The organism is Klebsiella sp. BIGb0149, from assembly GCF_004362605.1.
Lineage (GTDB): Bacteria > Pseudomonadota > Gammaproteobacteria > Enterobacterales > Enterobacteriaceae > Klebsiella > Klebsiella terrigena.
The window spans coordinates 57672-113428 of the sequence record NZ_SNYG01000007.1 but is presented as its reverse complement, the minus strand read 5'-3'; the positions used below and the strand labels follow the sequence as shown (position 1 = coordinate 113428).

General features: G+C 55.8%; 62 protein-coding genes and 2 tRNA genes (2 of these 64 cut by a window edge). 27 read left to right on the top strand and 37 right to left on the bottom strand.

Going from position 1 to position 55757, the window contains the following annotated elements; translation table 11 throughout:
* The 3 genes in view from agaC to EDF75_RS21815 are tightly spaced (each overlapping or abutting the next) and all read left to right on the top strand, a layout consistent with a single transcriptional unit that may run on beyond the window.
* Nucleotides 1-76 carry the final stretch of a PTS galactosamine transporter subunit IIC gene (gene agaC / locus EDF75_RS21825; protein WP_045856660.1) on the top strand. Its footprint begins 728 nt before the window's first position, so the window shows 76 of its 804 coding nt (coding positions 729-804); the start codon falls outside the window, past its left edge; its stop codon occupies nt 74-76.
* Entirely contained in the window at nt 66-857 is a 792-nt protein-coding gene (gene agaD / locus EDF75_RS21820) for a PTS galactosamine transporter subunit IID (protein ID WP_095099821.1), read from the top strand. Before agaC ends, agaD begins: the two co-directional genes overlap by 11 nt.
* Nucleotides 858-1568, top strand: a complete 711-nt coding sequence (locus EDF75_RS21815) for a galactosamine-6-phosphate isomerase (protein WP_133600851.1) — start codon at nt 858-860, stop codon at nt 1566-1568.
* 50 nt (nt 1569-1618) lie between these two features.
* Here EDF75_RS21815 and rsmI read toward each other — a convergent pair whose 3' ends face one another.
* Entirely contained in the window at nt 1619-2482 is an 864-nt protein-coding gene (gene rsmI / locus EDF75_RS21810) for a 16S rRNA (cytidine(1402)-2'-O)-methyltransferase (RefSeq protein WP_045856650.1), read from the bottom strand.
* A 63-nt stretch (nt 2483-2545) separates the two neighbouring features.
* Between rsmI and EDF75_RS21805 the strand changes: the two genes are divergently transcribed.
* Genes EDF75_RS21805 through dolP form a run of 4 tightly spaced genes read left to right on the top strand, consistent with a single transcriptional unit; the run spans nt 2546 to nt 6224 of the window.
* Nucleotides 2546-4681: a penicillin-binding protein activator gene (locus EDF75_RS21805; protein WP_133600850.1), complete on the top strand. Its 2136-nt coding sequence runs from the start codon at nt 2546-2548 to the stop codon at nt 4679-4681.
* On the top strand, nt 4639-5025 hold the full coding sequence (locus EDF75_RS21800) for a YraN family protein (protein WP_128877092.1): 387 nt from the start codon (nt 4639-4641) through the stop codon (nt 5023-5025). The genes EDF75_RS21805 and EDF75_RS21800 overlap by 43 nt, the downstream gene beginning before the upstream one ends.
* 23 nt (nt 5026-5048) lie before the next feature.
* Nucleotides 5049-5639, top strand: coding sequence for a DnaA initiator-associating protein DiaA (gene diaA / locus EDF75_RS21795; RefSeq protein ID WP_041147373.1), 591 nt, complete (start codon nt 5049-5051; stop codon nt 5637-5639).
* A 9-nt stretch (nt 5640-5648) separates the two neighbouring features.
* Complete coding sequence (dolP, locus tag EDF75_RS21790) at nt 5649-6224, top strand: division/outer membrane stress-associated lipid-binding lipoprotein (RefSeq protein ID WP_041147374.1); 576 nt, start codon at nt 5649-5651, stop codon at nt 6222-6224.
* Nucleotides 6225-6273: 49 nt separating this feature from the next.
* Here the strand turns inward: dolP and EDF75_RS21785 are convergent, their stop codons facing one another.
* The 3 genes from EDF75_RS21785 to EDF75_RS21775 all read right to left on the bottom strand — a co-directional run bounded on the left by EDF75_RS21785 (nt 6274) and on the right by EDF75_RS21775 (nt 8534).
* Entirely contained in the window at nt 6274-7314 is a 1041-nt protein-coding gene (locus tag EDF75_RS21785) for a permease (RefSeq protein ID WP_133600849.1), read from the bottom strand.
* 46 nt (nt 7315-7360) lie between these two features.
* A complete protein-coding gene (locus EDF75_RS21780) occupies nt 7361-8005 on the bottom strand; it encodes an NAD(P)H-binding protein (protein ID WP_133600848.1) in 645 nt (214 codons plus the stop codon).
* A 91-nt stretch (nt 8006-8096) separates the two neighbouring features.
* Entirely contained in the window at nt 8097-8534 is a 438-nt protein-coding gene (locus EDF75_RS21775) for a YhbP family protein (protein ID WP_133600847.1), read from the bottom strand.
* Between the two features lie 55 nt (nt 8535-8589).
* Here EDF75_RS21775 and EDF75_RS21770 point away from each other — a divergent pair, with 55 nt between their 5' ends.
* A complete protein-coding gene (locus EDF75_RS21770; RefSeq protein WP_133600846.1) occupies nt 8590-8874 on the top strand; it encodes a GIY-YIG nuclease family protein in 285 nt (94 codons plus the stop codon).
* Here EDF75_RS21770 and EDF75_RS21765 read toward each other — a convergent pair.
* Both EDF75_RS21765 and ubiT read right to left on the bottom strand, forming a co-directional pair.
* On the bottom strand, nt 8861-9364 hold the full coding sequence (locus EDF75_RS21765) for a GNAT family N-acetyltransferase (RefSeq protein ID WP_045856636.1): 504 nt from the start codon (nt 9362-9364) through the stop codon (nt 8861-8863). The two genes, EDF75_RS21770 and EDF75_RS21765, sit on opposite strands and share 14 nt — an antisense overlap.
* Entirely contained in the window at nt 9358-9882 is a 525-nt protein-coding gene (gene ubiT / locus EDF75_RS21760; protein WP_041147380.1) for a ubiquinone anaerobic biosynthesis accessory factor UbiT, read from the bottom strand. The genes EDF75_RS21765 and ubiT overlap by 7 nt, the downstream gene beginning before the upstream one ends.
* 221 nt (nt 9883-10103) lie before the next feature.
* On the opposite strand from ubiT, the gene ubiU reads away from it, so the two are divergent.
* From ubiU to EDF75_RS21745, 3 genes are all read left to right on the top strand, one after another.
* On the top strand, nt 10104-11099 hold the full coding sequence (gene ubiU / locus EDF75_RS21755) for a ubiquinone anaerobic biosynthesis protein UbiU (RefSeq protein ID WP_041147381.1): 996 nt from the start codon (nt 10104-10106) through the stop codon (nt 11097-11099).
* An 8-nt stretch (nt 11100-11107) separates the two neighbouring features.
* Nucleotides 11108-11986 (top strand): U32 family peptidase, encoded by an 879-nt coding sequence (locus tag EDF75_RS21750; RefSeq protein WP_133600845.1) that lies wholly within the window; start codon nt 11108-11110, stop codon nt 11984-11986.
* Nucleotides 11987-12129: 143 nt separating this feature from the next.
* Nucleotides 12130-13137 carry a luciferase-like monooxygenase gene (locus tag EDF75_RS21745; protein WP_133600844.1) on the top strand — a complete coding sequence of 336 codons (1008 nt, stop codon included), beginning with the start codon at nt 12130-12132 and terminating at the stop codon, nt 13135-13137.
* A 51-nt stretch (nt 13138-13188) separates the two neighbouring features.
* Here EDF75_RS21745 and mtr read toward each other — a convergent pair whose 3' ends face one another.
* The 12 genes from mtr to EDF75_RS21685 all read right to left on the bottom strand — a co-directional run bounded on the left by mtr (nt 13189) and on the right by EDF75_RS21685 (nt 27012).
* Nucleotides 13189-14433 carry a tryptophan permease gene (mtr, locus tag EDF75_RS21740; RefSeq protein ID WP_041147384.1) on the bottom strand — a complete coding sequence of 415 codons (1245 nt, stop codon included), beginning with the start codon at nt 14431-14433 and terminating at the stop codon, nt 13189-13191.
* 141 nt (nt 14434-14574) lie between these two features.
* The gene (locus EDF75_RS21735) at nt 14575-16584 is read right to left on the bottom strand and encodes a DEAD/DEAH family ATP-dependent RNA helicase (RefSeq protein WP_128877087.1); all 2010 of its coding nucleotides are present in this window, start codon (nt 16582-16584) and stop codon (nt 14575-14577) included.
* Nucleotides 16577-16657: a protein YrbN gene (yrbN, locus tag EDF75_RS21730; protein ID WP_115191791.1), complete on the bottom strand. Its 81-nt coding sequence runs from the start codon at nt 16655-16657 to the stop codon at nt 16577-16579. Before yrbN ends, EDF75_RS21735 begins: the two co-directional genes overlap by 8 nt.
* 103 nt (nt 16658-16760) lie before the next feature.
* A complete protein-coding gene (gene nlpI, locus EDF75_RS21725) occupies nt 16761-17645 on the bottom strand; it encodes a lipoprotein NlpI (RefSeq protein WP_045856624.1) in 885 nt (294 codons plus the stop codon).
* A gap of 108 nt (nt 17646-17753) precedes the next feature.
* Nucleotides 17754-19889 carry a polyribonucleotide nucleotidyltransferase gene (pnp, locus tag EDF75_RS21720; RefSeq protein WP_045856622.1) on the bottom strand — a complete coding sequence of 712 codons (2136 nt, stop codon included), beginning with the start codon at nt 19887-19889 and terminating at the stop codon, nt 17754-17756.
* 241 nt (nt 19890-20130) lie between these two features.
* On the bottom strand, nt 20131-20400 hold the full coding sequence (gene rpsO, locus EDF75_RS21715; RefSeq protein ID WP_004868066.1) for a 30S ribosomal protein S15: 270 nt from the start codon (nt 20398-20400) through the stop codon (nt 20131-20133).
* A gap of 147 nt (nt 20401-20547) precedes the next feature.
* Nucleotides 20548-21492 carry a tRNA pseudouridine(55) synthase TruB gene (gene truB / locus EDF75_RS21710; RefSeq protein WP_133600843.1) on the bottom strand — a complete coding sequence of 315 codons (945 nt, stop codon included), beginning with the start codon at nt 21490-21492 and terminating at the stop codon, nt 20548-20550.
* Nucleotides 21492-21893, bottom strand: a complete 402-nt coding sequence (rbfA, locus tag EDF75_RS21705; protein WP_041147389.1) for a 30S ribosome-binding factor RbfA — start codon at nt 21891-21893, stop codon at nt 21492-21494. The genes truB and rbfA overlap by 1 nt, the downstream gene beginning before the upstream one ends.
* A 154-nt stretch (nt 21894-22047) precedes the next feature.
* Entirely contained in the window at nt 22048-24738 is a 2691-nt protein-coding gene (infB, locus tag EDF75_RS21700) for a translation initiation factor IF-2 (protein ID WP_133600842.1), read from the bottom strand.
* A 24-nt stretch (nt 24739-24762) separates the two neighbouring features.
* Entirely contained in the window at nt 24763-26250 is a 1488-nt protein-coding gene (gene nusA / locus EDF75_RS21695; protein ID WP_045856615.1) for a transcription termination factor NusA, read from the bottom strand.
* Between the two features lie 27 nt (nt 26251-26277).
* Complete coding sequence (gene rimP, locus EDF75_RS21690; RefSeq protein WP_072051836.1) at nt 26278-26730, bottom strand: ribosome maturation factor RimP; 453 nt, start codon at nt 26728-26730, stop codon at nt 26278-26280.
* A gap of 205 nt (nt 26731-26935) precedes the next feature.
* A tRNA-Met gene (locus EDF75_RS21685) sits at nt 26936-27012 on the bottom strand.
* Between the two features lie 451 nt (nt 27013-27463).
* Here EDF75_RS21685 and argG point away from each other — a divergent pair.
* The 3 genes from argG to EDF75_RS21670 all read left to right on the top strand — a co-directional run bounded on the left by argG (nt 27464) and on the right by EDF75_RS21670 (nt 30606).
* Complete coding sequence (gene argG / locus EDF75_RS21680) at nt 27464-28807, top strand: argininosuccinate synthase (RefSeq protein WP_076946560.1); 1344 nt, start codon at nt 27464-27466, stop codon at nt 28805-28807.
* Nucleotides 28808-28973: 166 nt separating this feature from the next.
* The gene (locus EDF75_RS21675; RefSeq protein ID WP_133600841.1) at nt 28974-29603 is read left to right on the top strand and encodes a winged helix-turn-helix transcriptional regulator; all 630 of its coding nucleotides are present in this window, start codon (nt 28974-28976) and stop codon (nt 29601-29603) included.
* A 451-nt stretch (nt 29604-30054) separates the two neighbouring features.
* Complete coding sequence (locus EDF75_RS21670; RefSeq protein ID WP_133600840.1) at nt 30055-30606, top strand: YfaZ family outer membrane protein; 552 nt, start codon at nt 30055-30057, stop codon at nt 30604-30606.
* A 38-nt stretch (nt 30607-30644) separates the two neighbouring features.
* On the opposite strand, the gene EDF75_RS27140 is transcribed toward EDF75_RS21670, so the two are convergent.
* The 7 genes from EDF75_RS27140 to rlmE form a co-directional block, all read right to left on the bottom strand.
* The gene (locus EDF75_RS27140) at nt 30645-31046 is read right to left on the bottom strand and encodes a hypothetical protein (protein ID WP_166646226.1); all 402 of its coding nucleotides are present in this window, start codon (nt 31044-31046) and stop codon (nt 30645-30647) included.
* A gap of 142 nt (nt 31047-31188) precedes the next feature.
* Nucleotides 31189-31275: transfer RNA gene (locus EDF75_RS21660), tRNA-Leu, on the bottom strand.
* 14 nt (nt 31276-31289) lie between these two features.
* Nucleotides 31290-31619, bottom strand: coding sequence for a preprotein translocase subunit SecG (gene secG / locus EDF75_RS21655; RefSeq protein WP_041147397.1), 330 nt, complete (start codon nt 31617-31619; stop codon nt 31290-31292).
* Nucleotides 31620-31848: 229 nt separating this feature from the next.
* Nucleotides 31849-33186: a phosphoglucosamine mutase gene (glmM, locus tag EDF75_RS21650; protein ID WP_133600839.1), complete on the bottom strand. Its 1338-nt coding sequence runs from the start codon at nt 33184-33186 to the stop codon at nt 31849-31851.
* Nucleotides 33179-34027 carry a dihydropteroate synthase gene (gene folP, locus EDF75_RS21645; protein ID WP_133600838.1) on the bottom strand — a complete coding sequence of 283 codons (849 nt, stop codon included), beginning with the start codon at nt 34025-34027 and terminating at the stop codon, nt 33179-33181. Before folP ends, glmM begins: the two co-directional genes overlap by 8 nt.
* A 98-nt stretch (nt 34028-34125) precedes the next feature.
* Nucleotides 34126-36057, bottom strand: coding sequence for an ATP-dependent zinc metalloprotease FtsH (gene ftsH / locus EDF75_RS21640; protein ID WP_133600837.1), 1932 nt, complete (start codon nt 36055-36057; stop codon nt 34126-34128).
* Nucleotides 36058-36156: 99 nt separating this feature from the next.
* The gene (gene rlmE, locus EDF75_RS21635; protein WP_041147401.1) at nt 36157-36786 is read right to left on the bottom strand and encodes a 23S rRNA (uridine(2552)-2'-O)-methyltransferase RlmE; all 630 of its coding nucleotides are present in this window, start codon (nt 36784-36786) and stop codon (nt 36157-36159) included.
* Nucleotides 36787-36910: 124 nt separating this feature from the next.
* Here rlmE and yhbY point away from each other — a divergent pair, with 124 nt between their 5' ends.
* Complete coding sequence (gene yhbY, locus EDF75_RS21630) at nt 36911-37204, top strand: ribosome assembly RNA-binding protein YhbY (protein ID WP_041147757.1); 294 nt, start codon at nt 36911-36913, stop codon at nt 37202-37204.
* Nucleotides 37205-37356: 152 nt separating this feature from the next.
* Here yhbY and greA read toward each other — a convergent pair whose 3' ends face one another.
* Nucleotides 37357-37833, bottom strand: a complete 477-nt coding sequence (gene greA, locus EDF75_RS21625) for a transcription elongation factor GreA (protein ID WP_133600836.1) — start codon at nt 37831-37833, stop codon at nt 37357-37359.
* Between the two features lie 235 nt (nt 37834-38068).
* On the opposite strand from greA, the gene dacB reads away from it, so the two are divergent.
* Nucleotides 38069-39502, top strand: a complete 1434-nt coding sequence (gene dacB / locus EDF75_RS21620; protein WP_095099903.1) for a serine-type D-Ala-D-Ala carboxypeptidase — start codon at nt 38069-38071, stop codon at nt 39500-39502.
* Nucleotides 39503-39595: 93 nt separating this feature from the next.
* On the opposite strand, the gene cgtA is transcribed toward dacB, so the two are convergent.
* The 4 genes from cgtA to rplU all read right to left on the bottom strand — a co-directional run bounded on the left by cgtA (nt 39596) and on the right by rplU (nt 42439).
* The gene (cgtA, locus tag EDF75_RS21615) at nt 39596-40774 is read right to left on the bottom strand and encodes an Obg family GTPase CgtA (protein ID WP_045856595.1); all 1179 of its coding nucleotides are present in this window, start codon (nt 40772-40774) and stop codon (nt 39596-39598) included.
* A 15-nt stretch (nt 40775-40789) separates the two neighbouring features.
* A complete protein-coding gene (locus EDF75_RS21610; protein WP_133600835.1) occupies nt 40790-41755 on the bottom strand; it encodes a DMT family transporter in 966 nt (321 codons plus the stop codon).
* 95 nt (nt 41756-41850) lie between these two features.
* On the bottom strand, nt 41851-42108 hold the full coding sequence (gene rpmA / locus EDF75_RS21605) for a 50S ribosomal protein L27 (protein ID WP_041147406.1): 258 nt from the start codon (nt 42106-42108) through the stop codon (nt 41851-41853).
* A 19-nt stretch (nt 42109-42127) separates the two neighbouring features.
* The gene (rplU, locus tag EDF75_RS21600) at nt 42128-42439 is read right to left on the bottom strand and encodes a 50S ribosomal protein L21 (RefSeq protein WP_041147407.1); all 312 of its coding nucleotides are present in this window, start codon (nt 42437-42439) and stop codon (nt 42128-42130) included.
* A 260-nt stretch (nt 42440-42699) separates the two neighbouring features.
* Between rplU and ispB the strand changes: the two genes are divergently transcribed.
* The gene (gene ispB / locus EDF75_RS21595; RefSeq protein ID WP_133600834.1) at nt 42700-43671 is read left to right on the top strand and encodes an octaprenyl diphosphate synthase; all 972 of its coding nucleotides are present in this window, start codon (nt 42700-42702) and stop codon (nt 43669-43671) included.
* A gap of 199 nt (nt 43672-43870) precedes the next feature.
* Nucleotides 43871-44143: a DNA-binding transcriptional regulator SfsB gene (sfsB, locus tag EDF75_RS21590; RefSeq protein WP_133600833.1), complete on the top strand. Its 273-nt coding sequence runs from the start codon at nt 43871-43873 to the stop codon at nt 44141-44143.
* Nucleotides 44144-44201: 58 nt separating this feature from the next.
* On the opposite strand, the gene murA is transcribed toward sfsB, so the two are convergent.
* The 7 genes from murA to mlaF form a co-directional block, all read right to left on the bottom strand.
* Entirely contained in the window at nt 44202-45461 is a 1260-nt protein-coding gene (gene murA, locus EDF75_RS21585) for a UDP-N-acetylglucosamine 1-carboxyvinyltransferase (RefSeq protein WP_133600832.1), read from the bottom strand.
* Between the two features lie 54 nt (nt 45462-45515).
* Nucleotides 45516-45770: a BolA family iron metabolism protein IbaG gene (gene ibaG / locus EDF75_RS21580; protein WP_041147411.1), complete on the bottom strand. Its 255-nt coding sequence runs from the start codon at nt 45768-45770 to the stop codon at nt 45516-45518.
* A gap of 136 nt (nt 45771-45906) precedes the next feature.
* Nucleotides 45907-46197 carry a lipid asymmetry maintenance protein MlaB gene (gene mlaB / locus EDF75_RS21575; RefSeq protein ID WP_133600831.1) on the bottom strand — a complete coding sequence of 97 codons (291 nt, stop codon included), beginning with the start codon at nt 46195-46197 and terminating at the stop codon, nt 45907-45909.
* Complete coding sequence (gene mlaC / locus EDF75_RS21570; RefSeq protein ID WP_045856587.1) at nt 46197-46832, bottom strand: phospholipid-binding protein MlaC; 636 nt, start codon at nt 46830-46832, stop codon at nt 46197-46199. Before mlaC ends, mlaB begins: the two co-directional genes overlap by 1 nt.
* A 17-nt stretch (nt 46833-46849) precedes the next feature.
* Entirely contained in the window at nt 46850-47401 is a 552-nt protein-coding gene (gene mlaD, locus EDF75_RS21565; protein ID WP_132513561.1) for an outer membrane lipid asymmetry maintenance protein MlaD, read from the bottom strand.
* A gap of 4 nt (nt 47402-47405) precedes the next feature.
* Nucleotides 47406-48188, bottom strand: coding sequence for a lipid asymmetry maintenance ABC transporter permease subunit MlaE (gene mlaE, locus EDF75_RS21560; RefSeq protein ID WP_041147414.1), 783 nt, complete (start codon nt 48186-48188; stop codon nt 47406-47408).
* 7 nt (nt 48189-48195) lie between these two features.
* Nucleotides 48196-49008: a phospholipid ABC transporter ATP-binding protein MlaF gene (gene mlaF, locus EDF75_RS21555; RefSeq protein WP_041147415.1), complete on the bottom strand. Its 813-nt coding sequence runs from the start codon at nt 49006-49008 to the stop codon at nt 48196-48198.
* 209 nt (nt 49009-49217) lie between these two features.
* On the opposite strand from mlaF, the gene EDF75_RS21550 reads away from it, so the two are divergent.
* The 9 genes from EDF75_RS21550 to ptsN all read left to right on the top strand — a co-directional run.
* Nucleotides 49218-50195 (top strand): calcium/sodium antiporter, encoded by a 978-nt coding sequence (locus EDF75_RS21550; RefSeq protein ID WP_045856583.1) that lies wholly within the window; start codon nt 49218-49220, stop codon nt 50193-50195.
* On the top strand, nt 50192-51196 hold the full coding sequence (kdsD, locus tag EDF75_RS21545; protein WP_166646225.1) for an arabinose-5-phosphate isomerase KdsD: 1005 nt from the start codon (nt 50192-50194) through the stop codon (nt 51194-51196). The genes EDF75_RS21550 and kdsD overlap by 4 nt, the downstream gene beginning before the upstream one ends.
* 14 nt (nt 51197-51210) lie before the next feature.
* Entirely contained in the window at nt 51211-51777 is a 567-nt protein-coding gene (gene kdsC, locus EDF75_RS21540) for a 3-deoxy-manno-octulosonate-8-phosphatase KdsC (RefSeq protein WP_045856581.1), read from the top strand.
* Nucleotides 51774-52349, top strand: coding sequence for an LPS export ABC transporter periplasmic protein LptC (gene lptC, locus EDF75_RS21535; RefSeq protein ID WP_095099928.1), 576 nt, complete (start codon nt 51774-51776; stop codon nt 52347-52349). Before kdsC ends, lptC begins: the two co-directional genes overlap by 4 nt.
* Nucleotides 52318-52863: a lipopolysaccharide ABC transporter substrate-binding protein LptA gene (gene lptA / locus EDF75_RS21530; RefSeq protein WP_045856577.1), complete on the top strand. Its 546-nt coding sequence runs from the start codon at nt 52318-52320 to the stop codon at nt 52861-52863. Before lptC ends, lptA begins: the two co-directional genes overlap by 32 nt.
* A 6-nt stretch (nt 52864-52869) precedes the next feature.
* The gene (gene lptB / locus EDF75_RS21525; RefSeq protein ID WP_045856575.1) at nt 52870-53595 is read left to right on the top strand and encodes an LPS export ABC transporter ATP-binding protein; all 726 of its coding nucleotides are present in this window, start codon (nt 52870-52872) and stop codon (nt 53593-53595) included.
* 47 nt (nt 53596-53642) lie between these two features.
* On the top strand, nt 53643-55076 hold the full coding sequence (gene rpoN, locus EDF75_RS21520; RefSeq protein WP_133600829.1) for an RNA polymerase factor sigma-54: 1434 nt from the start codon (nt 53643-53645) through the stop codon (nt 55074-55076).
* A gap of 22 nt (nt 55077-55098) precedes the next feature.
* A complete protein-coding gene (gene hpf, locus EDF75_RS21515; protein ID WP_004868168.1) occupies nt 55099-55386 on the top strand; it encodes a ribosome hibernation promoting factor in 288 nt (95 codons plus the stop codon).
* Between the two features lie 73 nt (nt 55387-55459).
* A protein-coding gene (gene ptsN / locus EDF75_RS21510; RefSeq protein WP_041147421.1) for a PTS IIA-like nitrogen regulatory protein PtsN crosses the window boundary here: on the top strand, nt 55460-55757 show its 5' portion. 191 nt of this gene lie beyond the right edge of the window; 298 of the gene's 489 nt are visible here — the first part of the coding sequence; it begins with the start codon at nt 55460-55462; its stop codon lies off the right edge, out of view.

The window sequence follows — 55757 nt, the reverse complement described above, 5'->3', positions numbered from 1 at the left end:
CAAAGCTAAAAATGCCGCGCAGGCGCAGGCAGCAACCCAGAAAAACGATGCAGAGGATTACAGCAATGGGATCTGAAATCAGTAAAAAAGACATTACTCGCCTGGGGTTTCGTTCCTCTCTGCTTCAGGCCAGCTTCAACTATGAGCGTATGCAGGCCGGTGGGTTTACGTGGGCAATGCTGCCGATCCTGAAGAAGATCTACAAAGGCGACAAAGAAGGCCTCAGCGCCGCCATGAAGGATCATCTGGAGTTCATTAACACGCACCCTAACCTGGTCGGCTTCCTGATGGGTCTGCTGATTTCAATGGAAGAGAAAGGTGAAGACCGCAGCACGATAAAAGGGCTGAAAGTCGCGCTTTTTGGTCCTATCGCCGGCATCGGCGACGCCATATTCTGGTTCACCCTGTTGCCGATTATGGCCGGGATCTGCTCCTCCTTCGCCAGCCAGGGCAACCTGCTGGGGCCTATTTTGTTCTTCGCGGTCTATCTTGCCATCTTCTTCCTGCGCGTGGGCTGGACGCATGTCGGCTATTCTGTGGGGATAAAAGCGATAGATAAAGTGCGGGAAAACTCGCAGATGATCGCCCGCTCGGCGACGATACTTGGGATCACGGTCATTGGCGGTCTGATTGCGTCCTACGTGCATATTAACGTCGTCACCACCTTTGCCATCGACGCCACGCATAACGTTGCGCTGCAGCAGGACTTTTTCGACAAGGTGTTCCCAAACATCTTACCGATGGGCTACACCCTGCTGATGTATTACCTGCTGCGCGTGAAAAAGGCGCATCCGGTATTGCTGATTGCCGTCACCTTTGTGCTGGCGATTCTGGGCTCCGCGCTGGGGATTTTGTAAATGAGCAGGATAGCTTTTCAGGAGCTGAGCGATTACCGTGCGCTGAGCGAGGAGGTCAGCGAGCGATTGCTGGCGCTCATTCAGCGTAAGCCCGACGCGGTAATTTGTCTGGCGACGGGCGCTACGCCGCTGCTGGCCTATCAAATGTTTGTTGAAAAGGTGCAGGCACAAAAAACGGATACCAGTCAGGTTACCTTCGTGAAGCTCGATGAATGGGTTGGGCTATCGGCCGATAGCCCGGCAACCTGCGAAGCGTTTTTGCAGCAGCAAATTATTCTGCCGCTCGCCGTCACGCCCGATCGCTATATTTCGTTTGCTTCCGATAAGGCTGACGAACGGGAATGCCAGCGGGTTGTTGAACAGATTGCGCGGTGTGGCGGTTTAGACCTTTGCCTGTTGGGGATAGGTAAGAACGGTCATTTAGGACTTAACGAACCGGACGACTTCCTGGAACCCGCCTGCCATATTACCTATCTCGATGAGCGCACCCGCCTGCACGATATGCTGAAACAGGCATCAGCTCCCGTCGAGCAGGGGGTAACCTTGGGTCTTAGGGATATTCTGGCGGCAAAAGAGGTATTACTGCTGGTAGCCGGTGAGGGAAAACAGCAGGCGTTCGCCGCGTTCAGAGAAGGAAAAGTATCAACCCGCGTTCCGGCATCGTTCCTGTGGCTACACCCGCAGGCAACCTGTTTGTACTGCGCAATGTAAGGCCAGCCGGGCGGCGCCACGCCTGCCCGGCTTATCGAGTACAGAGCAAACTACTCGCCCTGCTGCTCCAGCGCGTGCTTATACAGCGCGTTTTTCTTCACACCGTGAATTTCAGCGGCCAGCGCGGCGGCTTTTTTCAGCGGCAGCTCCGCCTGCAGCAGGGCCAACGTCCGCAGCGCGTCCGCAGGCAGGGCCTCTTCCTGAGCCTTGAACCCTTCGACGATCAGCACCATTTCGCCCTTACGGCGGTTCTCATCTTCCTTCACCCACGCCACCAGCTCGCCGATCGGCGCGCCGTGGATAGATTCCCAGGTTTTCGTCAGCTCGCGCGCCAGCACCACGTAGCGGGACTCTCCCAGCACTGTGCAGATATCTTCCAGGCTTTCCAGCAGGCGGTGAGTGGACTCATAAAAAATAATCGTCCGCGGCTCTTCTTCCAGCGCCCTCAGCGTATCGCGGCGTCCCTTCGATTTTGCCGGCAGAAAGCCTTCATAGCAGAAGCGGTCCGACGGCAGGCCCGCCGCGCTCAGTGCGGCAATCGCCGCGCACGGCCCCGGCAGCGGCACGACGCGGATATTGGCCTCGCGGCAGGTGCGCACCAGATGATAGCCGGGATCGTTGATCAGCGGGGTCCCCGCATCAGAGACCAGGGCGATGTTTTGCCCGTCCTTCAGCTTTGCCAGAAGTGTTTCAGCTTTTTGCTGCTCGTTATGGTCGTGAAGGGCAAATAACCGGGCGTTAATCCCAAAGTGCTGGAGCAGTAAACCGGTATGGCGGGTATCTTCTGCAGCAATTAAATCAACGGCTTGCAACACCTCCAGCGCACGCTGCGTGATATCAGACAGATTACCTATCGGCGTGGGCACGATATAGAGCTGCCCCTGAGAATTATCTGCTGATTCGTGTTGTTTCATTGTCTCGTCCGTATTGCCGAATTAATATTGAGCATTGAGCCAAAAAAATATCACTGGATACATATGGTACCGTCAACATTTCTTCGTTCTAAACCCGCGCGTTGTCTGCCCGTACTGCTGGCTGCTCTGATCTTCGCTGGCTGCGGCACCCATACCCCGGATCAAAGCACGGCGTTTTTACAGGGTACGGCACAGGCAAACTCCAGTTACTACCTGCAGCAAATGCAGCAAAGCGCGAATGATAGCAAGACCAACTGGCAATTACTCGCCATTCGTGCACTGCTGCAGGAGGGCAAAAAGCAGCAGGCCATCGATCTGTTCAACCAGCTGCCGGCTAACCTCAACAAAACGCAGGCCCGCGAGCAGTCGCTGCTGGCGGTAGAAGTGAAGCTGGCCCAGAACAATTTCCCGGGCGCTCAGGCGCTGCTCAGCAAGCTCGATCCGGCAAGCTTTGAGACCAACCAGCAGCCCCGCTACTGGCAGGCGCAAATCGATGCCAGCCAGGGACGCCCGTCAATTACCCTGCTGCGCGCGCTTATCGCCCAGCAGCCGCTGCTAAGCCAGCCGAAACAGCAGCAGAAGAATATCGACGAGACCTGGAAAGCGCTGACCTCGATGACCCAGGATCAGGCCAACGCGCTGGTTATCAATGCCGACGAGAACGTCCTGCAGGGCTGGCTGGATCTGCAGCGTATGTGGTTTGATAATCGTAACGATCCGACCCTGCTCAAAGCCGGAGTGAAAGACTGGCAGACCCGCTATCCGCAGAACCCAGGCGCGAAGATGCTGCCGACGGCGCTGGTGAACATGCAAAATTATAAGCCGGCATCAACCAATAAAATCGCCCTGCTGCTGCCGTTAAACGGCCAGGCGGCGGTATTTGGCCGCACGATACAGCAGGGATTTGAGGCGGCGAAAAACGGCGCTCCGGCGGTTGCCGGAAGCGCGGTGCCTGCGCAGGTCGCGCAGGCGGCAAACGCCGCCGGGGGCGAGGTAGTCAGCCCGTCGCAGGCGGAAATCAGCGATCTCACCGCGGCAAACGCCGCGCAGGCGCCGGTACAGACGCCGGCAGCGGACCAGGCGACGCCGCCGGCAGCAGAGCCGGTCACTGCGCCAACCGCCGCTCCGGCGGCCGCACAGAGCGCGACGCCAGCGGTAACGCCAGCCGCCACCAGCGATGCGCCTGCCGATGCCGCTCAGCCGCCGGTGACGGCGCCGCAGGCCCAGACGGTTGCCTCAACCCCGGCTAACCCTGCTGCCGAACTGAAAATCTATGACACCACCAGCCAGCCGATGAGCCAGCTGCTGGCCCAGGTGCAGCAGGACGGCGCGACCATCGTCGTCGGGCCGTTGCTTAAAAACAACGTCGAAGAGGTCATTAAAAGCAACACCTCCCTGAACGTCCTCGCGCTGAACCAGCCGGAAAAAGTCGAGAACCGCGCCAATATCTGCTATTTCGCCCTCTCCCCGGAGGACGAAGCGCGCGATGCGGCACGCCATATTCACGATCAGGGCAAGCAGACTCCGCTGCTGCTGGTTCCGCGCGGAGCGCTGGGCGATCGCGTGGTCAGCGCCTTTGCCAACGAGTGGCTTAAGATTGGCGGCGGCACGGTTTTACAGCAGCGTATTGGCTCAACCTCCGAGCTGAAGTCCAGCGTCAACGGCGGTATCTCGTTGACCGGTAGCCCGGTGTCCACCCTGCCTTCCGCTCAGGATAGCGCGCTGGGTAGCCCGAGCGACGTGCCGGTCAGCAGCGGCGGCAGCGTCGATGCCGCCTGGATCCTCGCGACGCCGGAACAAATTGGCTACATCAAACCGATGATTGCCCTGCGCAACGGCAGCCAAAGCAACGTGACCCTGTACGCCAGCTCTCGCAGCGCTCAGGGCACCGCCGGCCCGGACTTCCGCCTGGAAATGGACGGCCTGCAGTACAGCGAAATCCCAATGCTCGCCGGCAGCAACCCGGCGCTGATGCAGCAGGCGCTGTCCGCCGTGCGTAACGACTACTCGCTGGCTCGCCTGTACGCGATGGGCGCCGACGCCTGGTCACTGGCCAACCATTTCTCGCAAATACGTCAGGTGCCGGGATTTGAGCTGAACGGTAACACCGGCGATTTGACGGCCACGCAGGACTGCGTGATCAACAGGAAACTGTCATGGCTCAAGTACCAGCGCGGACAGATCGTCTCAGCCAACTAGCCAAACGAACCGGCGACGCCTGGGAAGCCCAGGCCCGCCGTTGGCTGGAAAGCCAGGGACTGCGTTTTATCGCCGCCAACGCCCGCGAGCGGGGCGGCGAGATTGACCTGATAATGCGCGACGGGGCGGTTACCGTCTTTGTCGAAGTGCGCTATCGTCGTAGCGCAGGCTACGGCGATGCCGCCTCCAGCGTCACGCTGAAAAAGCAACAACGACTCCTCCATGCCGCGCGTCTGTGGCTCTCCCGACATAATGGGAGCTTTGATACTGTGGATTGCCGTTTCGATGTGGTAGCCTTCACCGGAAACGACATCCAATGGCTGAAAAACGCCTTTGGCGAATAGCGTAAACGAATTTAAGGGATCCCGTGCTCGATAGAATTAAAGCCTGCTTCACTGAAAGCATTCAAACCCAAATTGCAGCAGCGGAAGCACTCCCGGACGCCATCTCCCGCGCGGCGATGACCCTCGTGCAGTCACTCCTCAACGGCAACAAAATCCTCTGTTGTGGCAATGGCACCTCTGCCGCCAACGCACAGCATTTTGCTGCCAGCATGATCAATCGTTTCGAAACGGAGCGCCCTGGTTTACCTGCCATTGCACTAAATACCGATAATGTGGTCTTAACGGCAATAGCCAACGATCGCCTGCATGACGAGGTTTACGCCAAGCAGGTGCGCGCGCTTGGGCACGCTGGTGATGTACTGCTGGCGATCTCCACCCGCGGCAATAGTCGGGATATCGTGAAAGCCGTCGAAGCGGCCGTCACTCGCGATATGACCATCGTTGCGTTAACCGGCTATGACGGCGGCGAGCTGGCCGGCCTGCTGGGTCAGCAGGACGTCGAGATTCGCATTCCCTCGCATCGCAGCGCGCGTATTCAGGAAATGCATATGCTTACCGTCAACTGTCTGTGCGATTTGATTGATAACACGCTTTTTCCACACCAGGACGAATAAGGAGAACACATGAAGGCTCTCTCGCCCCTCGCCATCCTTCTTTCTGCGCTACTGCTTCAGGGATGCGTTGCCGCAGCAGTCGTCGGAACGGCAGCAGTCGGCACCAAGGCCGCAACGGACCCGCGTACGGTCGGCACACAGGTCGATGACAGTACGCTTGAGCTACGCGTCAACAGCGCGTTGTCGAAAGATGAACAAATTAAGAAGCAGGCCCGCATTAACGTCACCGCCTATCAGGGCAAAGTCCTGCTGACCGGTCAATCTCCGGTGGCCGATCTCTCCGCGCGCGCGAAGCAAATTGCGATGGGCGTCGAAGGAACCACGGAAGTCTTTAACGAAGTGCGTCAGGGTCAGCCGATCGGACTCGGCACCGCCTCTTCGGATACCTGGATTACCACCAAGGTTCGCTCCCAGCTGCTGGGCACTGACCAGGTGAAATCATCGAACGTGAAGGTGACCACCGAGAACGGAGAAGTGTTCCTGATGGGGCTGGTAACCGACCGCGAAGGTCGCGCTGCGGCGGACATCGCCAGCCGGGTCAGCGGCGTTTCTCGCGTCACAACCGCGTTTACCTACCTCAAGTAAACACCGCATCCCGGGCGACACCCCCTCAGCGTTGTCGCCCGGAAAATCATCACAGTAACGCCAGCCCGCCCACAATCGCGCCGCACAGCGCCACCAGCCCGCCGGTCAGCCAAAGGGCCTTCGCCGGAAACGCCTTATGCAGCATAATCAGCGACGGTACGCTGACCGCAGGCAGAGTGATCAGCAGAGCCAGCGCCGGCGCAACGCCCATTCCCGCCAGCATCATGGTCTGAACGATAGGGATCTCCGCCGCCGTCGGGATAACGAACAGGCAGCCGGCTATCGCCATCGCCAGGACCCAGAACAGGGTGTTACCGATCGCGCCGTCGGCGTGCGGGAACAGCCAGACGCGCGCGGCGCCCAGCGCCAGCACCGCCAGAATATAGACCGGGATCGTGTTCCAGAACAGCGTCCACAGCGCCCGCAGCCAGCGGCTAAAGAAACCGCCCTCGGCAATTTGCGGGGAAACGTCGGGCACCGCCGCCGGCTGAGTCGCGGCCTCTTTCACCCATTTTTGTACCAGCGTCGCCACCACCAGCACGGTCGCGAGACCGGCCACCAGGCGAATCAAGGCAAACTGCCAGCCGAGCACAAATCCCATAAACACCAGCGTCGCCGGGTTCAGCAGAGGATTACCCATCCAGAACGCCAGCGCGCCGCCCATCGACACCTGCTGTTTACGCATGCCTGCCGCCACCGGCGCGGCGCAGCAGGTGCACATCATGCCGGGCAGCGAGAAAATCGCCCCCAGCAGCGTACCGCGAAAACGCGATTGCCCCAGCGTGCGCAGCAGCCAGTTGCGCGGGATCAGCACCTGAATCAGCGAGCCCAGCAGCACGCCCAGCACCGCCGCTTTCCAGACCGCCAGGAAGTAGACCAGCGCGTAATCCCACGCGGCTTTTAGCGGGTTGCTATCGGCCTGGACGAGAATAGATTTTCCAATGCTGTGCGTTTCTGCGGCGGTGAAGGCCTTACCGTAATAGGGCTGCCATTTAACGAACCACAGGCCAACGATGACGACGAGAAAAAAGAGCGCGGGCTTCCACCATTGAAAAGATGATGCCGCCTGAGATGAAGACTGACCAGTCATAGCATTCCCCAGCAAGAAATGTGGTTATACAGCGAAGCGCTGAATACTACGCCTCGCTGGCGGCGATTTCACGCAGTTTTGCCGATGGCAGAACGGTGACGCCTTCCTGAGCGGGCGCGAGCGCTTCGCTGAGCATCGCCTGTGCGACGTCGCGGGCGTCGATAGACTTCCAGTTCCCCGGCAGCAGGCGGAACAGCGGCGCCAGCAGCGCTTCATTGGCGCGCCTGTTGTCCCGCTCGCCCAGCAGCATAGAGGGGCGAAGGATGGTCAGATTGCGCCACGCCTGAGCGCGCAGCGCCTGCTCCATTTCCCCTTTGACGCGATTGTAGAAAAACAGCGAATGCGGGTCGGCGCCCATGGCGCTGACGACCAGCATATGCTTTGCCCCCAGCCGCAGCCCGGTCAGCGCCGTATCCACCACCAACGTATAGTCAGCATGGATAAAGGCCGCTTTGCTCCCCGCCTCGCGTCGCGTGGTGCCCAGGCAGCAAAAGACGGTGTCTATCGGATCAACGACCTGCGCCAGCGCATCGCTCAGCTGAGGGTCATGGGGATTGAATACGCCCTGCGTATCCGCCAGCGGGCGGCGAGTGGGCGCGGCTATCGCCGAAACGGTCGGCTCGCGCACCAGCATTCGAAGTAAGTGCCCACCAACTAAACCGGTCGCGCCTGTTATCAGCACCTGGCTCATGATCTCTCCTGAGGTTCCGCCGCGACGGGCGGCGGATAGCTTGAGAAAAAGTATGCAAGAAAAGGGAGGAATTGCACGTCTACCGGGGGAATTACTCTCTCGCAGCCTCGCGCTGCCAGTACAGCTTCTTGCCGAAGCCGAGGGTATTGTCGGTAAACTTGAGCTCGTCGGGGCGGATTTCCCATACCGCTGCCGGCAGCGCGCGGGCAACCGGGAAGCGCCTCACGTAGCGCTGGCGCATCTCTGCCTCCTCTTCTCCATGAAGCCGGCGAATCTCGCCTTTAAACTGAACTCCGCGGATCAGCGCCACGGTTTTCGGCTGACCGTTTACCGTCCCGGCAACCTTAGCGCGCTCGCCGGTCATTTGACCGTGGCGAGTTTTCTCGTCGCTAAGGAGATAAAATGCCACGTTTTCAGGATCATAAATATAGAAAGCGTTGGCACACCAGAGCTCACCCTCGCTGGCGACACACCAGGTGACGACGTGCTGTTTGCCCAGCCAGCGGCCAATCGCGGCAAGCGTATCCATCTTTTTTCTCCAGTATGCTATGGTGCACACACCTTAACATACCGACCTTTGGACCGTGCGCTGGTTTCTCTATCTGATTCGTACCGCCGATAATCGCCTCTATACCGGGATTACCACCGATGTCTCTCGCCGCTTTTGTCAGCATCAGGAGGGCAAAGGGGCGAAAGCTTTACGCGGGAAAGGCGCGCTGCAGCTGGCCTTTAGTCAGGAAGTTGGTGAACACTCACTAGCGCTGAGACTGGAGTATCGCATCAAGCAGCTAACGAAGCGCCAGAAGGAGCGCCTCGTTGCCGGAGATGGTACGTTTGAAGCCCTGCTGGAGAGCCTTAGAAGCGGTTGAAGTGGTCGCTGTACTCGACCAGTCCGTGGACCCCTTGCAGCGCGTCATCGGCCAGAGGACGTACCTGAAATGCCTCAGAGGTGTCCGGCCAGCGGCAGCGCAGATCGAAACGCGCGGCCGGTTCAAAGCCCAGGCGGCCGTACAGCGCCGGCTCGCCGAGGGTAACGACCGCGGCGTAGCTAAATTCATTCAGCGAATCCAGCCCTTCATAGACCAGCTGGCGGCCAATCCCCTGACCGCGGTAGCTTTCATCTACCGCCAGCGGCGCCATGCCAACCCACTGCAGCTCTTCGCCTTCAACGGAGACCGGACTGAAGGCAACATAGCCAACCACCTGACCTTCATCGTCCGTTGCCACCACGCCTAGCGTGATCAGGCCATCTTCCCGTAAATCGTGCACCAGCTGCGCTTCGGCATCGCCGCCGAAGGTTCGGCGCAGCAACGCGTCGATTCCCGGTGCATCAATTCCAATTTCAACTCGAATCAGCATGCCTCACCTACCGATGTCTGTTCAGGTTTCCGCGGGCTGCTTAGGCCAGCTTCAACAAAATCCGCCAGTTGCAGCAGCATTATGCGCAGCGCTTTCGGCATCTGCTCCAGCTCAATGGCATCCATCAGGTTTTTTACGTACAGCCCCAGCTCGGTATCGCCTTCGATAACCAGCCGACGCTGGAAGAACAGCGTATCCGGATCCTGCTTACGCGCCGCGATCATCAGCAGATCGCTGGCATCAGCGCTAAAGCTGACGTCCGCTTCTGCCGTCGGGCTAACCACCAGCCGACCCTCGCTCACTGAGGTATACCACAGCAGGCCAATATCGCGCACATTAATACTTAACCAGCGGCCTTCGAGAAAATCCAGTTCTCCATCCGCCAGCGCCTGACGAAACTGCCAGCTGAGCACCTGCTCCAGCACCTGGCGCTTGAGGGCAAAAGGCGCCAGCTTAACCGGCACGCTCATCAAAGACGGGCCAAAGTGGACCAGCCGGGAACGCAATTTATCCAACACAAGCTTTACTCCATGAAAGCGACAGTTCCGCTATTGTGCCATATCAAATAAACAACATAGCGGCGTAAATCAACAAAATCACCATGACGGGTACCTATTATTGGCGCCACCAATACGCTTTTAACTGCCTCAAATCAAAAATTGTCACCAGAAGGTTAACTAAAATCCCTGCTCGTTAACCATTCAGCGTCGCCGACAGGCCGCGTTTTTCAGGAAAAATTATGGAGCTGCTCTGCCCAGCCGGTAACCTCCCGGCGCTTAAGGCGGCCATCGAAAACGGTGCCGATGCCGTGTATATCGGGCTGAAAGATGACACCAACGCCCGCCACTTTGCCGGTCTTAATTTCACCGAAAAGAAGCTGCAGGAAGCCGTCAGCTTCGTCCATCAGCATCGCCGCAAGCTGCATATTGCGATCAACACCTTCGCCCACCCGGACGGTTACGCCCGCTGGCAGCGCGCGGTGGATATGGCCGCCCAACTGGGGGCCGATGCCCTGATCCTCGCCGATATCGCCATGCTGGAATATGCCGCCGAGCGCTATCCGCATATTGAGCGTCACGTTTCGGTTCAGGCGTCTGCGACCAACGAAGAAGCGGTGCGCTTCTATCACCGCAATTTCGACGTCGCCCGCGTGGTGCTGCCGCGCGTGCTCTCCATCCATCAGGTCAAACAGCTGGCGCGCGCCACCCCTGTTCCGCTGGAGGTCTTCGCCTTCGGCAGCCTGTGCATTATGGCGGAAGGCCGCTGCTATCTCTCCTCATACCTGACCGGCGAGTCGCCGAATACCGTCGGCGCCTGTTCGCCCGCGCGCTTTGTTCGCTGGCAGCAGACTCCGCAGGGCCTGGAGTCGCGCCTTAATGAAGTCCTGATTGACCGCTATCAGGACGGCGAGAACGCCGGCTACCCCACCCTGTGCAAAGGCCGCTACCTGGTCGACGGCGAGCGCTATCACGCGCTGGAAGAACCCACCAGCCTGAATACTCTTGAGCTGCTGCCGGAGCTGATGGCGGCGAATATTGCCTCGGTGAAAATTGAGGGCCGCCAGCGTAGCCCGGCCTACGTCACCCAGGTAGCGAAGGTCTGGCGTCAGGCAATCGATCGCTGCAAGGCCTCCCCGCAGGATTTTGTCCCACAATCCGCATGGATGGAGACTCTCGGCGCAATGTCCGAGGGGACGCAAACCACCCTTGGCGCATATCACCGTAAATGGCAGTGAGAAACGTGATGAAATATTCATTAGGGCCGGTGCTGTATTACTGGCCAAAAGAGACGCTGGAAGATTTTTATCAGCAGGCGGCAGGCTGTAGCGCCGACACGATTTATCTCGGGGAAGCGGTATGCAGCAAGCGCCGCGCGACCAAAGTCGGCGACTGGATCGATATGGCAAGAATGCTGGCGAGCAGCGGCAAGCAGGTGGTCCTCTCGACCCTCGCCCTGGTGCAGGCCTCCTCTGAACTGGGGGAGCTGAAACGCTACGTCGACAACGGTGAGTTTTTGATTGAGGCCAGCGATCTGGGGGTCGTCAATATGTGCGCTGAACGCAAGCTGCCGTTCGTCGCCGGCCATGCGCTCAACTGCTATAACGCCGTGACCCTGCGCCTGCTGCTCAGGCAGGGAATGGTGCGCTGGTGTATGCCGGTCGAGCTTTCCCGCGACTGGCTAATGAACCTGCTGACGCAGTGTGAAGAGCTGGGGATCCGCGAGCGGTTCGAGGTTGAAGTCCTGAGCTATGGCCACCTGCCGCTGGCCTACTCCGCGCGCTGCTTTACCGCCCGCTCGGAAGACAAACCGAAGGATGAGTGCGAAACCTGCTGCATCAAGTACCCCAACGGCCGCGACGTGCTGTCGCAGGAAAACCAGCAGGTCTTTGTGCTCAACGGCATTCAGACCATGAGCGGATACGTCTATAACCTCGGCAACGAGCTGGCGTCGATGCGCGGCCTGGTCGATATGGTTCGCCTGTCGCCGCTGGATAACAACGTCTTTGCCACGCTCGATGCCTTCCGGGCAAACGAAAACGGCGCCTCGCCGCTGCCGCTCACTGCCAACAGCGAGTGCAATGGCTACTGGAAACGGCTGGCCGGGCTGGAGCTACAGAGCTGATAAACCGCTCACTTTGTTAATAGCTATCGTCACTTTTTAATGCACTATTGAAGCCGCAGCTTTTCTGGCCGGCGCGCCCCGGATGCGCCAGGCTGGAAGAAGACCTTCAATCTGATGACTATGCTGTAGCAAAGTGAGCCTTTATGACTGACAAATCTATTCCGTTCTCGGTGCTCGATCTGGCACCGATCCCGCAAGGTTCTTCGGCGAAAGAAGCCTTCTCCCATTCGTTAGACCTGGCGCAGCTGGCTGAAAAACGCGGCTATCACCGCTACTGGCTGGCGGAGCACCACAATATGGTCGGTATTGCCAGCGCCGCGACGTCGGTGCTTATCGGCTATCTGGCGGCCAACACCCGCACTCTGCACCTCGGTTCCGGCGGCGTGATGCTGCCCAACCACTCGTCGCTGGTGATTGCCGAGCAGTTTGGCACGCTGAATACCCTCTATCCTGGCCGCATCGACCTCGGTCTTGGCCGCGCCCCGGGTAGCGATCAGCCCACCATGCGCGCGCTGCGCCGCCACATGAGCGGTGACGTCGATAACTTCCCGCGCGATGTTGCGGAGCTGGTTGACTGGTTCGATGCCCGTGACCCGAATCCGCACGTGCGCCCGGTGCCCGGCTACGGGGAGCAGATCCCGGTATGGCTGCTTGGATCCAGCCTCTACAGCGCCCAGCTGGCGGCGCAGCTCGGCCTGCCGTTTGCCTTCGCTTCGCACTTTGCACCAGACATGCTGTTCCAGGCCCTGCACCTGTACCGCACGCATTTCAAACCCTCGGCGCGGCTGGAGAAACCGTATGCGATGGTGTGCATCAATATTGTTGCCGCCGACAGTAACCGCGATGCGGAGTTCCTGTTTACCTCAATGCAGCAGGCTTTCGCTAAGCTACGCCGGGGGGAAACCGGCCAGCTGCCGCCGCCGGTGGAGAATATGCATCAGCTGTGGTCTGCCTCCGAGCAATACGGCGTACAGCAGGCGTTGAGCATGTCTCTGGTCGGGGATAAGGCGAAGGTCCGTCACGGTCTGGAGTCGATATTGCGCGAAACTCAGGCCGATGAGCTGATGGTTAACGGCCAGATTTTCGATCATCAGGCGCGCCTGCACTCGTTTGAGCTGGCAATGCAGGTGAAAGAGGAGCTGTTGGGTTAACGTCCGCCCCGCTTCCCGACCGCGCGTAATGCCGGCCGGGAAGCGAAGTCGTTATTGATAAACCGGCAGAACGTTAAAGCTCGATAAGAAGTGGACGATAACGTTGCCGACGCCGAATAGCAGAATCAGCGCAATCATCGGCTTTCCGCCCCAAACGCGGAATTGTGGGCTACCGAAGCGCTTACGCGATGCGCGAGCCAGCAGAGCCGGGACGATTGCCGCCCAGATGGTTGCCGCCAGTCCCGCATAGCCGATGGCATACAGGAAGCCGTTCGGCCACAGCAGGCCACCGATAACCGGCGGTACGAAGGTCAGGAGCGCGGTCTTAAAGCGCCCCAGCGCGGAGTCATCGAAACCGAACAGGTCTGCCAGATAATCAAACAGCCCCAGCGTCACGCCGAGGAACGAGCTGGCTACCGCAAAGTTTGAGAACACCACCAGCAGCAGATCCAGGCTGCGGCTGTTCAGCACGCCGCTCAGCGCCTGCACCAGGACATCAATGTTGCCGCCCTTCTGCGCGATGCCGACAAACTCCGCGCGCGGGATATTGCCCATCGTCACCAGCAGCCAGATAACGTACAGCCCCAGCGCCAGCAGCGTGCCGTAAACCAGGCAGCGCGTAATGGTGCGCGGATCTTTACCGTAGTACTTCATCAGGCTGGGGACGTTGCCGTGATAGCCGAAGGATGCCAGGCAAAACGGCAGCGTCATCAGCAGGTACGGCATATAGGATGCGTTTTGCTCGGCAACGTTGAACAACGTCGTCGGCTGTACGTGTCCCAGCAGGCTGCCGAAGGTCAGGAAAAACGTAATGACCTTTGCTCCCAGCACAATCGCCGTCATGCGGCTTACCGCCCTGGTGCTCAGCCACACGACAAACGCCACCAGCAGGGCAAAGCCCAATCCTGCCGCCCGCGCCGGAACGTTGAGCGACATCTCGGAAAAGGTATGGTGCAATATTGAGCCGCTGGCCGAGATGTAGGCGTAGGTGAGGATATAGAGCACGAAGGCAATCGACACGCCGTTAATCAGGTTCCAGCCTCTGCCGAGCAGATCTTTGGTGATGGTATCGAAGCTGGAGCCAATGCGGTAATTCAGGTTGGCTTCCAGAATCATCAGCCCGGAATGCAGCATGCAGAACCAGGTGAAAACCAGAGCCGCCAGCGACCAGAAGAACCACGCGCCGGACATGACCACCGGCAGCGAGAACATGCCCGCGCCAATAATGGTTCCGCCGATAATCACCACGCCGCCAATTAAGGACGGGCGCGATGCCGTAGTGGTTAGTGTCGCCATTTAGCCTAATCTCCAGTCAATAATACTTTGCTCATCGTTAGCGTGCAGCACTGTACCAGTACACGAGTACAATTGAAATAAAAAAAGCCCCAATCGTTAAGATCGGGGCTGTATCATTTTCTTTACGCTAGCGGATGCTAATTACGCATCGCCACCGAAACGACGACGGCTTGAAGAGTCATCCCGACGCGGGGCGGAATCTTCGCGACGCGGCGCTGAATCATCACGGCGCGGAGCATGACCTTCACGACGAGGTGCCTGGCCTTCACGACGTTCGCCGCTGAAACGACGACCATCACCACGACCGCCTTCGCGACGTTCACCGCCGAAACCACGACCGCCTTCACGACGTTCACCGCCGAAAGCACGGCCGCCTTCACGACGTTCACCGCCGCCACGACGCTCGCCACCGCTACGCTCAGGGCGCGGCTGGGCATCGCCCATCAGCTGCATGTTCATCGGCTTGTTCAGGATACGGGTACGAGTAAAGTGCTGCAGCACTTCGCCCGGCATGCCTTTCGGCAGCTCGATCGTTGAGTGGGTACCGAACAGCTTGATGTTACCGATGTAACGGCTGCTGATGTCGCCTTCGTTAGCGATAGCGCCAACAATGTGACGAACTTCAACACCATCGTCGCGGCCCACTTCAATGCGATACAGTTCCATATCACCAACGTCACGACGCTCGCGTTTAGGACGATCTTCACCGCTACGCTCAGGACGGTCGCCACGCGGGCCACGGTCATTGCGATCGTTACGGTCATTACGACGTTCGAAACGATCGTCGCGATCGCGGAATTCGCGTTTAGCACGCATCGGCGCATCCGGCGGCAGGATCAGAGGACGTTCGCCCTGAGCCATTTTCAGCAGTGCTGCGGCCAGAGTTTCGATATCCAGCTCTTCGCCTTCAGCGGACGGCTTGATGTTCGTCAGCAGCGCACGGTACTGATCCAGATCGCTGCTTTCCAGCTGCTGCTGAACTTTAGCGGCGAATTTTTCCAGACGGCGTTTGCCCAGCAGCTCTGCGTTTGGCAGCTCTACTTCCGGAATGGTCAGCTTCATGGTACGTTCGATGTTACGCAGCAGACGGCGTTCGCGGTTCTCAACGAACAGCAGCGCACGGCCTGCACGACCTGCACGACCGGTACGGCCGATACGGTGAACGTAAGATTCGGAGTCCATCGGGATGTCGTAGTTAACAACCAGGCTGATACGCTCAACGTCAAGGCCACGGGCCGCAACGTCGGTCGCAATCAGGATGTCCAGACGACCATCTTTCAGACGCTCCAGAGTCTGCTCACGCAGGGACTGGTTCATGTCACCGTTCAGCGCGGCGCTGTTATAGCCGCTACGCTCCAGCGCTTCGGCCACTTCCAGGGTCGCGTTTTTGGTACGAACGAAGATAATCGCCGCATCAAAATCTTCCGCTTCCAGGAAACGCACCAGCGCTTCGTTTTTACGCATGCCGTAAGCAGTCCAGTAGCTCTGGCTGATGTCCGGGCGAGTGGTTACGCTGGACTGGATGCGCACTTCCTGCGGCTCTTTCATAAAGCGGCGGGTAATACGGCGGATCGCTTCCGGCATAGTGGCAGAGAACAGAGCGGTCTGATGACCTTCCGGGATCTGAGCCATAATCGTTTCTACGTCTTCGATGAAGCCCATGCGCAGCATTTCGTCAGCTTCATCCAGCACCAGACCGCTCAGCTTAGAGAGATCCAGAGTACCGCGCTTCAGGTGGTCAAGCAGACGACCCGGGGTACCGACAACGATTTGTGGTCCCTGGCGCAGAGCACGCAGCTGCACGTCATAACGCTGGCCGCCGTAAAGGGCTACCACGTTTACGCCGCGCATATGTTTAGAGAAGTCCGTCATCGCTTCAGCAACCTGTACCGCCAGTTCGCGGGTCGGCGCCAGCACCAGAATTTGCGGTGCTTTGAGCTCAGGATCAAGATTGTTCAGCAGCGGTAAAGAGAACGCTGCGGTTTTACCGCTACCCGTCTGGGCCATACCCAGAACATCGCGGCCGCCCAGAAGATGCGGAATGCATTCAGCCTGGATCGGAGATGGTTTTTCGTAACCCAGATCGTTAAGGGCTTCAAGGATAGGAGCCTTCAGGCCCAGATCTGCAAAAGTGGTTTCGAATTCAGCCATGTAGTACGTGTGCCTCAAAATTAATGGCGGCCAGTCTACATAACTCAACGTGAAAATTTACAGTAATTTTCATTGAAAAGTGTGAACCGGCTCAAAGTAGGTGTATTAACGAACAACAACGCCCTCACCCGTGAAGATGATGGCAATAAAAATTTGGGCTGATGTTTGTTCGTCAGCTATTGCTGGTCCGATTCTGCCAGGTCATCTTGCTCCTGGCCCAAGAGCGATAATTCCAACAATGCGTATCGGTGCTCAACGTAGTTGTGAACGTTGTTTGCGACCGCCAGTTTGAACAGTGCCGTAGCGCTGTCCTTGTCCCCCAGACTTAGGTAGTACTTACCTAAATAGAAGTTGGTTTCACTGAGATGCTCAGCGAGCGAGGTGTTATCCGTTGCGTCTGCCTTCAAACGATCCATCAGCGTTTTTTCGCTGATATCGTTAAGGTAGAACTCGACAATGTTCCATCCCCATTGCTCTTTGTCCGATTTGTCGAAGCGCTGTTTCAGTGCTTCAAGCGCCTGCTTCTCGTCGAGTTTGCGCTCAGCGAGATAAAGCCACAGGCTACGGAAAGGATCATTGGGATCGTCTTGATAAAACGCCAGCAGATCATCTTGCGCTAACTTAGCACGACCCCCGTAATACAGGGCGATGCCGCGATTTAAGTGCGCGTAGTTATAAGTTGGATCAAGCTCAAGTACAGAATCAAACGCTTCATAGGCAGCATCAAAATTGCCTGCCTGCGTTAAATATATGCCTAAGTAGTTGAATACTTCGGGCATATCAGGTCGGATTGCCAGCGCTTGTGAAAAATCGTTTCGCGCTAGTGCCCTCAGACCGAGACTATCATACAACACTCCGCGCTCATATAAAAGCTGTGCGCGTTCATCATCGGTTAAAGCCCGACTGGCAAGAATTTGTTCCATGCGCGCCAGAATCACTTCTTGCTGCAAAGTCGGTTGCAATGGCACCGCGAGGACTGCGTCCTTACGCCAGGCAGAGCTGCTGCATCCTGCCAGCGTGAGAGCTGTCGCCACGAAACACCAGCGCAAAAAAGGCTTCATTTCCCACTCCCGAAGACAACGATTGGATGAACGTCCAGTTCCCCGGCTGCAAACAAGGCGTCCTGCCCGTAATACGCCCTCCGCAAACGCGGAGGGCAAACGGCAACCTTACTCGCCCTGCTCTGCGACCGGAGCTTCCGGTGCGCTGACAGGCTGAGTCTGCTCAGTTGCTTCTTTGATGCTCAGACGGACGCGGCCCTGACGGTCAACTTCCAGAACCTTAACCGGCACTTCCTGACCCATCTGCAGGTAATCGGTGACTTTCTCTACGCGCTTGTCGGCGATCTGAGAAATATGCACCAGACCTTCTTTACCGCCACCGATGGCAACGAATGCGCCAAAGTCAACGATACGGGTCACTTTACCATTGTAGATACGGCCAACTTCGATCTCAGCGGTAATCTCTTCGATACGACGAATCGCGTGCTGCGCTTTGTCGCCGTCGGTCGCTGCGATTTTCACGGTACCGTCATCTTCGATTTCGATGGTGGTGCCGGTCTCTTCAGTCAGCGCACGGATTACGGAGCCGCCCTTACCGATAACGTCTTTGATCTTGTCCGGGCTGATCTTGATGGTGTGGATACGCGGTGCGAATTCGGAGATGTCGCCGCGCGGCGCGTTAATCGCCTGCTCCATGACGCCCAGGATGTGCAGACGCGCACCTTTAGCTTGATTCAGCGCAACCTGCATGATCTCTTTGGTGATACCTTCAATTTTGATATCCATCTGCAGAGCAGAGATACCGTCGCGGGAACCCGCAACTTTGAAGTCCATATCGCCCAGGTGATCTTCGTCGCCCAGAATATCGGAGAGAACGACATAGTTGTCGCCTTCTTTCACCAGTCCCATCGCGATACCCGCAACGGAGGCTTTAATCGGCACGCCGGCGTCCATCAGTGCCAGAGAGGCACCGCAAACGGAAGCCATGGAAGAAGAGCCGTTAGATTCAGTGATTTCAGAAACCACGCGAACGGTGTACGGGAACTCTTCGGTGGTCGGCATCACGGCCAGCACGCCGCGCTTAGCCAGACGACCGTGACCAATTTCACGACGCTTCGGTGAACCTACCATTCCGGTCTCGCCTACGGAGTACGGAGGGAAGTTGTAGTGGAACAGGAAGGAGTCGGTACGGTCACCCATCAGCTCATCGATGTTCTGTGCGTCACGCGCGGTGCCCAAGGTCGCGGTAACCAGCGCCTGAGTTTCGCCACGGGTGAACAGTGCAGAACCGTGGGTACGCGGCAGTACGCCGGTACGAACGTCCAGACCACGAATCATATCTTTTTCACGGCCATCGATGCGCGGCTCGCCTGCCAGTACGCGGCTACGAACGGCATTTTTCTCGATAGCGTGCAGAATTTCACCCAGCTCGTTAGCGTCCAGGGTTTCATCTTCAGCGGTCAGCGTGGCGATAGTTTCAGCTTTGATCACGCCAATCTGAGCATAGCGCTCTTGTTTGTCAGTGATGCGGTAAGCATCGCTCAGGCGAGCTTCAGCCAGGGCTGCAACGCGGGCATTCAGCGCGGCGTCTACGACTTCCGGCTGCCATTCCCAGCGCGGTTTACCCGCTTCTTTCACCAGATCGTTGATGGTCTGAATAACAATCTGCTGCTGCTCGTGGCCGAACACCACCGCGCCCAGCATCTGGTCTTCGCTCAGCAGTTCTGCTTCGGATTCAACCATCAGGACCGCAGCTTCGGTACCGGCAACAACCAGGTCCAGCTTACTTTCTTTCAGCTCATCCTGAGTCGGGTTCAGCACGTACTGGTCGTTGATGTAGCCAACGCGCGCGGAGCCGATAGGACCGTTAAACGGAATACCGGACAGGGACAGCGCAGCGGAAGCACCGATCATGGCAACGATGTCCGGGTTAACCTGCGGGTTAACGGAAACAACGGTAGCAATAACCTGAACTTCGTTAACAAAACCTTCCGGGAACAGCGGACGAACCGGGCGGTCAATCAGACGCGCAATCAGGGTTTCGCCTTCGCTTGGACGGCCTTCACGACGGAAGAAACCACCCGGAATTTTACCTGCTGCATAGGTACGTTCTTGATAGTTTACGGTCAGCGGGAAGAAGTCCTGGCCTGGCTTCGCTTTCTTCTGGCCAACAACGGTAACGAATACCGCGGTGTCATCCATGCTTACCATGACAGCAGCAGTGGCCTGGCGGGCCATCATGCCGGTTTCCAGGGTTACGGTGTGTTGGCCGTACTGGAATTTACGAACGATCGGATTTAGCAAAATTCTATCCTTTTATCAAAAAGTGACGCTATATCGAGGATATAGCGTCAGATGACCCGATCTTCTGCATCCTCGCGACTAATGACAACCTTTACCCGCCCCTGCGGATGAAGCCTCTCATTAGCCGCGCGAACCTCTGCACGAAGATCATTAATAGCAACAATACATGAGTTTTTAGCTAATTGCTGCCGCCTGGTCGAAAAAAGGGGCCCTGAGGCCCCTTTTTCTGAAACTCGCAGAACTAGCGACGCAGACCCAGACGCTCGATCAGCGAAGAGTAACGTGCAACATCTTTACGTTTCAGGTAGTCGAGCAGTTTACGACGCTGGGAAACCATGCGCAGCAGACCACGACGGCTGTGGTGATCTTTTTTATGCTCGGAGAAGTGACCCTGCAGATGGTTAATCTGGGCAGTCAGCAGTGCAACCTGAACTTCGGTAGAACCGCTGTCGTTTTCGCCACGACCAAACTCAGAAACGATTTTTGCTTTAGCTTCAACGCTTAGAGACATTTTGAACTCCAAAAATTAAAAGAAAGAAAGGGTGCCGATCTCTAATTCAGCAACCCCTGATGCGACGCCCGAAAATGTTAAAACATTTTTGCGGACGTCAGGCGGCGATATTCTACTCGCAGCCAGCTTTTATCGCAAGAACAGCCCTCAGACAGGGTATTCAACGACCAGACGACGCGGCGCCACGCGGCCTTCGTCATCAATCTCGCCCATGCCGAGAAACTTCTCGTCTTCACCTTCCGTTACGCGAACCAGACCCTGCTTCGGCGCGCCAGAAGTGCGGACCGGATTACCATTTTTAAAGTATACCGCCGACGTTTCGGGAATATTAACCAACGGATAATCCGACGCCGGGCTGTCCATCGGCATCAGCAGCGGGTCGAGCAGCTGCGCGACAGGAATATCCTGCTCTTGCGCCTGTTCAACCAGCGCCTGCAGCTGTTCTAGCGTCACCATACGTTCAACAGGATACTTGCTGACCGCCAGGCGGCGCAGGAAAATAACGTGCGCGCCGCAGCCTAGCTTTTCGCCTAAATCGTCGATAATCGTACGAATATAGGTCCCTTTTGAACAGTGGATTTCCAGCTCGAGCTCATCGCCTTCATGGCGAATAAACAGCAGCTCGTAGACGGTAATCGGCCGGGCTTCGCGCGGGACGTCAATTCCCTGACGGGCATATTCATACAGCTTTTTACCCTGGTACTTCAGCGCCGAATACATGGAGGGCACCTGCTGAGTCTCGCCGCGAAAGCCTTCCAGCGCAGAGGCCAGCTGAGCGTCGCTAAAGGCCAGCTGGCGCTCTTCCACAACCTGGCCATCGGCATCAGAGGTGTCAGTGCGTTGACCCAGTTTGGCAATGACGCGGTAACGCTTGTCGGAATCGAGCAGGTACTGGGAAAACTTGGTCGCTTCTCCGAGGCAAATCGGCAGCATGCCGGTTGCCAGCGGATCCAGCGCGCCGGTGTGCCCTGCCCGGTTAGCGTTATAAATACGTTTTACTTTTTGCAGTACGTCATTGCTGGAAGCCCCCTGGGGTTTATCCAGCAACAGCACGCCGTGCACATCGCGGCCGCGACGACGAGGACGACTCATTAGTCCTCCTTGACGTCGTCCGGATTCACACGACGCTCATCGTCATGCTTCACCACGCTGGTCACCAGGTTAGACATGCGCATCCCTTCGACCAGCGAGTTGTCGTAGAAGAAGGTCAGTTCCGGCACGATACGCAGACGCATCGCTTTACCCAGCAGAGAGCGGATAAATCCGGATGCTTCCTGCAGCGCTTTAATACCCGCCTTAACAGCGGCTTCATCTTTGTCGTTCAGGAACGTCACGAACACTTTGGCATAGGCCAGATCGCGGGACATTTCTACGCCTGAGACGGTAGTCATCATGCCCAGGCGCGGATCTTTAATTTCGCGCTGCAGGATGATAGCAATCTCTTTTTGCATCTCCTGAGCTACGCGCTGCGGGCGACCAAATTCTTTCGCCATAATAAATTCTCCAGAATAAAGACAAAAAAGGGGCTATAAGCCCCTTTTTAGAATTATTGCCGGGTGGCGCTTCGCTAACCCGGCTTACCTTCAGCGATCTTCTGACAATGTTGGGCTGCAGCAACAGGCGCTGCGGCCCAGCAGTCGACGAAGATTACGCGATGGTACGTTGGATCTCGATGATTTCGAACACTTCGATCATGTCGCCAACGCGAACGTCGTTGTAGTTCTTAACGCCGATACCACATTCCATGCCGTTACGGACTTCGTTAACGTCATCTTTGAAGCGGCGCAGGGATTCCAGCTCGCCTTCATAGATAACCACGTTGTCACGCAGTACGCGGATTGGGTTGTGACGCTTAATCGTACCTTCGGTAACCATACAGCCCGCGATGGCGCCAAATTTCGGCGATTTGAACACATCACGCACTTCAGCCAGACCAATGATCTGCTGTTTCAGTTCCGGAGACAGCATGCCGCTCATTGCTGCTTTAACTTCGTCGATCAGGTTATAGATGACGGAGTAGTAGCGCAGATCCAGACTTTCAGATTCAATCACTTTACGAGCAGAGGCATCAGCACGTACGTTGAAGCCAACCAGGATAGCGTTGGATGCCGCAGCCAGGGTCGCGTCGGTTTCGGTGATACCACCTACGCCAGAACCAATGATCTTCACTTTGACTTCGTCGGTGGACAGCTTCAGTAAAGAGTCAGAGATTGCTTCCACAGAGCCCTGAACGTCCGCTTTCAGTACTACGTTCACTTCGTGAACTTCGCCTTCGGTCATGTTAGCGAACATGTTCTCAAGCTTAGACTTCTGCTGACGCGCCAGTTTGACTTCGCGGAATTTGCCCTGACGATAGAGCGCAACTTCACGCGCTTTTTTCTCGTCACGAACGACGGTCACTTCATCACCCGCTGCCGGAACGCCGGACAGGCCGAGGATCTCAACCGGAATAGACGGACCTGCTTCCAGCACTTCCTGACCCAGTTCGTTACGCATTGCACGAACGCGGCCGTATTCGAAGCCACACAGAACGATATCGCCCTTGTTCAGAGTACCTTCACGTACCAGAACGGTAGCAACCGGACCGCGACCTTTATCCAGGAAGGATTCGATAACCGCACCGCTTGCCATACCGTTACGAACGGCCTTCAGCTCCAGAACTTCAGCCTGCAGCAGGATGGCGTTCAGCAGATCGTCGATACCGGTACCGGCTTTCGCAGAAACAGGGATGAACTGCGACTCGCCGCCCCACTCTTCCGGCATCACGCCGTACTGAGACAGTTCGGTTTTAACACGATCCATATCCGCTTCTGGCTTATCGATTTTGTTGACCGCAACAACCACCGGCACCTGCGCTGCTTTCGCATGCTGGATAGCTTCGATAGTCTGCGGCATCACGCCATCGTCCGCGGCAACAACCAGAACAACGATATCCGTAGCCTGAGCACCACGAGCACGCATTGAGGTGAACGCGGCGTGGCCCGGGGTATCCAGGAAGGTGATCATGCCGTTTTCAGTTTCAACGTGGTACGCACCGATGTGCTGGGTAATACCACCCGCTTCGCCGGACGCTACTTTGGTTGAACGGATATAGTCGAGCAGCGAGGTTTTACCGTGGTCAACGTGACCCATGATGGTCACAACCGGTGCACGGGCTTCTGCCGCAGCGCCGGTATCACGGTCGCTCATTACCGCTTCTTCCAGCTCGTTCTCACGACGCAGGATAACCTTGTGGCCCATCTCTTCGGCAACCAGCTGTGCGGTTTCCTGGTCGATGACCTGGTTGATGGTCGCCATTGCGCCCAGCTTCATCATCGCTTTGATGACCTGAGAGCCTTTGACCGCCATCTTGTTAGCCAGATCGCCAACGGTGATGGTTTCGCCAATGATAACGTCACGGTTCACGGCCTGAGCCGGCTTCTGGAAGCCCTGCTGCAGAGAAGAACCTTTACGCTTGCCGCCTTTACCACCGCGTACTGCCGCACGGGCTTCTTCGCGATCGGCTTTGGATTCAGCGTGCTTGTTGCCTTTCTTCTGAGGACGTGCTGCTTTGGCGTTACGGCCACGGCCACGACCGCCTTCAACTTCACGGTCGTTGTCGTCTTCTGCCTGACGGGCATGCTGAGACGTGGTCACGTGATAGTCAGAGGTTTCTTCAACAGGCGTTTCTGGGGTTTCGGTCCAGTTCTTTTCGTTTTCTGCGGCCATACGGCGTGCATCGTCCGCCACGCGGCGCGCTTCTTCTTCAAGCTTGCGACGTGCTTCTTCTTCCGATTTACGCTTCAGCTCTGCAGCTTCGTTTTCACGGCGGCTCTTTTCAGCCTGGGCGTTTTTTGTCATTTCGTCGGTTTGTTGATTGCTCACTTTGTCTTTTTCCGCAGCTTCACGTTTCGCTTTATCAGCGACTTCACGTTTAGCTTGTTCTGCGGCCTCACGTTCAGCTTTTAATTGCGCCTCTCGCTTAGCCGTTTCTTCAGCTTCACGATGGGCCTGCTCTTCCGCTTCACGCTGCGCCTGCTCTTCCGCGGCAAGGCGTTCTGCCTCTTGCGGATCGCGTTTCACAAAGGTGCGTTTCTTGCGGACTTCGATTTGTACCGATTTGCTCTTTCCACCGGTACCTGGAATATTTAACGTGCTGCGCGTTTTGCGCTGCAGCGTCAGCTTGTCGGGCGCCGAGCCGTGTTCACGGTTCAGGTGCGTCAACAAGGTTTGCTTCTCTTGCGCGGTCACAGAGTCATCGACCGATTTGCGGATCCCTGCATCAGCAAATTGCTGTATCAGGCGATCCACAGAGGTCTGAATCTCTGAGGCCAGCGCTTTAATGGTCACATCTGTCATGCTGTTCCTTCCTGCTACAGTTTATTACGCTTCGTCGCCGAACCAACAAATATTACGGGCGGCCATGATGAGCTCTCCGGCTTTTTCGTCGGTCAAGCCTTCGATATCAGCCAGATCATCAATGCCCTGCTCGGCGAGATCTTCCAGCGTACAAACGCCACGGGCAGCCAGTTTGAAAGCCATCAGACGTTCCAGACCTTCCAAATTCAGTAAATCATCGGCAGGTTTGGTGTCTCCCAGGCTTTCTTCCTGAGCCAGCGCCAACGTGGTCAGCGCATTTTTCGCACGCTCACGAAGTGCTTCAACGGTGGCTTCATCCAGACCGTCGATTTCCAGCAGTTCTTTCACCGGCACATAGGCCAGTTCTTCCAGAGTGGCGAAACCTTCTTCAACCAGCATCGTGGCGAAATCTTCATCAATATCAAGATACTTAGTAAAAGTATCGATCGCCGCATGGGCTTCAGCCTGGTGCTTAGCCTGCAGGTCATCAACGGTCATTACGTTGAGTTCCCAGCCGCTCAGCTGCGATGCCAGACGCACGTTCTGACCGTTACGGCCGATCGCCTGCGCCAGATTGCCCGCTTCAACGGCGATATCCATGGTGTGCTTGTCTTCATCCACCACGATAGACGCCACGTCAGCCGGAGCCATCGCGTTAATCACGAACTGCGCCGGGTTATCATCCCACAGGACGATATCGATACGCTCGCCGCCCAGTTCGGTAGAAACCGCCTGAACGCGCGCACCGCGCATGCCGACACAGGCGCCAACCGGATCGATACGCTTATCGTTGGTTTTCACCGCGATTTTCGCACGAGAACCCGGATCGCGAGCGGCAGCTTTAATCTCGAGAACTTCTTCACCGATTTCCGGCACCTCAATGCGGAACAGTTCGATCAGCATTTCTGGCTTAGAACGGGTAACGAACAGCTGAGCGCCGCGCGCTTCCGGACGTACCGCGTACAGAACGCCGCGAATACGGTCGCCTGGACGGAAGTTTTCACGCGGCAGCATATCTTCACGCAGGATCACGGCTTCAGCATTGCTGCCCAGATCCAGAGTGATGTTATCGCGGTTCACTTTTTTCACCACGCCGGTGATGATTTCACCTTCGTGCTCGCGGAACTGATCGACAACCATTGCGCGTTCGGCTTCACGTACTTTCTGTACAATAACCTGTTTTGCCGTTTGCGTGGTGATACGGTCGAAGGTGACGGATTCAATCTGGTCTTCGACAAAGTCACCAGGATTCATGCTTTCGTCTTCGTAACGCGCCGCTTCAAGCGTAATTTCGCGAGTCGGCTGGGTAACTTCTTCAACGACCAGCCAGCGACGGAAGGTGTCAAAATCACCGCTACGACGATCGATGCTCACACGCACGTCGATCTCTTGCTCGTATTTTTTCTTTGTTGCCGTTGCCAGAGCACTTTCCAGCGCTTCGAAAATCTTTTCGCGCGGCAGCGATTTTTCGTTGGAAACGGCTTCAACAACAGCCAAAATTTCTTTGTTCATCGGGGCCTTTCACCTCAATCCAGACTGTTAAAAGTGGGGAACCAGGTTCGCCTTCTGGATGTTACTCAGCGCGAACACTTCATCTTTGCCTTCGACGGTTACCGTGATCATTTCACCGTCTACCGCTTTGATAACGCCCTGCCATTTGCGGCGATTTTGCACCGCCATACGCAGTACCAGCGCAACTTCTTCACCGGAAAAACGCGCATAGTGTTCGGCGGTAAACATCGGGCGATCGAGACCAGGTGAAGACACTTCCAGGTTATAAGCAACGGTGATCGGATCTTCGACGTCCATGACAGCACTGACCTGGTGGCTTACATCAGCACAATCATCAACATTGATGCCATTGTCACTATCAATATAGATGCGCAGTGTGGAAGTGCGACCACGAACGAATTCGATGCCGACCAGCTCAAAGCCAAGCGCTTCAACCGGCGCAGTGAGCATCTCTGTTAATTTTTGCTCTAATGTGGACAAACCCACCCCCAAGACATAAAAAAAGGGCGTATAGCCCAGTTATTCTGAAGTCAGATAACAAAAAACCCCGATAAATCGGGGTTTTAGATAACTGAACCCTGCGATCGCAACTGCGATCTGGAACACTTCCAGGAGAATTCTTTCAAATTCGGCTACGAAGGACCAGGTCCTCACAGTATATTTGAAAAAGTACTCAAAGGGAAAGTGGTTGCGGGGGCCGGATTTGAACCGACGACCTTCGGGTTATGAGCCCGACGAGCTACCAGGCTGCTCCACCCCGCGCCTGAAACGTGGCATATTTTACTCTTATTGAGTAAAAGACGCAAATACTGCTGGGATTTGGTACCGAGGACGGGACATAAAATCGTGGTAAAGTGTATTGATAAACCCTATATTTTGTCAACATGTTTTTCACATTGCCCGGTTACCGTTTATGCTGGCATTTCGCCCTTTTTTAGCAAAAAAACAATGAATCACTTCCTGTCATCCATAAAAGATGATTAAATGAAAACTCACTATTAGTGCATAAACATGCAATAGGGACATATCCCATTTGACGTGATTTTTACGCCACCTTGGCATGGAGAGCGCGAGAAGACCGGCGTGTATGGTTATACATAAAGGTTTTCAAGCATGACCCTGAACCTCAATGGCAAACGGAATAGTCAAATGGGACAGGTTCTGGACCTGGTAAACCGAACTCACAACAGTCTATCTAGCAGGGTTTTATTTTATGACGACGATTCTTAAGCATCTCCCGATTGGTCAACGTATTGGTATCGCTTTCTCTGGTGGACTGGATACCAGCGCCGCCCTGCTGTGGATGCGTAAAAAAGGCGCGGTACCTTACGCCTATACCGCTAACCTGGGCCAGCCGGACGAAGAGGATTACGATGCTATTCCTCGCCGCGCCAAAGAGTACGGTGCCGAGGGCGCTCGTCTGATCGACTGCCGTAAACAGCTGGTTGCTGAAGGTATTGCCGCTATCCAGTGCGGCGCATTCCATAACACCACCGGCGGCCTGACCTATTTTAACACCACCCCGCTCGGTCGTGCCGTTACCGGCACCATGCTGGTTGCCGCGATGAAAGAAGATGGCGTTAACATCTGGGGTGACGGCAGTACTTATAAAGGCAACGATATTGAGCGCTTCTATCGTTACGGCCTGCTGACCAACGCTGAGCTGAAAATTTACAAACCGTGGCTGGATAGCGACTTTATCGATGAGCTTGGCGGGCGTCAGGAAATGTCCGAGTTTATGATTGCCTGCGGTTTTGACTACAAAATGTCCGTTGAGAAAGCCTACTCCACTGACTCCAACATGCTGGGCGCAACCCACGAAGCGAAGGACCTGGAATTCCTGAACTCCAGCGTCAAAATCGTCACCCCGATCATGGGGGTTAAGTTCTGGGATGAGAGCGTGAAGATCCCGGCAGAAGAAGTGACCATTCGCTTTGAGCAGGGCCATCCGGTCGCGCTCAACGGCCAAACCTTCAGCGATGACGTGGAGCTGATGCTGGAAGCAAACCGCATCGGCGGTCGCCACGGGCTTGGCATGAGCGACCAGATTGAAAACCGTATCATCGAAGCAAAAAGCCGCGGCATCTATGAAGCACCGGGCATGGCGCTGCTGCACATTGCCTATGAGCGTCTGCTGACCGGCATCCATAACGAAGATACCATTGAGCAGTACCACGCCCACGGGCGCCAGCTGGGTCGCCTGCTGTATCAGGGACGCTGGTTTGACTCTCAGGCGCTGATGCTGCGTGATGCGCTGCAGCGTTGGGTGGCGAGCGCGATTACCGGTGAGGTGACGCTGGAGCTGCGTCGCGGTAATGATTACTCCATTCTGAACACCGTCTCCGACAATCTGACCTATAAAGCAGAGCGTCTGACAATGGAGAAAGGAGATTCAATGTTCTCCGCAGAAGACCGTATTGGCCAGCTGACCATGCGTAATCTGGATATCACCGATACCCGCGATAAGCTGTTCGGTTACGCACAATCCGGCCTGCTCACCGCGTCTTCAACCACCGGTCTGCCGCAGGTTGAGAATTTGGAAAATAGAGACAAATAATCTATTTTCATCTACTCTTTCAGCCGACGCTAATCCGTCGGCTTTTTTCTTTCGTCAGAATTGCGCCCCCTAAAACCTGCGGCCCATAATTTTACCGGTCGCGGTATCTAATAATTATTGTCTATAATCTTCCGCATAGATTTGCCCTTTCCGATGTGAGGCCCCAATGAATATAAAACCCCCGGTCAGACCACAGCGGGATATCGATCGCCTGCTGGAGACGCTTGAACCTTACGCCACGCCAATGAATGTGATTGCGAGAAAAAGACTGACCAGCGACTATAAAGGCAAAACTCAGCTCTATCTTTTTAAAAAGGGCGAGCTGTCAGTTATCCGTTCATCTGATAAATTACTCATCGTTACCGTCTATGAACCGCATCTCTTTGGCGTCGCGGAAATGCTCCAGCCTAGCCGGAGCCACGGGCTACGGGCGGAGATCCCTTCCGATGTTTTACGTATCGATAGCGATCGCGCCATCCAGCTGTTCCGGGAGCACAGCCTGTGGGAAGAGGTTACCAGCCTGCTCGCATACCATACCTCGTATCTGGTTTATCGGGACGATTTGGTCCTGCAGCAGCGAACCTACTCGGTCATCCGCAATCATCTGATGGAGATGCTTCTTATGCCTGATGAAACGCGGCTACGCGTATCTATTCTGGAATATATTCAGGACCGAACCCTTCTTTCGCGCAGCAGTATTCTGAACGTGCTGTCAGCGTTAAAAAAAGGCGGATATATTGAATTCGCCCGCGGTGGTTATTTGCAAAGCGTGAACACGCTACCTGAGAAATTCTAAGCAACCGTGCCTGTGCTTATCGCTGATGTATTGCTGAACCGGCTGCCAGGGTGCTGGATGCAATTTAAATTTAAACAAACAAATGATAACGGCAAGCGATAAATAATTTTATTCTGGGCACCTGTATTTATCGCACTGAAAAATGTGCGTTAAAAACCAAACAACAGGCCCAGAAATGAAGACAGCTCTTCCGCCAGCGTTCGCATTAAATACCCGCGCTGTGCCGGCTGCTTTTGCCTCTGCATTATCTGAGGTCAAACGCGTCAGCACCCAACCCTGCTGTTCACCCGACTCCGCTGCCCACATCAGCACTCACGCCAAGCGTGTCGCTCTGCGTGGCGCGATAACGGCTGCCGTTTAGCTCTGCGGCCAACGGCGATTAGAACCCAAACTCGCTACTTATTTGCCCGAACGCTCGTGTCGGGTATTTTTTTACCTGAAGGAATTTACAATGAGCATGTTCACGTCAAAATCAGTTCTGCTCGTCGCGGCGCTCTGCGCCAGCGGCGCCGCTAGTGCATCGGTTAACCTCCACGGCGAGGCGGGGGAAGAGTTTACTCATCTTTCCGCCAGCTTTAACGCAGACGATCCGGGCATGACCTTCAACGGCAGCTGGGCGCATAGCGATAACGATGGGGATATCGCAGGGTTAGGTATGGGCTATAACTTTGACCTCGGCCCGTTTCTGCTGACCATGGGGGGCAAAGCGCTCTACCTGAATCCACAGGACAGCAATGAGGGGTACGCCATCGCGCTTGGCGGCGGGGCACAATTACCGCTCGGCGATTTCTTCACTCTCTTCGGGGAGGCCTATTACTCTCCGGACTCCATGTCCAGCGGCGTAGACGACTACGTTGAAGCTAACGCGGGTGTGCGAATAAACGTCATTAAGTCACTGAGTATCGAAGCGGGTTATCGCTATATGGATATGGCGGGCAAAGACAGCCATCGTGACAATACGCTGGCCGACGGCGCCTACGCCGGCTTCAACTTCCGCTTCTGATCGTTATCAGCAGGGGTTGCCGTCCGGCAATCCCTCACTTACGTCGCCAGGGGAACGGCCTTCAGTACCTTATTAATCTCTTCTAGCCCGGCAATATTATTTTCTTTGCGGTAGACCTCATTCATCGCCGACATCTGTTCGAGCCTGGTGAGCGCGCTGTAGACGTGATAGGCATCGCTATCCTTATCGAAGATATCCTTTCTCTCCACATCCTGCAGATAGTTGTCTTTTAATGACCGGCTAAGGCTGCCAATCAGCACCGAGTTATCCTGAAAGCAGCGGGTAATTGACTGAGTGTTTTGTCCCGTGGGCTGAACGTCGCTATGCATTACCGGTACCGCCAGCGCATTAATAGTCGCTACCGGATCCGCCGCTGGTGTCGTACTACATCCGGACAAGCACAGCACGCCGGCAAGGATAAACAGCCTGAAATGCTTCATTGCGTTACTCACCTCTGATAAATAGATGAGCGCGACTTTAGCGACCTGGATGGGATCAAGGCCAGCGGAGAGTTATTTATAAATAAACAGCCGTCGATTTAAGGCAAAAAAAGACGCTTTTCAGCGTCTTTTTTTGGAATATTGGTACCGAGGATGGGACTCGAACCCACAAGCCCGTTAGGGCACTACCACCTCAAGGTAGCGTGTCTACCAATTCCACCACCTCGGTACAGATACTACTTATCAGTGCGGGATATCGCTGCTCGGCTGCGCCGGCGCTGCTGGCTGAGTCTGCTCGGATTTCGGCGCGCTCAGATTATCCCACTCACTTCCTTTACTGGTCTTGTTGCTGTTGATATTGCCCAGCACCAAACTAATGATGAAGAACAACGCAGCCAGGATACCGGTCATGCGGGTCATGAAGTTACCAGAACCGCTGGAACCGAACAACGTGCCGGAAGCGCCTGCTCCGAACGAGGCTCCCATATCAGCGCCTTTACCTTGCTGCAGCATGATCAGACCAACAAGGCCAATCGCCACAATAAGGAAAACAACTAAAAGAGCTTCTTGCATAATCAACCTGTTCCTTGCGGATTCGCCGCATACCAATTGCTTCGACCAATAAAGCGGGACGCATTAACGTTTCCCACTGAAGCGGGTGTGAATACTAACCAAAGCGAATGACCTTCGCAAGGGCAATTTCGACGCATTGTATCAACTGCAGAAAAAAACAGCAAAAAACCGTTTGCTGGCAATTAAAAAAGCGGCAAGCGCCGCCTTTTTAATCACTTAGCGCCACAAGCTATGCGTTTTTAACCGCATCAGCGATGCGGTGAGCGAATTCGTGCACCTGCTCTTCGTGCTCGCCTTCAACCATCACGCGAATCAGCGGCTCGGTGCCGGATTTACGTAACAGCACCCGGCCACGTTTACCTAATGCGGCCTCAACCTCAGCGGCGACCGCTTTTACGCTCTCATGCTCGAGCGGGTTGCTGTTGTTATCGGTAAAGCGCACGTTGACCAGAATCTGCGGGAACATCTTCATGCCGCTGCACAGATCGTGCAGGCTCATATGGTTACGTACCATCGCGGCAACGACCTGCAGGCTTGCAACAATGCCGTCTCCGGTGGTCGTCTTATCCAGCAGGATAACGTGGCCGGAGTTTTCGGCGCCAATACGCCAGCCTTTCTCCTGCATTTTCTCCAGCACATAGCGGTCGCCCACTTTTGCGCGAGCAAACGGGATGCCCAGCTGTTTGAGCGCCAGCTCCAGTCCCATATTGCTCATTAGCGTGCCCACGGCGCCGCCGCGCAGCTGACCCTGACGCAGGCCTTCGCGGGCAATGATGTAAAGAATCTGGTCGCCATCGACCTTATTGCCTTCATGGTCGACCATAATGACGCGGTCACCATCGCCGTCGTAGGCAATGCCCAAATCGGCCTTTTCCGCCAGCACCCGAGCCTGTAGGGCCCGCACGTCGGTGGCTCCGACCTCTTCGTTGATATTAAGGCCGTTGGGCTCACAGCCCATGGCAATAACCTGTGCCCCGAGCTCGCGGAAGACGTTAGGCGCAATGTGGTAGGTCGCGCCGTGGGCGCAGTCGACAACCACCTTCAGCTCGTTCAGGCTCAGCTCATTCGGGAAAGTGCCTTTGCAGAACTCGATGTAGCGGCCGGCCGCATCGACAATCCGGCTGGCTTTGCCTAGTTCAGCGGAATCGACGCAGGTCAGCTCTTTCTCCATCTCGGCTTCAATCGCTTCTTCGACGTTATCCGGCAGCTTAGTGCCTTCAATAGAAAAGAACTTGATACCGTTATCGTAGAAAGGGTTATGCGACGCTGAAATGACGATCCCGGCCTCCGCGCGGAAAGCACGGGTCAGATAAGCCACCGCCGGCGTTGGCATTGGGCCAGTGAATGAGGCGGAGAGACCGGCAGCGGCCAGGCCTGCTTCGAGGGCCGACTCCAGCATATAGCCAGAGATGCGGGTATCTTTACCGATAATGATTTTACGCGAACCGTGACGCGCGAGAACTTTTCCTGCAGCCCAGCCCAGTTTAAGCACAAATTCCGGCGTAATTGGCGCATCGCCAACGCGGCCACGGATACCATCGGTGCCAAAATACTTACGGTTACTCATAACGTTTATTTTCCTTTGTGGCCAGTGTGGCTTCCACCACGCGCAGCGCTTCTACCGTTTCTTTGACGTCATGGACGCGAACTATCTGCGCGCCCTGCATCGCCGCAATTACTGCGCAAGCCAGGCTACCGCTGAGGCGCTCCGTCGGCCCAACGTTCAGTAACTGGCCGACCATCGACTTACGCGACATGCCTACCAACAGCGGGAGACCAAAATGATGGAACTCACCGAGTCGAGCAAGCAGCTCATAATTATGGGAAAGATTTTTACCGAAACCGAATCCTGGGTCGAGCAACAATTTATCTTTTGCGATCCCAGCCCGCTCGCAGCGCACAATATGCTCTGTGAAAAAGCGGGTCACATCGGTGAAGACGTCTTCGTACTTCGGCGCAGCCTGCATGGTTTTCGGCTGCCCTTGCATATGCATCAGGCACACCGGCAGACCGGTTTCTGCCGCCGCTTCCAGCGCGCCTGGCTCCGTTAGCGAACGGATATCGTTGATGATATGCGCCCCTACCTGTGCGGCTTCACGGATCACTTCAGGCTTCGACGTATCGACCGAAATCCACACCTCAAAGCGCTGAGCAATGGCTTCCACAACCGGGATCACGCGCGCCAGCTCTTCCTCAACGCTAACATCCAGCGCCCCAGGACGCGTCGATTCGCCGCCGATATCAATGATAGTCGCGCCGGCATTAATCATCAGATTGGCGTGCTTCACTGCGTCTACCAGCGAATTGTGCGCCCCGCCGTCGGAGAAGGAGTCTGGCGTAACGTTAAGGATACCCATCACGTGCGGGTGGGTGAGATCGAGGGTTGAGCCCTGGGCTACAAGTTTCATCGCGAGATCCCTGAATCAGGAGAGATAGATAAAAAGAAAAACCCCAGAGCGGACGCCCCAGGGTTTAGATATGCACAACCACATCAACAGCGGCTAACTTATTTGTCGCCTAGCTGCTCTGACATCGTGTTACCCGGGTTTGGCGTACGCGGTTCGTCGACCGGACGCGGCGCACTCGGGGTGCCGTTATTGCCAGAATTGTTGGCGCCAGGATCTTCCCAACCAGCCGGCGGACGAACGTCACGACGTGCCATCAGGTCATCAATCTGCGGTGCATCGATGGTCTCATACTTCATGAGCGCATCTTTCATCGAGTGCAGAATATCCAGATTGTCGTTAAGGATCTGACGGGCGCGGTTGTAGTTACGCTCAACCAGTGATTTCACTTCCTGGTCAATAATGCGCGCGGTCTCATCGGACATATGCTTAGCTTTCGCTACGCTGCGTCCGAGGAATACTTCACCCTCTTCTTCCGCATACAGCAGCGGACCGAGTTTGTCGGAGAAGCCCCACTGAGTCACCATGTTGCGTGCCAGGTTGGTCGCGACTTTAATGTCGTTCGACGCGCCGGTAGAAACATGCTCTACGCCGTAGATAATCTCTTCTGCAAGACGACCGCCGTACAGGGTCGAAATCTGGCTTTCCAGCTTCTGACGGCTGGCGCTGATTGCATCGCCTTCCGGCAGGAAGAACGTGACGCCCAGAGCGCGGCCGCGCGGAATAATCGTCACCTTATGCACCGGATCGTGTTCCGGCACCAGGCGACCAATAATCGCATGGCCTGCTTCGTGATAAGCGGTCGACTCTTTCTGCGCTTCCGTCATCACCATGGAGCGGCGTTCCGCACCCATCATGATTTTGTCTTTAGCCTTTTCGAACTCAACCATCGATACCACGCGCTTGTTGCCACGGGCAGCAAACAGAGCGGCTTCGTTCACCAGGTTCGCCAGGTCAGCACCGGAGAAGCCCGGGGTACCGCGCGCGATGATTGCCGCGTCGATATCAGGCGACAGCGGAACGCGACGCATGTGAACTTTCAGGATCTGCTCACGACCGCGAACATCCGGCAGACCAACAACAACCTGACGGTCGAAGCGGCCCGGACGCAGCAGCGCGGGGTCCAGAACGTCCGGACGGTTTGTTGCGGCGATAACGATAATACCTTCGTTACCTTCGAAACCATCCATCTCAACCAGCATCTGGTTCAGCGTCTGCTCACGCTCATCGTGACCACCGCCCAGACCAGCGCCACGCTGGCGACCGACGGCGTCGATTTCATCGATGAAGATAATGCACGGAGCCGCTTTCTTAGCCTGTTCGAACATGTCACGCACGCGAGATGCGCCGACACCCACAAACATTTCTACGAAGTCAGAACCGGAAATTGTGAAGAACGGCACTTTCGCTTCACCGGCGATCGCTTTCGCCAGCAGCGTTTTACCGGTACCCGGAGGGCCGACCATCAGGACGCCTTTCGGGATTTTACCGCCCAGCTTCTGGAAACGGCTCGGCTCACGCAGATATTCCACCAGTTCGGCCACTTCATCTTTCGCTTCATCGCAACCCGCGACATCAGCAAAAGTGGTTTTGATCTGGTCTTCCGTCAGCATACGGGCTTTGCTTTTGCCGAAGGACATCGCGCCCTTTCCGCCGCCGCCCTGCATTTGCCGCATAAAGAAGATCCAGACGCCGATCAGCAACAGCATCGGGAACCAGGAAATGAAGATGGAAGCCAGCAGGCTCGGCTCTTCCGGCGGTTCGCCAACCACTTTGACGTTTTTCGTCAACAGGTTATCGAGCAGCTTCGGATCGTTAACCGGAATGTAAGTCGTGTAACGGTTACTATCTTTCTTGGTAACGTTGATCTCACGTCCGTTGATACGCGCTTCGCGAACCTGGTCCTGGTTGACCTCTTGCAGGAAGGTTGAATAATCCACCTTACGGCCATTAGACTCGCTGGGCCCAAAGCTCTGGAATACTGACATCAGCACGACGGCAATGACCAGCCAGAGTATTAGGTTTTTCGCCATGTCACTCAAGGGATTAACCTCTTATTACAACTGTGTTAAAAACAGCGTCAGGATACTCTATATCCAGTTTCTTTCAAACTTTCGTTTGAAATCTACCGGTTATGGTTTTCGCCCGGTCGCTACAATGTACACTTCACGCGAACGAGCACGGGAAGAGTCCGGCTTACGAACTTTGACCTTCGTAAACAGGGAGCGAATTTCTCTTAGATACTCATCGAAGCCTTCGCCCTGGAACACCTTAACTACAAAACTACCACCTGGCGCTAATACATCACGAGCCATTCCAAGCGCCAGTTCCACCAAATACATGGCCCGGGGGATGTCCACCGCCGGTGTTCCGCACATGTTTGGCGCCATATCGGACATGACAACTTGTACTTTACTGTCACCTACGCGCTCAAGTAACGCTTTCAGGACTAATTCATCACGAAAGTCGCCCTGAAGGAAGTCCACACCAACGATTGGATCCATCGGTAAAAGATCGCAAGCGATGATGCGGCCGCTGTTTCCGATCTGCGTGACCGCATATTGCGACCAGCCTCCGGGTGCAGCACCGAGGTCAACAACCGTCATCCCCGGCTTAAAAATTTTGTCACTTTGCTGTATTTCATCAAGTTTAAACCAGGCTCGGGAACGTAACCCCTTTTTCTGTGCCTGGAGAACATATTTATCGCTAAAGTGTTCCTGAAGCCAGCGGCTGGAACTGGCAGAACGCTTTTTACCTGTCATTTAACATTCCCATTTCGGGTTCATCATACTTTGCGACGTAAAAATCGACACTGTAGTTTGGCGATATATGGGAGATGGCGGTAGAATGAACCGTTTTCAATCCCAACGTAAGCAAAAAAATACGATGAATCTGAGTACTAAACAAAAACAGCACCTGAAAGGTCTGGCACATCCGCTCAAGCCGGTAGTTATGCTTGGCAATAATGGTTTGACCGAAGGGGTACTGGCCGAGATCGAACAAGCGCTAGCGCACCATGAGCTCATCAAGGTGAAAATCGCCTCGGAAGACCGCGAGACTAAAACCCTGATCGTGGAAGCTATCGTACGCGAAACCGGCGCCTGTAACGTACAGGTCATCGGTAAAACGCTGGTACTGTACCGCCCATCTAAAGAGCGTAAAATCTCGCTGCCACGCTAAGAATATCCTGAATCTCGACACAACTTTGTGTAAAACGAGGGATTTCTGCGGGTAGACGAGCAAAATGCCATGCTCTGGACGTTGATAAAAGGCCGCTATGCGGCCTTTTTCCTTTCTTTACAATCCATCAACAGCGTAGCGGGAAATACTAATTAAAGGTACTCAACCTTGATAATTTCGTATTCGACCTCGCCACCCGGCGTGCGGATTGTCACCACATCATCCTGCTCCTTACCGATCAGCCCGCGAGCGATCGGCGAGTTCACGGAGATAAGATTCTGCTTAAAATCCGCTTCGTCGTCGCCGACGATGCGATAAATCTGCTCTTCGTCGGTATCAACGTTGAGAACGCTCACCGTCGAACCAAAAATCACGCGGCCGTTATTCGGCATTTTGGTGATATCGATAACCTGCGCATTGGACAGCTTGGCCTCAATATCTTTGATACGACCTTCACAGAAACCCTGCTGTTCGCGGGCCGCATGGTACTCAGCGTTCTCTTTGAGATCGCCATGTTCACGGGCGTCGGCGATGGCTGCAATGATTTCAGGGCGACGAACGGATTTCAGAAAATCCAGCTCTTCGCGTAGTTTTTCAGCGCCACGTAAGGTCATCGGAATAGCTTGCATTTGTTATACCTCTTTATCATTCCTTCATGGAACGGATATCCCCGTTCCGCAACCTGCCTGGCAAAAAGCAGGACAGGAGCAAAAAGAAAACCAACCCGGGAAACATTCCCCAGGTCAGCAGCAATTTTCAATTTGATACGTATTTTACCCTGAAGTTCACTATGGGTCATCGTTTACTTTACAGGGTGTTGCACCGTAGTATGACGGCTCGGTTTCAGGTTGTTAGCGCGAGATTATGCGATTTTCCAGATTTATCATCGGATTGACTGCCGGCATTGCGTTTAGCGCTCAGGCGGCGAACATTGACGAGTACATCAACCAGCTTCCTGCGGGTGCTAACCTCGCCTTTATGGCGCAAAAGGTTGGCTCCCCTACGCCGGAGATAGACTTTCACAGCCAGCAAATGGCGCTACCGGCCAGTACTCAGAAGGTGATCACCGCCCTGGCTGCCCTTCTCCAGCTGGGGCCAGACTTCCGTTTCACCACCACCCTGGAAACCAAAGGCAGTCTCGACGGCGGCGTGCTGAAAGGTGACCTGATTGCCCGGTTTGGCGGCGATCCTACGCTCAGGCGTCAGGATATTCGCAATATGGTGGCCACGCTCAAAAAGGCCGGCGTCCAGCGGATCGAAGGGAACGTCCTGATCGATACCTCGGTCTTCGCCAGCCATGACAAAGCGCCGGGCTGGCCGTGGAACGATATGACGCAGTGCTTTAGCGCCCCGCCGGCGGCGGCGATCGTCGATCGCAACTGTTTCTCGATCTCGCTGTACAGCGCGCAGAAACCCGGCGACCTGGCATTTATTCGCGTCGCCTCGTATTACCCGGTCACCATGTTCAGCCAGGTCCGCACGCTGGCCCGCGGCTCTGCGGAAGCCCAGTACTGCGAGCTCGACGTGGTGCCCGGCGATCTTAACCGCTACACCCTGACCGGCTGTCTGCCGCAGCGTAGCGAGCCGCTGCCGCTGGCCTTTGCCATTCAGGACGGCGCCAGCTATGCCGGCGTAATTCTTAAGTCTGAACTGACCCAGGCCGGCATCACCTACAGCGGCACCCTGCTACGCCAAACCCTGGCCAACGATCCCGGTACCGTGCTGGCGACCACCCAGTCGGCGCCGCTGCACGACCTTCTGCGCATCATGCTGAAAAAATCAGACAACATGATTGCCGATACCGTATTCCGCACCATTGGTCACGCGCGTCTCGGCGTGCCGGGCACCTGGCGCGCGGGCTCCGATGCGGTACGCCAAATTCTGCGTCAGCAGGCTGGCGTCGACCTGGGCAATACGATTATTGCCGACGGTTCCGGTCTGTCGCGCCACAACCTGATTGCTCCCGCCACGATGATGCAGGTGCTGCAATATATTGCCCAGCACGATAATGAGCTCAACTTCATCTCGATGCTGCCGCTCGCCGGTCATGACGGGTCGCTGCAGTACCGTGCGGGTCTGCATCAGGCGGGCGTTGATGGTAAGGTTTCCGCGAAGACCGGCTCCCTGCAGGGGGTCTATAATCTGGCAGGCTTTATCACCGGTGCCAGCGGGCAGAAAATCGCTTTCGTGCAGTATCTGTCAGGCTATGCGGTACCGCCAGCCGATCAGCGCAACCGTCGAATTCCGCTGGTGCGCTTCGAAAGCCGGCTGTATAAGGATTTGTACCAGAACAACTAAATACAAAAGGGCCGCATCAGATGCGGCCCTTTCGTTCTACCCGGCGATGTTCCCCGCTTAGCATGACGCCGCGGGGACCGGTGCAAACCAGAATTAACGCTTGTAGATGAACTCAACGCCTTCTTCGTCGTCTTCGTCCCAGTCGTCATCCCAGTCTTCGTCGTCTTCCACTTCGATCTCAGCGCTTTCAAGCTGCTCGCGGTGGTAGTCATCCCACATGAACTCGACTTTCTCAGCCGGCTTATCTTCCTGCGCATGCACGATTGGGTTTTCGATGATAAAGGTCATCACGTCCCAGCACAGGTCCTTCACGCCCTGCTGGCTCGCCGCAGAAATCAGGTAGAACTTATCATCCCAGCCCAGCGCTTCGGCAATGGCTTTTGCCTTCTCTTCGGCCTGCGCTTTATCCATCAGGTCGATCTTGTTGAAGACCAGCCAGCGTGGTTTCGACGCCAGGTTCTCGCTGTATTTCTCCAGCTCGCCGATGATAATGCGCGCATTCTCGACCGGATCGGAACCGTCGATCGGCTCAATATCGATGAGGTGCAGCAGCACGCGGCAGCGCTCAAGGTGCTTGAGGAAGCGAATACCGAGGCCTGCGCCTTCAGCAGCGCCTTCAATCAGCCCTGGAATATCCGCCACGACGAAGCTCTTCTCGTTATCCATACGTACAACGCCGAGGCTAGGAACCAGCGTGGTAAACGGATAATCGGCAACTTTCGGCTTCGCTGCAGAAACGGCGCGAATGAAGGTGGATTTACCGGCGTTCGGCATCCCCAGCATCCCAACGTCTGCCAGCAGCATCAGCTCAAGCTGCAGGTCGCGCTTGTCGCCCGGCGTACCCATCGTTTTCTGACGCGGGGTACGGTTGACGGACGATTTGAAGCGGGTGTTACCCAGGCCATGCCAGCCGCCTTTGGCGACCATCAGGCGCTGACCGTGCTTGGTCATATCGCCCATGGTCTCGCCGGTTCCCTGATCGATAACACGGGTCCCTACGGGCACCTTCACCGAGACGTCTTTACCACGCTTACCGGTACAGTCACGGCTTTGCCCGTTCTGCCCACGTTCAGCGCGGAACGCTTTCTCAAAACGGTAGTCAATCAGGGTGTTCAGGTTCTCGTCCGCTTCCAGCCAAACGTCGCCGCCATCACCGCCGTCGCCGCCGTCAGGGCCGCCTCTTGGGATATATTTTTCACGGCGGAAGCTCACGCAACCGTTGCCGCCATCACCTGCTACGACCAGGATCGTTGCTTCATCAACAAACTTCATTTTACTCTCCGTAAATCATTCGCCTGAGCGGGGGACTACTACAACCGCTTCATTTTTACGCCAGCGTCCCCAAAGACGATGACCAATGGCGGAAAACATCGCGCCCGCAACCACGACAAACGCACCGAGATAACCCAACAGGTTTAACATCGGTTTGACGAAGAAATCGGGCCAGGCAATTGATAATAAATCTGAAAATAACAGCGTAAACAGCGGGGTTAGCGTAATTAATGCGCTCACCTGCGCTGCCTGCCAACGCGCCATCGCTTCCGCAAGTGCGCCATAACCTACCAGCGTGTTCAAACCACAAAAGATCAGGCACGCCAGCTGCCAGTCGCTTAGCTGGGATATCACACCCGGCTTTGCCAGCGGCAATAGTGCAATCGTACATAAAGTGTACAGCAAAAACAGGATTTGCTGTGACGCCAGACGACGCAATAACACCTTTTGCGCGACGCCGTAGCTCACCCACACCGTCGCTGCAGCCACGCCAAAAATCACACCCCAGGTGTAATCCGTCAGGCGGGTAAAAATCTCTATCAGGCTAGTGTTGAAGAACATCACCAGCCCGCAGAGCAGCATTATCGCACCGATAACCTGGGTCCCGCGCATCTTCTCCTTGAGAATAAAGACGCTGGCGACCATCATGCCAACCGGGGACAGCTGGCCAATCACCTGCGAGGCCGTCGGGCTTAAATATTGCAAGGACGAGCTGAACAGAATGAAGTTACCGAACAGACCGCCCGTCGCGATAGCCAGTAAAATTAGCCAGCGAGGCTTGCGGAAAAGATGCAGCGGCGGCAGCTTGCCTTTAATCGCCAGGATCGCCCCGAGGCCAATACTCGCCATTAAAAAGCGATAGAACACCACCGTTGGCGGTTCCATCACTTCCAGAACCTGCTTCATTGCGATGGGCAGCGCACCCCAGCACATTGCGGTGGTGAGCGCCAAAACAATACCTATGCCGGCCTGCTGCTTCATGCCCGTTTTACCTGCGGAAAATTTTCCGGACTTCTAATGTAAAAAGCCCCGCAACACGTTGCGGGGCTTTAATCCGTTACCGGACCTCGAAAACCTTACTCAGCAACGATGCTGATATATTTACGGTTGTTCGGGCCTTTAACTTCAAATTTCACTTTACCGTCTGCTTTAGCAAACAGAGTGTGGTCACGACCGCAACCTACGTTGCTACCAGCGTGGAATTTAGTACCACGCTGACGAACGATGATGCTACCCGCCAGAACGGTTTCGCCACCGAAACGCTTAACGCCCAGGCGTTTAGCTTCTGAGTCGCGACCGTTACGAGTTGAGCCGCCAGCCTTTTTATGTGCCATTTAAATCTCTCCTCAGGTCTTAGGCGCTGATGCCAGTAATTTTCACATCAGTGAACCACTGACGATGGCCCTGCTGCTTACGGTAGTGTTTACGACGACGAAACTTAACGATTTTAACTTTCTCGCCACGACCGTGAGCAACAACTTCAGCTTTGATTACGCCGCCCTCAACGAAAGGAACGCCGATCTTGATTTCTTCACCGTTTGCGACCATCAGCACTTCAGCGAACTCAACAGCTTCGCCAGTTGCGATGTCCAGCTTTTCCAGGCGAATGGTCTGACCTTCGCTTACTCGGTGTTGTTTACCACCACTTTGGAAAACCGCGTACATATAAAACTCCGCTTCCGCGCACCTCTTAATGTGATTTAGAGTGCGCTATAAATATTCACAATAGGGCGCGAATATTACGCAAAAGGCGAGCCTTTGACAAGAGCGATCGTCGCTCAACGCAGAAAAAAAACACAACTTTCACGCTAACGTTTATCTATGCCATTTTTTCAGTACAATCATATCTTCTTTTAATTCTATCTTAATCCTGCTGTGAACCCACCTGGATTCGCGGTAACAGGACATGTGGCCCGGCTTTTGCGATGAATTTAGAAAAAATCAATGAGTTAACCGCGCAAGATATGGCGGGTGTCAATGCGACAATCCTTGAGCAACTCGACTCAGATGTTCAGCTTATCAATCAGTTAGGCTATTACATCGTCAGCGGAGGCGGTAAACGTATTCGTCCGATGATTGCGGTCCTCGCGGCGCGCGCCGTCGGTTATCAGGGGAATGCGCACGTCACCATTGCCGCGCTGATCGAATTTATCCATACCGCGACCCTGCTTCATGATGATGTCGTTGACGAGTCGGATATGCGTCGTGGCAAAGCCACGGCCAATGCGGCCTTCGGCAATGCAGCCAGCGTGCTGGTTGGTGATTTTATCTATACCCGCTCTTTCCAGATGATGACCAGCCTCGGCTCGCTGAAGGTGCTGGAGGTCATGTCGAAAGCCGTTAACGTGATTGCCGAAGGCGAAGTCCTGCAGCTCATGAACGTTAACGACCCGGACATCACCGAAGAAAACTACATGCGGGTGATTTACAGCAAAACGGCCCGACTGTTCGAGGCCGCCGCGCAATGTTCCGGGATCCTGGCTGGCTGCACCGAAGAACAGGAGCGGGCATTACAGGACTACGGCCGCTATTTGGGCACCGCTTTCCAGCTGATCGATGATTTGCTGGACTACAGCTCCGACGGCGACCGTTTGGGTAAAAACGTGGGCGATGACCTGAACGAGGGTAAACCTACTCTGCCGCTGCTGCATGCGATGCGCCACGGCACTCCGGAGCAGTCCGCCATGATCCGCGGCGCAATCGAACAGGGTAACGGACGTCACCTGCTGGCAGCCGTTCTGGAGGCCATGGCCGCCTGCGGTTCGCTGGAATGGACCCAAAAGCGCGCGGAAGAAGAAGCCGATAAGGCGATTGTTGCGCTTCAGGTTTTACCCGACTCGCCGTGGCGCGAAGCGCTCATCGGCCTGGCGCACATCGCCGTACAGCGCGATCGCTAATCGCCCTTTCGACCCTTCCCGCGCATCGCGCGGGAAAGTTCCTAAAAAATCCCCAGCCCGCCCCTTCATCCACTGAACCTTGATGAATTCTGAATATTCGTTCGATTTACTGGAACTTGTTAGAACTTTAATAAACCAGGGGTATAGTGACCCTGTCGTCCGCTTGGGGCGATCTGGAACCTTATCACCAGGAGAATTTATGGATAAGTTCATCGATTGGCACCCGGCCGATATTATCGCCGGATTACGCAAAAAGGGCACGTCGCTGGCAGCGGAATCACGACGCAACGGTCTGAGTTCCTCAACCCTGGCCAATGCCCTAACCCGGCCGTGGCCCAAAGGCGAACTGATTATTGCGAACGCGCTGGGAACCACGCCATGGGCTATTTGGCCGTCACGCTACCATGACCCGATCACCCATCGGTTTATCGACAGAACGCAGATGATACGCCAGAAGAAAAGTGAGAAGTGAGTCGAGGTAATACAGGATGCAGCCCCCGGACCAACGTCAGAGGGCTGCGATAGCAGCTTTACTCGCCTTTGACGCGTTCGATATTCGCGCCCAGTGCCTGCAGCTTATCTTCAATCCGCTCGTATCCGCGGTCGATGTGATAGATACGATCGACAATCGTGGTGCCTTCCGCAATACAGCCCGCCAGTACCAGGCTTGCCGATGCGCGCAGGTCGGTTGCCATTACCTGAGCACCGGACAGCTGGGCCACGCCGTGGCAGATCGCCGTATTGCTTTCGATTTCCGCGTGTGCGCCCATACGGATCAGTTCCGGAATGTGCATAAAGCGGTTTTCGAAAATGGTCTCGGTAATCACGCCGGTGCCTTCAGCCACCAGGTTTAGCAGCGTAAACTGCGCCTGCATGTCGGTCGGGAATCCCGGGTGCGGCGCGGTACGTACGTTGACGGCTTTAGGACGATTGCCGTGCATATCAAGGCTAATCCAGTCTTCACCGGTCTCAATATCGGCACCCGCGTCACGCAGCTTCGCCAGCACGGCGTCGAGGGTATCAGGCTGCGCATTGCGGCAGACAATTTTACCGCCGGAGATTGCCGCCGCGACCAGGAAGGTCCCGGTTTCGATGCGGTCCGGCAGAACGCGATATACGCCGCCGCCCAGACGCTCTACGCCTTCAATAGTAATGCGGTCAGAACCCTGGCCTTTAATTTTCGCGCCCAGCGCAACGAGGAAGTTGGCCGTGTCGACGATTTCCGGCTCACGCGCGGCGTTTTCGATAACGGTGGTGCCTTCTGCCAGCGTCGCGGCGCTCATGATGGTGACGGTCGCGCCAACGCTGACCTTATCCATAACGATATGCGCGCCTTTGAGGCGTCCATTGACCGATGCCTTGACGTAGCCCTCTTCCAGCTTGATCTCAGCACCCAGCTGCTCCAGGCCGGTAATATGCAGGTCAACCGGACGGGCGCCGATCGCACAGCCACCCGGCAGTGAAACCTGGCCCTGGCCAAAACGCGCCACCAGCGGCCCCAGCGCCCAGATAGAGGCGCGCATGGTTTTGACTAAATCGTACGGAGCACAGAAGACGTCAACCGGGCCCGCATCAATCCATACCGAACCGTTACGCTCAACTTTGGCGCCGAGCTGGCTCAGCAGTTTCATCGTGGTATCGATGTCTTTCAGCTTCGGTACATTCTGGATCTCAATCGGCTCTTCTGCCAGCAGTGCGGCAAAGAGGATCGGCAGGGCTGCGTTTTTCGCACCGGAGATGGTGACTTCGCCCTGGAGACGAGTCGGACCCTGAACACGGAATTTATCCATTGATTCTGTTCTCTGTTAAGAATTCATATACGCTGCAGGGAGCATCCCTACAGCTTAAAAGCCATTTAGCTTGCGATCGCGGGCCCACTCCTGCGGGGTATACGCCTTGATCGACAGAGCATGGATGCGGTTGTCGGCAATATATTCCATCAGCGGGGCGTAGATAGTCTGCTGCTTCTTCACGCGGCTCATGCCGTCGAACAGCTCGCCCACAGCAATAACCTGAAAGTGACTGCCATCGCCAGAGACGTGGACTTCCTGGAGGGAGAGTGCGTTCATCAGCACGGTCTGAATTTCATGATTTTCCATGGGTTCAAATTTTATCTGGTAGTGAAAATAGCCCAACATCTTAGAGGAAAGTGGCGCGGTCTTAAACAAGCAAAAAGCCCCATCGAAAATATTGATGAGGCTTTGCGGATAGCGCCAGTGGTAACACTCTGAAAAATTATGGGATCATATCGGCAGGAAGGTTGTAAAGACCGATCAGCGTTTGCAAATTATCGCTCTTGCCGATCAGCTGTGCCTCCCTGCCCTGGCGACGAATCAGCGCCACGAAATGCACCAGCAGCGCCAGGCCCGCGGTATCGACCCGGGTTACCGCGCTCAGGTCGATAGTTGATACGCCTTCAGTCGCCCGCGCGCGGTCGTCCCAGAGCGGGACCAGCAGATCCTGGTCCAGCTCACCCTGCAGTGCCAGGCGCTCGCCGCTGCGGGTCCAGCTCAGCTGACCGCTCATTATTTTTTCTGTTCCAGGGTAATCGGCTGGGCGGAGATTGATTTCAGCTGCGCGGTCAGACCATCGACGCCTTTAGTACGCAGCAGATCGCTCCACTCGTTCTGCTTGGTGGTGATCATGCTCACCCCTTCAGCAATCATATCGTAGGCCTGCCAGTTGCCGGTCTGGGTGTTTTTACGCCACTGGAAGTCCAGGCGCACCGGCGGACGACCGTTAGGATCGAGGATCGTCACGCGGATAGGAACGATAGTCGCATCGCCCAGCGGCTGTTCCGGCGCGATTTGATAGGTCTGACCGTGATACATCGCCAGCGCCTGGCCGTACGCCTGCTTCAGATACTCGCGGAAGGCGGTAAAGTAGGCCTCACGCTGCGCCGGGGTCGCATCTTTGTAATAGCGGCCCAGCACCAGCGCGCCGGCATACTTCACCTGCACGTACGGCATCAGCTCCTGGTCGACGATTTCACGCAGATAGTTCGGGTTAGCCTGAATCTTCGGCTGCTCGTTTTTCAGGCGGTCGAAGGTTTTCTGCGCGGCTTCATCCATCAGCTTGTACGGATTGGACTGATCCGCTGCGGTCGCAGCAGTCAATGGCGCAATCGCCAGCATGGCGATCATCAGTAAGCGTTTAAACATATCGGGTCTCTCCTGAGTTAGTGCGTCGTGGCGGCAGGCTGCGCTGCGTCAGTATGACTTTCCTGGGCTGCCGGATCATCGCCAGAATTCTTATTGTCGCTGCCTTTACTGTTGTAAAGGAACTGGCCAATCAGATCTTCCAGAACCATGGCAGATTTAGTGTCCTGAATCGTCCCGCCGTCTTTAAGGATAGATGTTCCCAGCTCCGGGTCTTCAAACCCCATGTTCAGAGCCAGGTACTGCTCGCCCAGCAGGCCGGAAGTACGAATGGCCAGCGAGCTGGAGTCAGGAATATGGTTGTAGCTCTCATCGATATCGAGGGCCACCCGCGGCAGGTAGGTTTTTGGATCGAGGGTGATGTCCGCCACCCGGCCCACGACCACGCCGCCAATGCGCACCGGCGACCGCGCCTTCAGGCCACCGATATTGTCGAACGTCGCGTAAAGACGATACGTCGGCTCGGTCCGCAGAGAGGTCACGTTCGCTGCTTTCAGGCATACAAACAGCGCCGCCAGCAGCGCCACCAGTAAAAATACGCCTACCCAGATTTCACTTTTTTTCGTTTGCATGAACTCAATTCCCAAACATCAGCGCAGTCAGCACAAAATCCAGCCCCAGAACCGCCAGCGACGAATGCACCACGGTGCGCGTCGTTGCCCGGCTAATCCCTGCGGAAGTGGGGATAGCATCATAACCGTTAAATAACGCTACCCATGTCACCGTAATGGCGAAAACCAGACTCTTAATCAGGCAGTTAACCAGATCCATTCGCCAGTCGACGGCGTTTTGCATCGCGGTCCAGAAGAAGCCGCTGTCGATACCTTTCCAGTTAACGCCAACCAGCGAACCGCCCCAGATCCCCACCGCGACAAAAATAACCGTCAGCAGCGGCAGTGAGATGACGCCGGCCCAGAAGCGCGGTGATATCACGCGACGCAGCGGATCGACGGCCATCATCTCCATGCTCGAGAGCTGTTCGGTCGCGCGCATCAGCCCTATTTCGGCTGTCAGCGCCGAACCGGCACGCCCGGCAAACAGCAGCGCGGCAACCACCGGTCCCAGCTCGCGCAGCAGAGACAGCGCCACCAGCATACCAAGACTGGTTTCTGCGCTGTAGGTGGTTAACACCAGATACCCCTGCAGGCCCAGCACCATGCCGATGAACAGCCCCGACACGATGATGATCAGCATCGACAGCACGCCAACGTTGTACAGCTGACGCACCAGCAGCGGCGCGTGCTTGCGAAACTCCGGCTTGCCCACTACGGCGTTGAAAAGCATTAATCCGGCACGCCCAAAAGCCGCGGTGGTTTTAATCCCCCGATGGCCGAGCGATGCCAGCATATTTAGCAGCATCAGTCGTTTAACTCCCTATGCCTAATAAATCATGCTGATAGTCGCCTGCCGGATAGCGGAACGGCACCGGGCCGTCGGCGATACCATCAATAAACTGGCGAACACGAGGGTCGGCATTTTCCCGCAGCGACCGGGCGCTGCCGTGGGCGACGATTTTCTTATCGGCCACAATATAGGCGTAATCCGCAATACTGAGCACTTCCGGTACGTCGTGCGATACCACGATACACGTAACGCCCAGGGTGCTGTTGAGTTCAGAAATCAGCTTAACCAGCACGCCCATGGTGATGGGATCCTGGCCGACGAACGGTTCGTCGAACATGATGAGATCCGGTTCGAGCGCGATAGCTCTTGCCAGCGCCGCGCGGCGCGCCATGCCGCCGGATAGCTCAGAAGGCATCAGCATTGCCGCTCCGCGCAGGCCAACGGCCTCAAGCTTCATCATCACGGTAGTATGCAGTAGCGCTTCGGGCAGCTGAGTGTGCTCACGCAGCGGATAGGCGACGTTATTAAAGACGTTCATATCGGTGAACAGCGCGCCGGACTGAAACAGCATGCTCATACGCTTACGTACGGTATACAGGCGCGAACGCGACATCTGCGGCACGTTTTCGCCATCAAACAGGATCTCGCCGCTGTCCGGCGGGATCTGGCCGCCGATCAGGCGCAGCAGGGTCGTTTTACCGATTCCCGATGGCCCCATGATCGCCGTGATCTTACCGCGCGGCACCGACAGCGAGATATCATCAAAGATCGCGCGATCGCCTCGAGAGAAGCTGATACCGCGTACTTCGACTAAATTCGCCAGAGTTTGGCTCATAAAATCATCCTTACAAAACATCCCTCAGGCTAAGCATGGTGCTTTCTTCCACCATAAACCCAACATTTTTACAGAATCTTACCTGCCTGGGTTAGCGAAAGCTGGCATTTGTTTTACTTTTGACAAACATAAAGTCAAAATTAAGAATTCGTTACGCTGCGTACGGACGATCAGCGAGGCGACGATTATACCTGAAGAAAGGACTTTAGATGCTCTTAGCGACGGCTCTGTTAATAATTGGTTTACTGCTGGTGGTCTACAGCGCCGATCGTCTGGTCTACGCCGCTTCAATACTGTGCCGCATGATAGGGATCCCGCCGCTTATCATTGGCATGACGGTGGTGAGTATCGGCACCAGCCTGCCCGAGATCATCGTCTCTGCGGCCGCCTCCCTGCACGGGCAGACCGATCTGGCCATCGGGACGGCGATCGGATCGAACATCACCAATATCCTGTTAATTCTTGGCCTCGCCGCCTTACTTCATCCATTTACCGTACATTCTGATATCCTGCGCCGCGAACTGCCGCTAATGTTGCTGGTCAGCCTGCTCGCGAGCTTTGTCCTCTATGACGGCCAGCTCTCGCGCATGGACGGCCTTTTTTTACTGGCGTTAGCCATACTATGGCTACTGTTCACGGTAAAAATAGCGCGCATCGCCGAGCGTCAGGGTAACGATAGCCTGACCCGGGAGCAGATAGCGGAGCTGCCGCGAGAAGGTTCGCTCCCCGTCGCCCTGCTGTGGCTCGGGGTGGCGATGATTGTCATGCCGATGGCAACCCGCATGGTGGTGGATAATGCCACCGTGCTGGCGAACTACTTCGCCATCAGCGAGCTGACCGTTGGCCTCACGGTGGTCGCCATCGGCACCAGCCTGCCGGAACTGGCAACGGCGATTGCTGGCGCCCGTAAAGGGGAAGATGATATCGCCATCGGGAATATCATTGGCGCCAATATCCTGAATATTGTCCTGGTTCTCGGGCTGCCGGCGCTGATCGCGCCGGGATCCTTCGCCCCCGAAGCGTTTACGCGCGACTATGCCGTCATGATGCTGGTCAGCGTAATTTTCGCCCTGCTGTGCTGGCGCCGAAAACGGCAGCCCAGCCGACTTGCCGGGGCGCTGCTGGTCGGCGGTTTTGTGGTTTGGTTGGCGATGCTGTACTGGGCAGCACCGCTCTTTGGTGAATGAATCGGGATACCATTATGTCGCAAACAGATTTGCCAACGGATTTTGACTTTCAACGGGCAGGCCGCGAGGTTCTGGAAATTGAACGTGAAGGTCTGGCTCAGCTCGATCAATACATTAATGAAGATTTTACGCGCGCCTGCGAAACGATTTTCCGCTGCACGGGCAAAGTGGTGGTCATGGGGATGGGTAAGTCCGGCCATATCGGACGCAAAATGGCAGCCACCTTCGCCAGCACCGGTACGCCGTCGTTCTTCGTTCATCCCGGCGAGGCGGCCCACGGCGATTTAGGCATGGTCACGCCGCAGGACGTTATTATCGCCCTGTCGAACTCCGGCGAATCGAACGAAATGCTCGCGCTGATCCCGGTGCTTAAGCGCCAGCGGGTGCCGCTGATCTGCATGACCAGCCGCCCGGAAAGCAGCATGGCGCGCGCGGCGGATATCCACCTGTGCGTGAAGGTGCTAAAAGAAGCCTGTCCGCTTGGCCTTGCCCCGACGTCAAGCACCACCGCAGCGCTGGTGATGGGCGACGCTCTGGCGGTCGCGCTGCTGGAAGCTCGCGGCTTTACCGCCGAAGATTTCGCGCTCTCCCACCCCGGCGGCGCGCTGGGCCGTAAGCTGCTGCTGCGGGTCAATGATATCATGCACACCGGAGATGAAATCCCGCACGTGACTCTGCAGGCCACGCTGCGCGACGCGCTGCTGGAAATCACGCGTAAAAATTTAGGCATGACCGCTATCTGCGATGATGACATGAACATCATCGGTATTTTCACCGACGGCGACCTGCGCCGGGTGTTCGATTCCGGGGTCGATATGCGTAATGCAGGCATCGCCGAGGTCATGACGCCGGGTGGGATTCGCATCCGTCCCGGCATTCTGGCCGTCGATGCGCTAAACCTGATGCAAGCCCGTCATATCACCTGCGTATTAGTTGCCGATGGCGACCGTCTGTTGGGTGTGGTACATATGCACGATCTCCTGCGCGCAGGCGTAGTGTAAGTAAGGATAAAATAATGAATAATGCTGATGCTCCGCTAGCGACCTGCTACGGACCGGTAAGCCCTGAATTTCTCGAACGCGCGGCGAAGATCCGTTTACTGATCCTCGACGTTGACGGCGTGCTTTCCGACGGTCTTATCTATATGGGCAACAACGGCGAAGAGCTGAAAGCGTTCAACGTACGCGATGGCTACGGGATCCGCTGCGCGCTGACTTCAGGTATTGAAGTGGCGATTATTACCGGGCGAAACGCTAAACTGGTAGAAGATCGCTGTCAGACGTTAGGCATTACGCATCTCTATCAAGGGCAGTCCGATAAGCTGCTGGCCTTCCGTGACTTATTGAGCAAGCTGGCCGTCCGTGCGGACGAAGTGGCCTATATTGGCGACGACCTGATCGACTGGCCGGTAATGGCAGAAACAGGCTTAAGCGTTGCCGTGGCGGATGCGCACCCGCTGCTGCTTCCACGCGCAGACTATGTTACCCGCATCAACGGCGGGCGCGGAGCGGTACGCGAAGTCTGCGATTTGTTACTATTGGCGCAGGGCAAGCTGGATGAGGCCAAAGGGCAATCAATATGAGTAAAACCAGACGTTGGGTTATCATTTTACTGTCGCTGGTCGCGCTGATCCTGATCGGCCTTAACCTGGCGGGTACCGACGATACCGCTCAGCCGGAGGTCAATCCTGATGACCCAACCTATACCAGCGAGCATACCGATACCGTCGTTTACAGCCCGGAAGGGGCGCTTAACTATCGCCTTATCGCCGAGCATGTCGCGTATTTCTCTGCGCAGGAGCTGTCGTGGTTCACTCAGCCGGTGATGACCACCTTTGATACCAACAAAGCCCCGAGCTGGTCAATCAAAGCGGATAAAGCCAAGCTGACCAACGATCGTATGCTGTATCTTTATGGGCACGTTGAGGTAAATGCGCTAAGCCCAGACTCTCAACTGCGCAAAATTACGACGGATAACGCCCAGATAAACCTGGTGACGCAGGATGTTACCTCCGATGACATGGTGACGTTGTACGGGACAACATTTAATTCCAGTGGCCTAAAAATGCGCGGGAATCTGCGCAGCAAAAATGCCGAGCTGATTGAAAAGGTTAGAACCTCTTATGAAATTCAGAACAAACAAACTCAGCCTTAAGATTGCGCTCGCCAGCGCCATACTGGCCGCCAGCCTGCCGGCACTGGCAAAGACTGGCGACACCGATCAGCCGATTCATATCGAATCCGATCAGCAGTCGCTGGATATGCAGGGCAATGTTGTCACCTTTACCGGTAATGTCGTCGTGACCCAGGGCACTATCAAGATCAATGCCGACAAGGTCGTGGTCACTCGTCCCGGCGGCGAGAGGGGTAAAGAGGTGATCGACGGATACGGTAATCCGGCAACCTTCTTCCAGATGCAGGATAACGGCAAGCCGGTTAAAGGCCGCGCGTCAAAAATGCATTATGAACTGCAAAATGATTTCGTCGTCCTGACCGGCAATGCGCATCTGGAACAGATCGATAGCAATATCCAGGGCGACAAGATCACCTATCTGGTGAAAGAGCAGAAAATGCAGGCGTTCAGCAACAAAGGCGGGCGCGTGACTACGGTGCTGGTTCCTTCGCAGCTGCAGGACAAAGGCACCGATCAGCCAAAGAAAGGTAAGTAATTCGTTATGGCAACATTAACTGCAAAGAATCTCGCCAAAGCTTATAAAGGCCGCCGCGTGGTGGAAGACGTCAGTCTGACCGTCAACTCCGGTGAGATTGTCGGCCTGCTCGGCCCGAACGGCGCCGGCAAGACCACCACCTTCTACATGGTCGTCGGGATCGTGCCGCGTGACGCCGGTAATATTATCATCGACGATGAAGATATCAGCCTGCTGCCGCTTCACGCCCGCGCGCGCCGGGGCATTGGCTACCTGCCGCAGGAAGCCTCAATTTTCCGTCGCCTGAGCGTCTACGATAACCTGATGGCGGTACTGCAGATTCGTGACGATCTGAGCAGCGAACAGCGTGACGATCGCGCGAAAGAGCTGATGGAAGAGTTCCATATCGAGCATCTGCGCGATAGCCTCGGTCAGGCGCTTTCCGGCGGCGAACGTCGCCGCGTTGAAATTGCCCGCGCGCTGGCCGCGAACCCTAAATTTATCCTTCTGGATGAACCGTTTGCCGGCGTTGACCCCATTTCAGTTATCGATATCAAACGCATCATCGAGCACCTGCGCGACAGCGGTCTTGGCGTGCTGATCACCGACCATAACGTCAGGGAAACGCTGGCCGTCTGCGAACGCGCGTATATCGTCAGCCAGGGCCACCTGATCGCCCACGGTACACCGCAGCAAATCCTGGAAGACGAGCAGGTTAAGCGCGTGTATCTTGGGGAAGACTTCAGACTCTGATAGGGTAGAGGTTACAGACGTTTTAGCCGGAGATATTAGCCCTGAATATGAAGCAAGGTTTGCAATTAAGGCTAAGCCAACAGCTTGCCATGACGCCACAACTGCAGCAGGCCATTCGTTTGCTGCAGCTGTCCACGTTAGAACTCCAGCAGGAACTCCAGCAGGCGCTGGAGAGTAATCCGTTGCTTGAGCAAACCGATCTTCATGAAGAGGTAGAAACGAAAGAAGTTGAGGACCGCGAGTCTCTGGATACCGTGGACGCCCTTGAGCAAAAAGATATGCCCGATGAGCTACCGCTCGACGCCAGCTGGGATGAGATCTACACCGCCGGCACGCCTTCTGGCAACGGCGTCGATTACCAGGATGACGAGCTGCCTATCTATCAAGGTGAAACGACCCAGAGCCTGCAGGATTACCTGATGTGGCAGGTCCAGCTGACGCCGTTCACCGATACCGACCGCGCTATCGCCACCTCTATCGTCGATGCCGTTGATGATACCGGCTACCTCACCCTGCGGGTGGAGGATATCGTTGAGAGCATTGACGATGACGAAATCGGCCTCGAAGAAGTTGAAGCGGTACTGAAGCGCATCCAGCGCTTTGACCCGGTTGGCGTCGCGGCAAAAGATCTGCGCGACTGTCTGCTGGTTCAGCTTTCGCAGTTTGCCAAAGAGACGCCGTGGCTGGAAGAGGCCCGGCTTATCATCAGCGATCATCTCGATCTGCTCGCCAACCACGACTTTCGCTCCCTGATGCGCGTCACGCGGCTGAAAGAGGACGTTCTGAAAGAAGCGGTTAATCTGATCCAGTCGTTAGATCCGCGCCCGGGTCAGTCGATCCAAACCAGCGAACCGGAATACGTGATCCCGGATGTGCTGGTGCGTAAGGTGAGCGATCGCTGGATCGTAGAGCTGAATTCCGACAGCATCCCGCGCCTGAAGATCAACCAGCACTACGCCGCAATGGGCAACAGCACGCGTAACGACGCCGATAGCCAGTTTATCCGCAGCAACCTGCAGGAAGCCCGCTGGCTGATAAAAAGCCTGGAAAGCCGCAACGATACGCTGCTGCGCGTCAGCCGCTGCATCGTCGAACAGCAGCAGGCCTTCTTTGAACAGGGCGAAGAGTTTATGAAGCCGATGGTGCTGGCGGACATCGCTCAGGCCGTCGAGATGCATGAATCGACGATTTCACGCGTGACCACGCAAAAGTACCTGCACAGCCCGCGCGGTATTTTTGAACTGAAGTATTTCTTCTCCAGCCACGTGAATACCGAAGGCGGAGGCGAGGCATCGTCGACCGCCATTCGCGCGCTGGTGAAGAAGTTAATCGCCGCGGAGAACCCCGCGAAGCCGTTGAGTGACAGTAAGCTCACCACCATCCTGTCTGAACAGGGTATCATGGTGGCGCGCCGCACCGTCGCTAAGTACCGAGAGTCTTTATCCATTCCGCCGTCTAACCAGCGTAAACAGCTGGTGTGACCCAACCGATAAGGAAGACACTATGCAGCTCAACATTACAGGACACAACGTCGAAATCACCCCGGCCCTGCGCGAGTTCGTCAACGCGAAGTTCAGCAAACTGGAGCAGTTTTTCGACAGGATCAATCAGGTCTACATTGTGTTAAAAGTAGAGAAGGTGACGCAAATTGCGGACGCCAATCTGCATGTCAACGGTGGCGAAATCCATGCCAGTGCGGAAGGGCAGGATATGTATGCCGCTATCGATGGTCTCATCGATAAGCTGGCACGACAGTTAACAAAACATAAAGATAAACTAAAACAACACTAATTGTCCGGGCGGTCGTCCCTGCCAGCCGTTGGCTATTGTCGGCAGCTGGCAGAGAGCGAGCTCAGGTGAAATTATGATGAACAACGATTCAGCTCTACAACTGAGTAATGTCCTTAATCAGGAATGTACCCGTAGCCAGGTTCACTGCCAGAGCAAAAAGCGCGCGCTGGAGATCATCAGCGAGCTGGCGGCAAAGCAGCTAGGTCTGCCGTCCCAGGTGGTATTCGAGGCGATCCTCACCCGTGAGAAAATGGGCAGTACCGGAATTGGCAACGGCATCGCCATTCCGCACGGCAAGCTTGAAGAGGATACGCTGCGCGCCGTTGGCGTTTTTGTGCAGCTGGAAACGCCGATCGCCTTTGATGCAATCG

Bases quoted from the DNA above. Each gene is read 5' to 3' on its own strand.
- dolP (WP_041147374.1), top strand. From the start codon at position 5,649: ATGAAGGCTCTCTCGCCCCTCGCCATCCTTCTTTCTGCGCTACTGCTT.
- lptB (WP_045856575.1), top strand. From the start codon at position 52,870: ATGGCAACATTAACTGCAAAGAATCTCGCCAAAGCTTATAAAGGCCGC.
- EDF75_RS21780 (WP_133600848.1), bottom strand. From the start codon at position 8,005: ATGAGCCAGGTGCTGATAACAGGCGCGACCGGTTTAGTTGGTGGGCAC.
- lptC (WP_095099928.1), top strand. From the start codon at position 51,774: ATGAGTAAAACCAGACGTTGGGTTATCATTTTACTGTCGCTGGTCGCG.
- lptA (WP_045856577.1), top strand. From the start codon at position 52,318: ATGAAATTCAGAACAAACAAACTCAGCCTTAAGATTGCGCTCGCCAGC.
- rsmI (WP_045856650.1), bottom strand. From the start codon at position 2,482: ATGAAACAACACGAATCAGCAGATAATTCTCAGGGGCAGCTCTATATC.
- sfsB (WP_133600833.1), top strand. From the start codon at position 43,871: ATGGATAAGTTCATCGATTGGCACCCGGCCGATATTATCGCCGGATTA.
- EDF75_RS21735 (WP_128877087.1), bottom strand. From the start codon at position 16,584: ATGGCTGAATTCGAAACCACTTTTGCAGATCTGGGCCTGAAGGCTCCT.
- EDF75_RS21765 (WP_045856636.1), bottom strand. From the start codon at position 9,364: ATGCTGATTCGAGTTGAAATTGGAATTGATGCACCGGGAATCGACGCG.
- glmM (WP_133600839.1), bottom strand. From the start codon at position 33,186: ATGAGTAACCGTAAGTATTTTGGCACCGATGGTATCCGTGGCCGCGTT.
- kdsD (WP_166646225.1), top strand. From the start codon at position 50,192: ATGAATCGGGATACCATTATGTCGCAAACAGATTTGCCAACGGATTTT.
- ibaG (WP_041147411.1), bottom strand. From the start codon at position 45,770: ATGGAAAATCATGAAATTCAGACCGTGCTGATGAACGCACTCTCCCTC.
- murA (WP_133600832.1), bottom strand. From the start codon at position 45,461: ATGGATAAATTCCGTGTTCAGGGTCCGACTCGTCTCCAGGGCGAAGTC.
- EDF75_RS21675 (WP_133600841.1), top strand. From the start codon at position 28,974: ATGAATATAAAACCCCCGGTCAGACCACAGCGGGATATCGATCGCCTG.
- mlaE (WP_041147414.1), bottom strand. From the start codon at position 48,188: ATGCTGCTAAATATGCTGGCATCGCTCGGCCATCGGGGGATTAAAACC.
- EDF75_RS21550 (WP_045856583.1), top strand. From the start codon at position 49,218: ATGCTCTTAGCGACGGCTCTGTTAATAATTGGTTTACTGCTGGTGGTC.
- agaD (WP_095099821.1), top strand. From the start codon at position 66: ATGGGATCTGAAATCAGTAAAAAAGACATTACTCGCCTGGGGTTTCGT.
- ftsH (WP_133600837.1), bottom strand. From the start codon at position 36,057: ATGGCGAAAAACCTAATACTCTGGCTGGTCATTGCCGTCGTGCTGATG.
- ubiU (WP_041147381.1), top strand. From the start codon at position 10,104: ATGGAGCTGCTCTGCCCAGCCGGTAACCTCCCGGCGCTTAAGGCGGCC.
- EDF75_RS21670 (WP_133600840.1), top strand. From the start codon at position 30,055: ATGAGCATGTTCACGTCAAAATCAGTTCTGCTCGTCGCGGCGCTCTGC.
- EDF75_RS21610 (WP_133600835.1), bottom strand. From the start codon at position 41,755: ATGAAGCAGCAGGCCGGCATAGGTATTGTTTTGGCGCTCACCACCGCA.
- yhbY (WP_041147757.1), top strand. From the start codon at position 36,911: ATGAATCTGAGTACTAAACAAAAACAGCACCTGAAAGGTCTGGCACAT.
- argG (WP_076946560.1), top strand. From the start codon at position 27,464: ATGACGACGATTCTTAAGCATCTCCCGATTGGTCAACGTATTGGTATC.
- EDF75_RS21785 (WP_133600849.1), bottom strand. From the start codon at position 7,314: ATGACTGGTCAGTCTTCATCTCAGGCGGCATCATCTTTTCAATGGTGG.
- rpoN (WP_133600829.1), top strand. From the start codon at position 53,643: ATGAAGCAAGGTTTGCAATTAAGGCTAAGCCAACAGCTTGCCATGACG.
- dacB (WP_095099903.1), top strand. From the start codon at position 38,069: ATGCGATTTTCCAGATTTATCATCGGATTGACTGCCGGCATTGCGTTT.
- EDF75_RS21745 (WP_133600844.1), top strand. From the start codon at position 12,130: ATGACTGACAAATCTATTCCGTTCTCGGTGCTCGATCTGGCACCGATC.
- mlaB (WP_133600831.1), bottom strand. From the start codon at position 46,197: ATGAGCGGTCAGCTGAGCTGGACCCGCAGCGGCGAGCGCCTGGCACTG.
- mlaC (WP_045856587.1), bottom strand. From the start codon at position 46,832: ATGTTTAAACGCTTACTGATGATCGCCATGCTGGCGATTGCGCCATTG.
- EDF75_RS21750 (WP_133600845.1), top strand. From the start codon at position 11,108: ATGAAATATTCATTAGGGCCGGTGCTGTATTACTGGCCAAAAGAGACG.
- rpsO (WP_004868066.1), bottom strand. From the start codon at position 20,400: ATGTCTCTAAGCGTTGAAGCTAAAGCAAAAATCGTTTCTGAGTTTGGT.
- secG (WP_041147397.1), bottom strand. From the start codon at position 31,619: ATGCAAGAAGCTCTTTTAGTTGTTTTCCTTATTGTGGCGATTGGCCTT.
- greA (WP_133600836.1), bottom strand. From the start codon at position 37,833: ATGCAAGCTATTCCGATGACCTTACGTGGCGCTGAAAAACTACGCGAA.
- nusA (WP_045856615.1), bottom strand. From the start codon at position 26,250: ATGAACAAAGAAATTTTGGCTGTTGTTGAAGCCGTTTCCAACGAAAAA.
- EDF75_RS21800 (WP_128877092.1), top strand. From the start codon at position 4,639: ATGGCTCAAGTACCAGCGCGGACAGATCGTCTCAGCCAACTAGCCAAA.
- rpmA (WP_041147406.1), bottom strand. From the start codon at position 42,108: ATGGCACATAAAAAGGCTGGCGGCTCAACTCGTAACGGTCGCGACTCA.
- kdsC (WP_045856581.1), top strand. From the start codon at position 51,211: ATGAATAATGCTGATGCTCCGCTAGCGACCTGCTACGGACCGGTAAGC.
- rplU (WP_041147407.1), bottom strand. From the start codon at position 42,439: ATGTACGCGGTTTTCCAAAGTGGTGGTAAACAACACCGAGTAAGCGAA.
- EDF75_RS21775 (WP_133600847.1), bottom strand. From the start codon at position 8,534: ATGGATACGCTTGCCGCGATTGGCCGCTGGCTGGGCAAACAGCACGTC.
- EDF75_RS27140 (WP_166646226.1), bottom strand. From the start codon at position 31,046: ATGAAGCATTTCAGGCTGTTTATCCTTGCCGGCGTGCTGTGCTTGTCC.
- mlaD (WP_132513561.1), bottom strand. From the start codon at position 47,401: ATGCAAACGAAAAAAAGTGAAATCTGGGTAGGCGTATTTTTACTGGTG.
- folP (WP_133600838.1), bottom strand. From the start codon at position 34,027: ATGAAACTTGTAGCCCAGGGCTCAACCCTCGATCTCACCCACCCGCAC.
- rlmE (WP_041147401.1), bottom strand. From the start codon at position 36,786: ATGACAGGTAAAAAGCGTTCTGCCAGTTCCAGCCGCTGGCTTCAGGAA.
- EDF75_RS21815 (WP_133600851.1), top strand. From the start codon at position 858: ATGAGCAGGATAGCTTTTCAGGAGCTGAGCGATTACCGTGCGCTGAGC.
- mtr (WP_041147384.1), bottom strand. From the start codon at position 14,433: ATGGCGACACTAACCACTACGGCATCGCGCCCGTCCTTAATTGGCGGC.
- mlaF (WP_041147415.1), bottom strand. From the start codon at position 49,008: ATGAGCCAAACTCTGGCGAATTTAGTCGAAGTACGCGGTATCAGCTTC.
- EDF75_RS21805 (WP_133600850.1), top strand. From the start codon at position 2,546: ATGGTACCGTCAACATTTCTTCGTTCTAAACCCGCGCGTTGTCTGCCC.
- cgtA (WP_045856595.1), bottom strand. From the start codon at position 40,774: ATGAAGTTTGTTGATGAAGCAACGATCCTGGTCGTAGCAGGTGATGGC.
- hpf (WP_004868168.1), top strand. From the start codon at position 55,099: ATGCAGCTCAACATTACAGGACACAACGTCGAAATCACCCCGGCCCTG.
- nlpI (WP_045856624.1), bottom strand. From the start codon at position 17,645: ATGAAGCCTTTTTTGCGCTGGTGTTTCGTGGCGACAGCTCTCACGCTG.
- rbfA (WP_041147389.1), bottom strand. From the start codon at position 21,893: ATGGCGAAAGAATTTGGTCGCCCGCAGCGCGTAGCTCAGGAGATGCAA.
- ispB (WP_133600834.1), top strand. From the start codon at position 42,700: ATGAATTTAGAAAAAATCAATGAGTTAACCGCGCAAGATATGGCGGGT.
- infB (WP_133600842.1), bottom strand. From the start codon at position 24,738: ATGACAGATGTGACCATTAAAGCGCTGGCCTCAGAGATTCAGACCTCT.
- truB (WP_133600843.1), bottom strand. From the start codon at position 21,492: ATGAGTCGTCCTCGTCGTCGCGGCCGCGATGTGCACGGCGTGCTGTTG.
- yrbN (WP_115191791.1), bottom strand. From the start codon at position 16,657: ATGAAAATTACTGTAAATTTTCACGTTGAGTTATGTAGACTGGCCGCC.